The organism is Streptomyces sp. NPDC039480 (assembly GCF_055597165.1).
This window is the reverse complement of sequence record NZ_JBVITX010000006.1, coordinates 399,009-454,287: the sequence shown is the minus strand read 5'-3', so window position 1 is coordinate 454,287 and position 55,279 is coordinate 399,009. Positions and strand designations below refer to the sequence as shown.

General features: G+C 72.0%; 53 protein-coding genes and 7 tRNA genes (1 of these 60 running past the window's edge). 16 read left to right on the top strand and 44 right to left on the bottom strand.

The genetic code is table 11. The annotated features are described in order from the left end of the window. The 13 genes from secF to pgsA all read right to left on the bottom strand — a co-directional run. Nucleotides 1-77: the beginning of a protein translocase subunit SecF gene (gene secF, locus ACZ56E_RS21610; protein WP_471216321.1), read on the bottom strand. 1,048 nt of this gene lie to the left of the window's left edge; 77 of the gene's 1,125 nt are visible here — the first part of the coding sequence; it begins with the start codon at nt 75-77; the stop codon falls past the left edge of the window. 1 nt (nt 78) lies between these two features. Then, complete coding sequence (gene secD / locus ACZ56E_RS21605) at nt 79-1,854, bottom strand: protein translocase subunit SecD (protein ID WP_471216317.1); 1,776 nt, start codon at nt 1,852-1,854, stop codon at nt 79-81. 164 nt (nt 1,855-2,018) lie between these two features. Then, nucleotides 2,019-2,483, bottom strand: a complete 465-nt coding sequence (gene yajC, locus ACZ56E_RS21600) for a preprotein translocase subunit YajC (protein WP_468611573.1) — start codon at nt 2,481-2,483, stop codon at nt 2,019-2,021. Between the two features lie 220 nt (nt 2,484-2,703). After that, complete coding sequence (gene ruvB / locus ACZ56E_RS21595; protein ID WP_468316330.1) at nt 2,704-3,801, bottom strand: Holliday junction branch migration DNA helicase RuvB; 1,098 nt, start codon at nt 3,799-3,801, stop codon at nt 2,704-2,706. A 57-nt stretch (nt 3,802-3,858) separates the two neighbouring features. Beyond that, on the bottom strand, nt 3,859-4,470 hold the full coding sequence (gene ruvA / locus ACZ56E_RS21590) for a Holliday junction branch migration protein RuvA (RefSeq protein ID WP_468611575.1): 612 nt from the start codon (nt 4,468-4,470) through the stop codon (nt 3,859-3,861). After that, nucleotides 4,467-5,054 (bottom strand): crossover junction endodeoxyribonuclease RuvC, encoded by a 588-nt coding sequence (gene ruvC / locus ACZ56E_RS21585; protein ID WP_471216312.1) that lies wholly within the window; start codon nt 5,052-5,054, stop codon nt 4,467-4,469. Before ruvC ends, ruvA begins: the two co-directional genes overlap by 4 nt. A gap of 105 nt (nt 5,055-5,159) precedes the next feature. Beyond that, the gene (locus ACZ56E_RS21580) at nt 5,160-5,912 is read right to left on the bottom strand and encodes a YebC/PmpR family DNA-binding transcriptional regulator (RefSeq protein WP_362999325.1); all 753 of its coding nucleotides are present in this window, start codon (nt 5,910-5,912) and stop codon (nt 5,160-5,162) included. An 88-nt stretch (nt 5,913-6,000) separates the two neighbouring features. Continuing rightward, nucleotides 6,001-6,606, bottom strand: coding sequence for a pyridoxal 5'-phosphate synthase glutaminase subunit PdxT (pdxT, locus tag ACZ56E_RS21575; RefSeq protein ID WP_468611577.1), 606 nt, complete (start codon nt 6,604-6,606; stop codon nt 6,001-6,003). Further along, nucleotides 6,606-7,520: a pyridoxal 5'-phosphate synthase lyase subunit PdxS gene (pdxS, locus tag ACZ56E_RS21570; RefSeq protein WP_362999327.1), complete on the bottom strand. Its 915-nt coding sequence runs from the start codon at nt 7,518-7,520 to the stop codon at nt 6,606-6,608. Before pdxS ends, pdxT begins: the two co-directional genes overlap by 1 nt. Nucleotides 7,521-7,666: 146 nt before the next feature. Beyond that, entirely contained in the window at nt 7,667-8,212 is a 546-nt protein-coding gene (locus ACZ56E_RS21565; protein ID WP_471216309.1) for a hypothetical protein, read from the bottom strand. 121 nt (nt 8,213-8,333) lie between these two features. Further along, nucleotides 8,334-9,494, bottom strand: coding sequence for a glycosyltransferase family 4 protein (locus ACZ56E_RS21560; protein WP_471216307.1), 1,161 nt, complete (start codon nt 9,492-9,494; stop codon nt 8,334-8,336). Beyond that, nucleotides 9,491-10,414 (bottom strand): phosphatidylinositol mannoside acyltransferase, encoded by a 924-nt coding sequence (locus ACZ56E_RS21555; protein WP_471216304.1) that lies wholly within the window; start codon nt 10,412-10,414, stop codon nt 9,491-9,493. The genes ACZ56E_RS21560 and ACZ56E_RS21555 overlap by 4 nt, the downstream gene beginning before the upstream one ends. Further along, complete coding sequence (pgsA, locus tag ACZ56E_RS21550; protein ID WP_471216302.1) at nt 10,411-11,082, bottom strand: phosphatidylinositol phosphate synthase; 672 nt, start codon at nt 11,080-11,082, stop codon at nt 10,411-10,413. Before pgsA ends, ACZ56E_RS21555 begins: the two co-directional genes overlap by 4 nt. A gap of 259 nt (nt 11,083-11,341) precedes the next feature. On the opposite strand from pgsA, the gene ACZ56E_RS21545 reads away from it, so the two are divergent. Then, complete coding sequence (locus ACZ56E_RS21545; RefSeq protein ID WP_471216300.1) at nt 11,342-13,549, top strand: elongation factor G-like protein EF-G2; 2,208 nt, start codon at nt 11,342-11,344, stop codon at nt 13,547-13,549. A 179-nt stretch (nt 13,550-13,728) separates the two neighbouring features. Next, the gene (locus ACZ56E_RS21540) at nt 13,729-15,396 is read left to right on the top strand and encodes a hypothetical protein (RefSeq protein WP_471216431.1); all 1,668 of its coding nucleotides are present in this window, start codon (nt 13,729-13,731) and stop codon (nt 15,394-15,396) included. Between the two features lie 48 nt (nt 15,397-15,444). On the opposite strand, the gene ACZ56E_RS21535 is transcribed toward ACZ56E_RS21540, so the two are convergent. The 4 genes from ACZ56E_RS21535 to ACZ56E_RS21520 form a co-directional block, all read right to left on the bottom strand. Beyond that, complete coding sequence (locus tag ACZ56E_RS21535) at nt 15,445-16,008, bottom strand: HIT family protein (RefSeq protein WP_398310906.1); 564 nt, start codon at nt 16,006-16,008, stop codon at nt 15,445-15,447. A gap of 60 nt (nt 16,009-16,068) precedes the next feature. Next, the gene (thrS, locus tag ACZ56E_RS21530) at nt 16,069-18,048 is read right to left on the bottom strand and encodes a threonine--tRNA ligase (RefSeq protein WP_468611584.1); all 1,980 of its coding nucleotides are present in this window, start codon (nt 18,046-18,048) and stop codon (nt 16,069-16,071) included. Between the two features lie 121 nt (nt 18,049-18,169). Continuing rightward, nucleotides 18,170-19,411: a hypothetical protein gene (locus ACZ56E_RS21525; protein ID WP_471216429.1), complete on the bottom strand. Its 1,242-nt coding sequence runs from the start codon at nt 19,409-19,411 to the stop codon at nt 18,170-18,172. Then, a complete protein-coding gene (locus tag ACZ56E_RS21520; protein WP_471216298.1) occupies nt 19,408-19,974 on the bottom strand; it encodes a DUF4365 domain-containing protein in 567 nt (188 codons plus the stop codon). Before ACZ56E_RS21520 ends, ACZ56E_RS21525 begins: the two co-directional genes overlap by 4 nt. A gap of 168 nt (nt 19,975-20,142) precedes the next feature. On the opposite strand from ACZ56E_RS21520, the gene ACZ56E_RS21515 reads away from it, so the two are divergent. After that, nucleotides 20,143-20,868: an exonuclease domain-containing protein gene (locus tag ACZ56E_RS21515; protein ID WP_471216296.1), complete on the top strand. Its 726-nt coding sequence runs from the start codon at nt 20,143-20,145 to the stop codon at nt 20,866-20,868. A gap of 90 nt (nt 20,869-20,958) precedes the next feature. Here the strand turns inward: ACZ56E_RS21515 and ACZ56E_RS21510 are convergent. Continuing rightward, nucleotides 20,959-21,030: transfer RNA gene (locus ACZ56E_RS21510), tRNA-Val, on the bottom strand. A gap of 39 nt (nt 21,031-21,069) precedes the next feature. Beyond that, nucleotides 21,070-21,516 carry an SRPBCC family protein gene (locus tag ACZ56E_RS21505; RefSeq protein ID WP_471216294.1) on the bottom strand — a complete coding sequence of 149 codons (447 nt, stop codon included), beginning with the start codon at nt 21,514-21,516 and terminating at the stop codon, nt 21,070-21,072. A gap of 92 nt (nt 21,517-21,608) precedes the next feature. Between ACZ56E_RS21505 and ACZ56E_RS21500 the strand changes: the two genes are divergently transcribed. Continuing rightward, entirely contained in the window at nt 21,609-24,389 is a 2,781-nt protein-coding gene (locus ACZ56E_RS21500) for an SCO7613 C-terminal domain-containing membrane protein (RefSeq protein ID WP_471216292.1), read from the top strand. 126 nt (nt 24,390-24,515) lie between these two features. Here ACZ56E_RS21500 and ACZ56E_RS21495 read toward each other — a convergent pair. Continuing rightward, nucleotides 24,516-24,587 (bottom strand) — tRNA-Val (locus ACZ56E_RS21495). Nucleotides 24,588-24,653: 66 nt separating this feature from the next. Next, nucleotides 24,654-25,088, bottom strand: a complete 435-nt coding sequence (locus ACZ56E_RS21490) for a TIGR02611 family protein (protein WP_471216290.1) — start codon at nt 25,086-25,088, stop codon at nt 24,654-24,656. A 191-nt stretch (nt 25,089-25,279) separates the two neighbouring features. Here ACZ56E_RS21490 and ACZ56E_RS21485 point away from each other — a divergent pair, with 191 nt between their 5' ends. After that, nucleotides 25,280-25,693 (top strand): SsgA family sporulation/cell division regulator, encoded by a 414-nt coding sequence (locus ACZ56E_RS21485; RefSeq protein ID WP_003959770.1) that lies wholly within the window; start codon nt 25,280-25,282, stop codon nt 25,691-25,693. Nucleotides 25,694-25,939: 246 nt separating this feature from the next. After that, complete coding sequence (locus ACZ56E_RS21480; RefSeq protein WP_468611590.1) at nt 25,940-26,497, top strand: CGNR zinc finger domain-containing protein; 558 nt, start codon at nt 25,940-25,942, stop codon at nt 26,495-26,497. On the opposite strand, the gene ACZ56E_RS21475 is transcribed toward ACZ56E_RS21480, so the two are convergent. Beyond that, nucleotides 26,494-26,760, bottom strand: coding sequence for a hypothetical protein (locus ACZ56E_RS21475; RefSeq protein WP_471216439.1), 267 nt, complete (start codon nt 26,758-26,760; stop codon nt 26,494-26,496). The two genes, ACZ56E_RS21480 and ACZ56E_RS21475, sit on opposite strands and share 4 nt — an antisense overlap. A gap of 207 nt (nt 26,761-26,967) precedes the next feature. Here ACZ56E_RS21475 and ACZ56E_RS21470 point away from each other — a divergent pair, with 207 nt between their 5' ends. Next, nucleotides 26,968-27,645, top strand: coding sequence for a hypothetical protein (locus tag ACZ56E_RS21470; protein ID WP_471216287.1), 678 nt, complete (start codon nt 26,968-26,970; stop codon nt 27,643-27,645). Between the two features lie 22 nt (nt 27,646-27,667). Here ACZ56E_RS21470 and ACZ56E_RS21465 read toward each other — a convergent pair whose 3' ends face one another. Then, the gene (locus ACZ56E_RS21465) at nt 27,668-28,114 is read right to left on the bottom strand and encodes a hypothetical protein (RefSeq protein ID WP_471216285.1); all 447 of its coding nucleotides are present in this window, start codon (nt 28,112-28,114) and stop codon (nt 27,668-27,670) included. Between the two features lie 205 nt (nt 28,115-28,319). On the opposite strand from ACZ56E_RS21465, the gene ACZ56E_RS21460 reads away from it, so the two are divergent. Continuing rightward, on the top strand, nt 28,320-28,871 hold the full coding sequence (locus ACZ56E_RS21460) for a DsbA family protein (RefSeq protein ID WP_471216283.1): 552 nt from the start codon (nt 28,320-28,322) through the stop codon (nt 28,869-28,871). On the opposite strand, the gene ACZ56E_RS21455 is transcribed toward ACZ56E_RS21460, so the two are convergent. The 3 genes from ACZ56E_RS21455 to ACZ56E_RS21445 form a co-directional block, all read right to left on the bottom strand. After that, the gene (locus ACZ56E_RS21455; protein WP_471216281.1) at nt 28,868-29,692 is read right to left on the bottom strand and encodes a GNAT family N-acetyltransferase; all 825 of its coding nucleotides are present in this window, start codon (nt 29,690-29,692) and stop codon (nt 28,868-28,870) included. The genes ACZ56E_RS21460 and ACZ56E_RS21455 overlap by 4 nt on opposite strands. Before the next feature lie 62 nt (nt 29,693-29,754). Continuing rightward, nucleotides 29,755-30,576: an aminotransferase class IV gene (locus tag ACZ56E_RS21450; RefSeq protein WP_471216279.1), complete on the bottom strand. Its 822-nt coding sequence runs from the start codon at nt 30,574-30,576 to the stop codon at nt 29,755-29,757. Further along, nucleotides 30,573-31,598, bottom strand: a complete 1,026-nt coding sequence (locus ACZ56E_RS21445) for a chorismate-binding protein (protein WP_471216427.1) — start codon at nt 31,596-31,598, stop codon at nt 30,573-30,575. Before ACZ56E_RS21445 ends, ACZ56E_RS21450 begins: the two co-directional genes overlap by 4 nt. 187 nt (nt 31,599-31,785) lie before the next feature. Between ACZ56E_RS21445 and ACZ56E_RS21440 the strand changes: the two genes are divergently transcribed. The 5 genes from ACZ56E_RS21440 to ACZ56E_RS21420 all read left to right on the top strand — a co-directional run bounded on the left by ACZ56E_RS21440 (nt 31,786) and on the right by ACZ56E_RS21420 (nt 32,257). Then, nucleotides 31,786-31,858 (top strand) — tRNA-Gly (locus tag ACZ56E_RS21440). A gap of 40 nt (nt 31,859-31,898) precedes the next feature. Next, nucleotides 31,899-31,972: transfer RNA gene (locus ACZ56E_RS21435), tRNA-Cys, on the top strand. 1 nt (nt 31,973) lies between these two features. After that, nucleotides 31,974-32,045 (top strand) — tRNA-Val (locus tag ACZ56E_RS21430). A gap of 36 nt (nt 32,046-32,081) precedes the next feature. Next, a tRNA-Val gene (locus tag ACZ56E_RS21425) sits at nt 32,082-32,153 on the top strand. Between the two features lie 29 nt (nt 32,154-32,182). After that, nucleotides 32,183-32,257, top strand: a tRNA-Val gene (locus ACZ56E_RS21420). A gap of 66 nt (nt 32,258-32,323) precedes the next feature. Here ACZ56E_RS21420 and ACZ56E_RS21415 read toward each other — a convergent pair. The 4 genes from ACZ56E_RS21415 to ACZ56E_RS21400 all read right to left on the bottom strand — a co-directional run bounded on the left by ACZ56E_RS21415 (nt 32,324) and on the right by ACZ56E_RS21400 (nt 35,880). Beyond that, complete coding sequence (locus tag ACZ56E_RS21415; RefSeq protein ID WP_468611595.1) at nt 32,324-32,647, bottom strand: TFIIB-type zinc ribbon-containing protein; 324 nt, start codon at nt 32,645-32,647, stop codon at nt 32,324-32,326. A 71-nt stretch (nt 32,648-32,718) separates the two neighbouring features. Further along, complete coding sequence (locus ACZ56E_RS21410; protein ID WP_471216278.1) at nt 32,719-33,681, bottom strand: aminoglycoside phosphotransferase family protein; 963 nt, start codon at nt 33,679-33,681, stop codon at nt 32,719-32,721. 1,516 nt (nt 33,682-35,197) lie between these two features. Beyond that, nucleotides 35,198-35,404, bottom strand: coding sequence for a hypothetical protein (locus ACZ56E_RS21405; RefSeq protein WP_468611596.1), 207 nt, complete (start codon nt 35,402-35,404; stop codon nt 35,198-35,200). 209 nt (nt 35,405-35,613) lie between these two features. After that, nucleotides 35,614-35,880, bottom strand: coding sequence for a hypothetical protein (locus tag ACZ56E_RS21400; RefSeq protein ID WP_471216277.1), 267 nt, complete (start codon nt 35,878-35,880; stop codon nt 35,614-35,616). A gap of 196 nt (nt 35,881-36,076) precedes the next feature. Here ACZ56E_RS21400 and ACZ56E_RS21395 point away from each other — a divergent pair, with 196 nt between their 5' ends. Then, the gene (locus tag ACZ56E_RS21395) at nt 36,077-37,414 is read left to right on the top strand and encodes a serine/threonine-protein kinase (RefSeq protein ID WP_471216425.1); all 1,338 of its coding nucleotides are present in this window, start codon (nt 36,077-36,079) and stop codon (nt 37,412-37,414) included. Between the two features lie 14 nt (nt 37,415-37,428). On the opposite strand, the gene ACZ56E_RS21390 is transcribed toward ACZ56E_RS21395, so the two are convergent. From ACZ56E_RS21390 to ACZ56E_RS21345, 10 genes are all read right to left on the bottom strand, one after another. Then, complete coding sequence (locus tag ACZ56E_RS21390; protein ID WP_471216275.1) at nt 37,429-38,247, bottom strand: TrmH family RNA methyltransferase; 819 nt, start codon at nt 38,245-38,247, stop codon at nt 37,429-37,431. Between the two features lie 88 nt (nt 38,248-38,335). Continuing rightward, on the bottom strand, nt 38,336-39,568 hold the full coding sequence (cobA, locus tag ACZ56E_RS21385) for a uroporphyrinogen-III C-methyltransferase (protein WP_471216273.1): 1,233 nt from the start codon (nt 39,566-39,568) through the stop codon (nt 38,336-38,338). A gap of 188 nt (nt 39,569-39,756) precedes the next feature. Further along, complete coding sequence (gene cobT / locus ACZ56E_RS21380; protein ID WP_471216271.1) at nt 39,757-43,857, bottom strand: nicotinate-nucleotide--dimethylbenzimidazole phosphoribosyltransferase; 4,101 nt, start codon at nt 43,855-43,857, stop codon at nt 39,757-39,759. Between the two features lie 356 nt (nt 43,858-44,213). Next, nucleotides 44,214-45,428, bottom strand: coding sequence for a precorrin-6y C5,15-methyltransferase (decarboxylating) subunit CbiE (cbiE, locus tag ACZ56E_RS21375; RefSeq protein ID WP_471216269.1), 1,215 nt, complete (start codon nt 45,426-45,428; stop codon nt 44,214-44,216). Between the two features lie 106 nt (nt 45,429-45,534). After that, nucleotides 45,535-46,215, bottom strand: coding sequence for a GNAT family N-acetyltransferase (locus tag ACZ56E_RS21370; RefSeq protein ID WP_468611601.1), 681 nt, complete (start codon nt 46,213-46,215; stop codon nt 45,535-45,537). A gap of 153 nt (nt 46,216-46,368) precedes the next feature. Then, entirely contained in the window at nt 46,369-47,184 is an 816-nt protein-coding gene (locus ACZ56E_RS21365) for a MetQ/NlpA family ABC transporter substrate-binding protein (RefSeq protein ID WP_471216267.1), read from the bottom strand. Nucleotides 47,185-47,186: 2 nt separating this feature from the next. Next, nucleotides 47,187-48,023 (bottom strand): MetQ/NlpA family ABC transporter substrate-binding protein, encoded by an 837-nt coding sequence (locus ACZ56E_RS21360; RefSeq protein WP_468611603.1) that lies wholly within the window; start codon nt 48,021-48,023, stop codon nt 47,187-47,189. 78 nt (nt 48,024-48,101) lie between these two features. Further along, nucleotides 48,102-48,848 carry a methionine ABC transporter permease gene (locus tag ACZ56E_RS21355; RefSeq protein WP_468611604.1) on the bottom strand — a complete coding sequence of 249 codons (747 nt, stop codon included), beginning with the start codon at nt 48,846-48,848 and terminating at the stop codon, nt 48,102-48,104. Beyond that, complete coding sequence (locus ACZ56E_RS21350; RefSeq protein WP_398310978.1) at nt 48,845-49,903, bottom strand: methionine ABC transporter ATP-binding protein; 1,059 nt, start codon at nt 49,901-49,903, stop codon at nt 48,845-48,847. Before ACZ56E_RS21350 ends, ACZ56E_RS21355 begins: the two co-directional genes overlap by 4 nt. A gap of 419 nt (nt 49,904-50,322) precedes the next feature. Then, nucleotides 50,323-50,970 carry an HAD family hydrolase gene (locus tag ACZ56E_RS21345; protein WP_471216264.1) on the bottom strand — a complete coding sequence of 216 codons (648 nt, stop codon included), beginning with the start codon at nt 50,968-50,970 and terminating at the stop codon, nt 50,323-50,325. A gap of 92 nt (nt 50,971-51,062) precedes the next feature. Between ACZ56E_RS21345 and ACZ56E_RS21340 the strand changes: the two genes are divergently transcribed. Together ACZ56E_RS21340 and ACZ56E_RS21335 are read left to right on the top strand one after the other, a co-directional pair. Next, complete coding sequence (locus tag ACZ56E_RS21340) at nt 51,063-51,422, top strand: hypothetical protein (RefSeq protein WP_468092432.1); 360 nt, start codon at nt 51,063-51,065, stop codon at nt 51,420-51,422. Beyond that, the gene (locus ACZ56E_RS21335) at nt 51,403-51,855 is read left to right on the top strand and encodes a hypothetical protein (protein WP_468611607.1); all 453 of its coding nucleotides are present in this window, start codon (nt 51,403-51,405) and stop codon (nt 51,853-51,855) included. Before ACZ56E_RS21340 ends, ACZ56E_RS21335 begins: the two co-directional genes overlap by 20 nt. Nucleotides 51,856-51,922: 67 nt before the next feature. Here the strand turns inward: ACZ56E_RS21335 and ACZ56E_RS21330 are convergent, their stop codons facing one another. From ACZ56E_RS21330 to ACZ56E_RS21315, 4 genes are all read right to left on the bottom strand, one after another. Further along, nucleotides 51,923-52,690: a hypothetical protein gene (locus tag ACZ56E_RS21330; RefSeq protein WP_471216261.1), complete on the bottom strand. Its 768-nt coding sequence runs from the start codon at nt 52,688-52,690 to the stop codon at nt 51,923-51,925. 73 nt (nt 52,691-52,763) lie between these two features. Then, nucleotides 52,764-53,291 (bottom strand): GNAT family N-acetyltransferase, encoded by a 528-nt coding sequence (locus ACZ56E_RS21325; protein ID WP_471216259.1) that lies wholly within the window; start codon nt 53,289-53,291, stop codon nt 52,764-52,766. A gap of 37 nt (nt 53,292-53,328) precedes the next feature. Beyond that, nucleotides 53,329-53,856 (bottom strand): RNA polymerase sigma factor, encoded by a 528-nt coding sequence (locus ACZ56E_RS21320; RefSeq protein WP_471216257.1) that lies wholly within the window; start codon nt 53,854-53,856, stop codon nt 53,329-53,331. A 74-nt stretch (nt 53,857-53,930) separates the two neighbouring features. Further along, nucleotides 53,931-55,112, bottom strand: coding sequence for a glycerophosphodiester phosphodiesterase (locus tag ACZ56E_RS21315; RefSeq protein WP_471216255.1), 1,182 nt, complete (start codon nt 55,110-55,112; stop codon nt 53,931-53,933). Nucleotides 55,113-55,279 lie beyond the last annotated feature (167 nt).

Below are 55,279 nucleotides of genomic sequence, written 5' to 3'. Positions count from 1 at the left end.
ATCTTGCGCTTGCCGACGAAGTCGTAGCCGACCTCACCGCGGTAGAGCCTGGCGCCGAGATTGCCGAGCTTCGACATCTCACGCCTCCTTCGGGTCGACAGGGCCGGCGGGGGGAGCGGTGACGCGGCGGGACCGGCGCAGCGGGGGCTTGGCGCCGAGCCGCTCCGGGTCGAGGCCGGACCACTTGTGGCCGCCCGCGAAGAACTTCTTGCGGGCCATGAGCGTCATCAGCGGCTTCGTGAAGAAGAAGACGACGACGACGTCGAGCAGCGTGGTCAGGCCGAGCGTGAACGCGAAGCCCTGCACCTTGCCGACCGTGACCACGAAGAGCACGGCGGCGGCGAGGAACGACACGAAGTCGGAGACCAGGATGGTGCGCCGGGCGCGCGGCCAGCCCCGCTCGACGGCGGGACGCAGTGTGCGGCCCTCGCGGATCTCGTCCCGTACGCGCTCGAAGAACACGATGAACGAGTCCGCCGTGATGCCGATCGCGACGATCGCACCGCAGACCGCGGGCAGGTTCAGCGCGAACTTAATGGTCGGGCCGAGCAGCGTCATGATCGTGTACGTCAGCGCCGCGGAGACCAGGAGGCTCGCGATGGCGATGAGCGAGAGGCCGCGGTAGTAGGCCACCAGGTAGACGATGACCAGCGCGAGGCCGATGGCGCCCGCGATGAGGCCCGCCTCCAGCTGCTCGCCACCGAGGGCCGGGCTGACCGTGGTGACGCTCTGCTCGTGGAAGCTGAGCGGCAGGGCGCCGTACGAAAGGACGTTCGCCAGGTCCTTCGCGGACTGCTGGGTGAAGCTGCCGGAGATCTCGGCGTTGGAGCTCAGGGTCGTGTTGACGCTGGGGGCCGAGACGACGTCACCGTCGAGGACGATCGCGAACTGGTTCTGCGGGGGCTGCTGCTGCGAGAGCTTGCTGGTGACCGCGGAGAACTTCTTCGAGCCGCCCTTGGTGAAGTCCATGTTGACGACCCAGGCACCGGACGTCTGGTTGATGACCGCCTGGGCCTTCTTGACGTCCTTGCCGTTCACCTCGGCCGGGGCGAGGATGAACTTGTCCCAGGACTTGCCGTCGGGGCTCTTGCCGCACGCGATGGTCGGCTCGGAGGGCTTGATGCCCTGGCCGGCCGCGGCGCGGGCCTTCTTGTCGGTGCAGTCCAGCTTGGTGAACTGCTCCTGGAGCTTGGCGGTGGCCGGGTCGGGAGTCGGCGCCTTGTCGTTCTTCTTGCCGTCGTCACCGTCCTTGGCCTTGTCCGACGGCGTCGGGTCCGCCTTCAGGGCCTCGCTGACGGCGCGGCCCTGGGTCGACGGGGAGGCGGTGGGGGTGCCCGCCTTGTCGGTGGCCTTGTCCGTCGCCTTGTCGGTCGCCTTGTCCTTGTCCTTGTCCTTCTCCTTGTCCGTACCGGACGAGGAGCTGGGGGACGGCTCGGGCGTGGGCGCGCCGCTGGTCTGCGTGATCACCGGACGGAAGTAGAGCTGAGCGGTCGTGCCGACCTGCTCACGCGCCTGCTTCTCGTTCGAACCCTTGGGGATGTTGACAATGATGTTCTTGTCGCCCTGGGTCTGAACCTCGGCCTCGGAGACACCCAGGCCGTTGACGCGGTTGTTGATGATGTCGACCGCGGTGTTCATGTTGGTCGGGTTGATCGCGTTCTTCTGACCGGGCTCGTTCTTCGCCTCGAGCGTGATGCTCGTGCCGCCGGCGAGGTCGATGCCCAGGCGAGGCGTGGTGTGCCCCGAAAGGAACATTCCCCCGGTCAGCGCCACGAGGGCGATCAGGATGAAGACCAGTGAGCGTCCCGGCTTGCCCGGAGCGCTCTGCCTTCGGCCCTTCTTGGGTGCTGCCACCTTCTCGTTCTCCCTGTCCAACCGCCCGGCGTCCGGTCTGCCCCCTTGCGGTGCGGGGAGGTCCGGGCGGGCGGCCATGAAGTGGTGTCGAGATTCGGCGCGAAATGCACGTGATCCGGGGCCCGTGGCGCGCGAGCGGCGCGCCCCACGGGCCCCGGCCGTGACTACTTCGCGTCGGACTCGCCGTCGGTCTTCTTCGGCTCCGCGTCGTCGGTCCCGGCGGCCGTGTCCTTCTTGCCGAGGTCGATGGGCGAGTCGTCGGAAGCGGCGGCGGGCTCGTCGGTCTCGGTGAGGGAGGAGGCGTCGTCCGGAACGACGGGGGTGTCGTCCTCGTTCAGGTCGTCCTCGGTGCCGTGCACGATGCGGTTGTACTCGTCGTCGGCGAGAACGGCGCCGATCGAGTTCTTCGCGTAAACCGCGTGGACACCGGGAGCCACCTCAAGGAGGACGGCTTCGTCGTGAACCTCCTTGACGGTGGCGTACATGCCACCGATCGTGCGGATGCCGGTGCCGGGCTGCATCTCGTTACGCATCTGCGCGGCGGCCTGCTGCTTCTTCTTTGCAGACCGGGTCATCAGGAACATGGCCCCGATGAGCACGATGAACGGGAGGAGGGTCACGATATTCACGGGACGGAGTTTCCTTCGCACGACCGCGCAGGTAAGCGGCCATTGGGATGGGGGTGGGTACACCGCCCACAAAGGCGGCATCGGCGGAGTCTAAGCGAGTCCGCACCTAACGAACAACGCTCAGCATGGCACCGCAGTTCCTGAGGGGTCGACTATCCGCGCCGTTGTTCTTCGGCCGCGGTGCTCTCCCGCCGGCATCCGCGGTGCCGTCTCGCCGATATCACGTCCCGAACAGGTCCTGTTGTCCCTTTCCGCCCGTCTGGCGCGGGGGCACCAGGCCGAGGTGCGCCCAGGCCGCGGGCGTCGCGACGCGGCCGCGCGGGGTGCGGGCGAGCAGTCCCTCCCGTACCAGGAAGGGCTCCGCCACCTCCTCGACCGTCTCGCGCTCCTCCCCCACCGCGACCGCGAGCGTCGACAGGCCGACGGGACCGCCGCCGAACAGCTTCAGCAGTGCTTCCAGGACGGCCCGGTCGAGGCGGTCGAGGCCCCGCCCGTCCACCTCGTAGACCGCGAGGGCCGCGCCTGCGATGTCGCGGTCGATCCGGCCGTCGGCCTTGACCTGGGCGTAGTCCCGGACGCGGCGCAGCAGGCGGTTGGCGATACGGGGCGTGCCGCGCGAGCGGCCCGCGATCTCGGCGGCGCCCGCCGGGTCGATCTCCACGTCGAGCAGCTGGGCGGAGCGGTGGACTACGCGCTCCAGCTCGGCGGGTTCGTAGAACTCCATGTGCGCGGTGAAGCCGAAGCGGTCGCGCAGCGGCGGGGGCAGCAGGCCCGCGCGCGTGGTGGCGCCGACGAGGGTGAAGGGCGGCAGTTCGAGGGGGATGGCGGTGGCGCCGGGGCCCTTGCCGACGATGACGTCGACGCGGAAGTCCTCCATGGCCATGTAGAGCATTTCCTCGGCGGGCCGTGACATCCGGTGGATCTCGTCGAGGAAGAGGACCTCGCCCTCCTGGAGGGAGGAGAGGATCGCGGCGAGGTCGCCCGCGTGCTGGATGGCGGGGCCGCTGGTGATACGGATCGGGGCGCCCATCTCGGCGGCGATGATCATCGAGAGGGTGGTCTTGCCGAGGCCGGGGGCGCCGGAGAGCAGCACGTGGTCGGCGGTGGCGCCACGCGCGCGTGCCGCCCGCAGGACCAGGTCGAGCTGCTCGCGGACCTTCTCCTGGCCGATGAACTCGCCCAGGTCCTTGGGGCGCAGGGCGGCCTCGACCGCCTGGTCCTCGCCGTCGGCGCCGGAGTCCACCAGCCGCTCCGCGGCGGGCCCGACGAGCCGCTCGGCCGCGCCGGCAGCTTCGTCGGTCGTGTCGTCCCAGTTCATGCGGTGTGCCTCGCGATGCGGTTCAAGGGGGTGGCCTGCGGGTGCGTACGGATGGGGCTAGCGGGTGCGGTTCAGGGTCTGGAGCGCGGCCTTGAGGAGCTGTCCGACCTGGGGCGTGCCCTCGGTGGCCTCGGCCTGCGGGGTGACGGCGGCGACGGCCTCGTCGGCCTCGCGTGTGGCGTACCCGAGGCCGATGAGGGCCGCGTGCAGCTGGTCGCGCCAGCCCGCGGTGACGGCCTTGCCGATCGCCGGGCCGCCGGTGCCGAGGGGCTCGCCGAGGCGGTCCTTGTACTCCAGGAGGAGCTTCTGGGCGCCCTTCTTGCCGATGCCGGGGACGGCGGTGAGCGCCTTCTCGTCGCCGGTGGAGACGGCGCGGCGCAGGGCGTCGGGGGTGTGGACGGCGAGCATGGCCTGGGCGAGGCGGGGGCCGACGCCGCTCGCGGTCTGGAGCAGCTCGAAGGTCTGGCGCTCGTCGTCGTCCGCGAAGCCGTACAGGGTGAGGGAGTCCTCCCGCACGACCAGGGAGGTGGCGAGTTTGGCCTGCTGGCCCACCCGGAGCGTGGAGAGGGTGTTGGGCGTGCACTGGACGGCCATGCCGATGCCGCCGACCTCGACCACCGCGGTATCGGGGGCGAGGGCGGCGACGGGGCCGCTGACGAAGGCGATCATGCGGTACGGCCTTTCTGGGTTGTTGTCTGCGCTGTGGGGGCCCTGGCGGCGTGCTGGGCCGCGGCCTGCTGGAGCCGGTTCTGGGCGACGGCCTGTTGCAGGCGGTTCTGCGCGGGCGCGCGCCAGATGTGGCAGATGGCGAGGGCCAGGGCGTCCGCCGCGTCGGCGGGCTTGGGCGGTGCGTCGAGCCGCAGGAGGCGGGTGACCATCGCCCCGACCTGGGCCTTGTCGGCGCGGCCGCTGCCGGTGACGGCGGCCTTGACCTCGCTGGGCGTGTGCAGGGCGACGGGGATGCCGCGGCGGGACGCGCAGAGCATGGCGACGGCGCTGGCCTGGGCGGTGCCCATGACCGTGCGCACATTGTGCTGGCTGAACACCCGCTCCACGGCGAGGACTTCGGGGCTGTGCTCGTCGAGCCACTGCTCGATGCCCTGCTCGATGGCGACGAGGCGGTGGCCCAACTCCGCGTCGGCCGGGGTGCGCACGACCCCGACGCCGCGCATCGTCAACGGCCGTCCGGCGACGCCCTCGACGACACCGACACCGCACCGGGTCAGTCCCGGGTCGACCCCCAACACGCGCACGTAAGCCCCTCCCATTGCCTGTCCGTGCAGGTTATCGGGTCCCTCTGACAACGCGACGGGCCGACGGGGGTGTGTCCCGTCGGCCCGTTCAACGCGGCGGAGCGCTTACGCGTCGACCTTCGCCATGACCTCGTCGGAGACGTCGAAGTTGGCGAAGACGTTCTGCACGTCGTCGCTGTCCTCCAGGGCGTCGATCAGCTTGAAGATCTTCCGGGCGCCGTCCTCGTCCAGCTCGACCTGCATGGTCGGGACGAAGTTGGCGTCGGCCGAGTCGTAGTCGATGCCGGCCTCCTGGAGCGCGGTGCGGACCGCGACCAGGTCGGTGGCCTCGCTGAGCACCTCGAAGGTCTCGCCCAGGTCGTTGACCTCTTCGGCGCCCGCGTCGAGGACGGCGCCGAGGACGTCGTCCTCGCTCAGCTCGCCCTTGGGGACGATGACGACGCCCTTGCGGTTGAAGAGGTACGACACGGAGCCCGGGTCGGCCATCGAGCCGCCGTTGCGCGTCATGGCCACGCGCACGTCGGAGGCGGCGCGGTTGCGGTTGTCGGTGAGGCACTCGATGAGCACCGCGACACCGTTCGGGCCGTAGCCCTCGTACATGATCGTCTCGTAGTCGGCGCCACCGGCTTCGAGGCCGGCGCCGCGCTTGACCGCGGAGTCGATGTTCTTGTTCGGGACCGAGCTCTTCTTGGCCTTCTGGATGGCGTCGAAGAGGGTCGGGTTACCGGACACGTCGGCGCCGCCGGTGCGGGCCGCGACCTCGATGTTCTTGATCATCTTCGCGAAGAGCTTGCCGCGCTTGGCGTCGATCACGGCCTTCTTGTGCTTCGTCGTAGCCCATTTAGAGTGGCCGGACATCTGCCTGTCTCCTTCGCGTTACCCAACAACCAGTACGAACTCTCCCAGACCTTCAGGCCTTGAGGCCACGGTGGGATCCCCGGAGATCCTACAAGGATCCCGCGCGGGGGTTACCCCGCGCCATCTCCACGAACAGCGCGTGAATCCGGTGGTCGCCCGTGAGCTCGGGGTGGAACGACGTGGCGAGCGCGTTGCCCTGGCGCACGGCGACGATGTGGCCCCCGTGCTCGGCGAGCACCTCGACCTCGGCGCCGACCGACTCCACCCAGGGTGCGCGGATGAAGACACCCTCGACGGGGGCGCCCTCGACGCCCTTGACGGCGACGGCCGCCTCGAACGACTCGTTCTGCCGTCCGAACGCGTTGCGTCGCACGATCATGTCGATGCCGCCCACCGTCTCCTGGCCCGAGCGCGGGTCGAGGATCTTGTCGGCGAGCATGATCATGCCCGCGCAGCTGCCGTAGACCGGCAGACCGTCCCGCACGCGCGCGCGAAGGGGCTCCATCAGGCCGAAGAGGGTGGCCAGCTTGGAGATGGTGGTGGACTCACCGCCGGGGATGACCAGGCCGTCGACCTCGGCGAGCTCTTCGGGGCGCCGGACCGGCCTGGCCACGGCGTCCGCCGAGGCCAGGGCGATCAGGTGCTCCCGTACGTCCCCCTGTAGGGCGAGGACGCCCACTACGGGAGTGGTCATCACCAGCCTCGGTTCGCGTAGCGCTCGGTCTCCGGCAGGGTGTCGCAGTTGATGCCGACCATGGCCTCGCCGAGGTTGCGGGAGGCGTCCGCGATGATCTTCGGGTCGTCGAAGAAGGTGGTGGCCTTCACGATGGCGGCAGCGCGCTTGGCCGGGTCGCCGGACTTGAAGATGCCGGAGCCGACGAAGACGCCCTCGGCGCCGAGCTGGCGCATCAGGGCGGCGTCGGCCGGGGTGGCGACGCCACCGGCGGAGAAGAGGACCACCGGGAGCTTGCCGAGCTCGGCGGTCTCCTTGACCAGCTCGTAGGGGGCGCGGAGGTCCTTGGCGGCGGCGTACAGCTCGTTGTTGTCGAAGCCGCGCAGCTTGGCGATCTCGTTCTTGATCTGGCGCAGGTGGCGGACGGCCTCCACGACGTTGCCGGTGCCGGCCTCGCCCTTGGAGCGGATCATGGCCGCGCCCTCGGCGATGCGGCGCAGGGCCTCGCCCAGGTTGGTGGCGCCGCACACGAACGGGGTGGTGAAGGCGAACTTGTCGCTGTGGTTGACCTCGTCGGCCGGGGTGAGGACCTCGGACTCGTCGATGTAGTCGACGCCGAGGGACTGCAGGACCTGCGCCTCGACGAAGTGGCCGATGCGGGACTTGGCCATGACCGGGATCGAGACGGCCTCGATGATCTCTTCGATCATGTTCGGGTCGGACATCCGCGCCACGCCGCCGTCCTTGCGGATGTCGGCGGGCACCCGCTCCAGCGCCATGACGGCGACGGCGCCGGCGTCCTCGGCTATCTTCGCCTGCTCGGCGTTGACGACGTCCATGATCACGCCGCCCTTGAGCTGCTCGGCCATGCCACGCTTCACGCGGGCGGTGCCGGTCTCGGGCGTCGGGTTGGTGCTGTCAGGGGTGCTGGACACGGAGTTGACCTCACTCGCTGAAGAGGATTTCTACAGCTCCGAGGAAACGCCCGGCGACCAGGCCACAGCAAGGGCCAATGATTGACCGGTGGCTCATTTTTCCCGGATGCCCCTGGTCAGAGCCGCACCGACCGGCTTTCGTGCCTCTACGTAGTCGCACGGTCCGCCAGCGCCGTCGGCGGTTCGTCGTCCATCTCGAAGGCCATCGGGAAGGGCGCGTGCCCCGCGAGCCGGAACCAGCGGACCGTGCGGTGCCTGCGCAGGGCGCGGGCGGCGCGCACGGAGTCGTTGTGGAAGCGCCGGGCCATCGGCACCCGGCGCACGGACGCTGCCAGCTCGGTGGCCGCCTCGTCCCCGCCCGGGGCCTCGCGCACCGCCTCGACCTGCTGCACCTCGCCGAAGATCGCCCGCAGCGCCTGGCTGAGCTCGCTCTCGGCGACCTCGCGCTGCTCCTCCTCCGCCTGCCGGGCCGCGTGGGCCGCTTCGTAGAGCACGATCGAGGCGGCGGGGTCCAGCACTCCGGAGGTGGCCAGCTCCTGGGCGACCGAGGCGCGGCGCAGCAGTTGGGCGTCGAGGGCGGCGCGCGCCGCGTCGATGCGCGCGTGCAGCCGGTCGAGCCGCCCTGCGGTCCAGCTCAGGTAGAGGCCGACCGCGAAGAGCGCTACCGCGATCCAGATCAAAGTGGAGGTCACGGACGTTCAGGCTAGTCGCCCCACGGCCGCCGGTCCGCCACCGGGCACCCGCGGGGCGCCTGAGCGCGGCGGAACGCGGGGTACGGGCCGGCCCGAACCGTCAGGTGCGCGGCCCGAACCGTCAGGTGCGGGAGAGCCCGAAGCGCGCCCGCAGCCCCACCCGCTCGTCCTCCGCGACCGACGCCGCGCCGTCCGTGACCGTCTCGTACACCGCGAGGATGTCGGAGCCGACCGTCGACCAGTCGAAGCGCCGCACGTGCGCGCTGCCGCGTTCGCGCAGGCCCTCGCGGCGCTCGGGGTCGGCGAGGAGGCGTACGGCCGACTTGGCGAGGGACTCCGCGTCCTCGTTGCCGAACAGGTCGCCCGCCGCGCCCTGGCCCAGGACCTGCGCGAAGGCGTCCAGGTCGCTGGCGAGCACGGGCGCGCCCGCGGACATCGCCTCGACCAGGATGATCCCGAAGCTCTCGCCGCCGGTGTTGGGGGCGACGTACAGGTCGACGCTGCGCAGCAGCCGCGCCTTGTCCTCGTCGCTGACCATGCCGAGGAACTCCACCCGGGGGCGCAGCTCGGCCGGCAGCGAGGCCACCGCCTCCTCCTCGTCGCCGCGGCCCGCGACCAGCAGCCGGGCGTTCGGCCGCTCGGCGAAGATCTGCGGGAGCGCCTTCATCAGCACCGGGAGGCCCTTGCGGGGCTCGTCGATGCGGCCGATGAAGCCGATCGTCTCGCCCTGCCACTCGGGTCTGGGCTCGGCCTCGGCGAAGAAGTCGACGTCGACGCCGTTCGGGATGACGACGGCGTCGCCGCCGAGGTGTTCGACGAGCGTGCGGCGCGCGTACTCGCTCACGGCGATGCGGGCGCTGATCTTCTCCAGGGCGGGCTGCAGAATCGGATACGCGGCGATCATGGCGCGGGAGCGCGGGTTGGACGTGTGGAACGTCGCGACGATCGGGCCCTGCGCGGCCCAGCAGGCGAGCAGCCCCAGCGAGGGCGAGGCGGGCTCGTGGATGTGGATGACGTCGAAGGTGCCGTCGTGCAGCCAGCGGCGCACCCGCGCGGCCGACAGGAAGCCGAAGTTGAGCCGCGCGACGGAGCCGTTGTACGGCACGGGAACGGCGCGGCCCGCCGACACGACGTACGACGGGAGGGGTGTCTCGTCGTCCGCCGGGGCCAGTACGGAGACCTCGTGCCCGAGGCGGATGAGGTGCTCCGCCAGATCGCGGATGTGGAACTGGACGCCGCCGGGCACGTCCCACGAGTAGGGGCAGACGATGCCGATCTTCACGCGGACTCCCCCGCCCGGCGGGTGCGGTCGGGGCGGGGCTCCAGGTCGGCGAGCCACAGTCGCTGCAGCATGTGCCAGTCCTCCGGGTGGTCGGCGATACCGGTGGCGAAGGCGTCGGCCAGCGCCTGTGTCATGGCAGACGTCTTCTCGAGCCGGTTACCTGTCTCGGGGACGTCGACGGGCGGGTGGACGCGACCCTTCATGACGGGCGACTCGTCATACCAGAGGGTGACGGGCAGCAACAGCGCGCCGGTCTGCTGGGCAAGCAGTGCGGGCCCGGCGGGCATCCGGGCGGTGTCTCCGAAGAACTTGACCTCGACTCCGGAGGCCGACAGATCGCGGTCGGCGACGAGACAGACGAGGCCGCCCGCGCGCAGCCGCCGCGCCAGCGTGCCGAAGGCGGCGCCGCCGGTGTGCGGCAGGACCTCCATGCCGAGGCTCTCGCGGTAGGCGACGAAGCGGTCGTACAGCGTCTCGGGCTTCAGGCGCTCGGCGACCGTCGTGAAGGGGGTCTCCAGCTTGGTGGTGACCCAGGCGCCCGCGAGGTCCCAGTTGCCCAGGTGCGGCAGCGCGAGGACGACGCCCTTGCCGGCGGCGAGCCCGTCGGTGAGGTGGTGGACGTCCTTGACGTCCAAGCCGTCGGCGATGCGCTCCTTGCTCCAGGACGGCAGCCGGAAGGACTCCATCCAGTAGCGCAGGTAGGAGCGCATGCCCGCCTTGGAGAGCTCGGCGAGGCGCTGCGGGCTCGCGTCGGGCACCACGCGCGCGAGGTTGGACTCCAGCCGCAGCACGCCCTTGCCCCGCCGCTTCCAGACCGTGTCGGCGATGGTCAGGCCGAGCCGTTGGGCGGCCGGCTCGGGGAGCTTCTTGACGGTGCTCCAGCCGAGCCCGTAGAGCGCGTCGGTGAGTCGGTCCTTCACTGCGCGGCCTCACTCTCCTGCGCGGAGGCGGCCGCGGCGGCGTCCGCCTCCGCGGACTCCCTGCGCACGGTCACGACGCGCTGGACGAGGGTGACCATGCTGCCGGCCGCGACGATCCACAGGGCGATGGGCAGCAGGATCTGGATGCCGGGGACGCCGAACTTGTGGAGGCCCGCGAGGCCCGCGGCGACCAGCGAGATCACCAGGCGCTCGGCGCGCTCCACCAGGCCGTTGACGGCGACGGGCAGGCCGATGGCCTCGCCGCGTGCCTTCGTGTACGAGACCACCTGGCCGCTCGCCAGACAGAAGATGGAGACGGCGCAGAGGATGTTGTCGTCGCCCGACCCGGCGTACCAGAGGGCGAGGCCTCCGAAGATCGCGCTGTCCGCCACCCGGTCGAGCGTCGAGTCCAGGAACGCGCCCCAGCGGCTGGAGCGGCCCAGCTGGCGGGCCATGTTGCCGTCGACGAGGTCCGAGAAGACGAACAGGGTGATGACGATCGTTCCCCAGAAGAACTCTCCCCGGGGGAAGAAGACCAGCGCTCCCGCCACCACACCGGCGGTGCCGATGAAGGTGACCGCGTCGGGGCTGACCCCGCGGCGGATGAGAAACGCGGCGAACGGTGTGAGGACACGCGTGAAGAATGCACGCGCGTACTTGTTCAGCATGGCCTTCCCGAGGGTTCGGTGCGCCGCGCGGCCCCGTTGGCCACCGGCTGGCCCATCGTAGTCACGCCCTTGACGGACCGGCTCGCCCCCTCACGATCGCGTACGACGTATGGACGCAGAGTGACCCGGGTGGAAAGCTCGAAAGCATGACGGGCGCCGCCGGGGCCGCCCCGCACCCGGCCCCCGCGCGTCCGCGAGCAGCCAGCATCCCCGAGGGGGCTGAGCCTCCTCACCGTGCACGTAACCGGGAGGCCAAGGCATGGGCGACAAGGCGAACGCACACCCCGGAGCCGCCGGCAGGGCAGCGTCGGCCGACCACCCCGCGTCCGTACGGAATGTGGTGCTGGTCGGCCACAGCGGTTCGGGCAAGACGACTCTGGTGGAGGCTCTCGCGCTGACCGCGGGGGCGGTGAACCGGGCGGGCCGTGTGGAGGACGGCGGCACCGTCTCCGACTACGACGAGATCGAGCACCGGCAGCAGCGCTCGGTGCAGCTGTCCCTGGTCCCCGTCGAATGGGGCGGCTTCAAGATCAACCTATTGGACACTCCTGGATACGCCGACTTCGTCGGGGAGTTGAGGGCCGGTCTGCGAGCGGCGGACGCGGCCCTTTTCGTCGTCTCGGCGGCGGAGGGCACCGAGGGCATCACCGGCGCGACCCGCATGGTGTGGGAGGAGTGCGCGGCGGTCGGCATGCCGCGGGCCATCGTGGTCACCCACCTGGAGTCGGCCCGCGCGGACTTCACCGAGATGACCCGGACCTGCGCCGAGGCGTTCGGCGCCGACGACCCCGACGCCGTACTGCCGCTGTATCTGCCCCTCTACGGAGAGCAGGGGCCGGACGGCCACGCCCCGGTCACGGGCCTCATCGGGCTGCTCTCGCAGCGGATCTTCGACTACGCCTCCGGGGAGCGCAAGGAGTCCGAGCCCGGCGAGGAGCAGCTGCCGCTGATCGAGCAGGCACGCAACACGCTGATCGAGGGGATCATCTCCGAGAGCGAGGACGAGTCCCTCATGGACCGCTATCTCAGCGGTGAGGACATCGACTTCAAGACACTCGTGGAAGACCTGGAGCGGGCCGTCGCGCGGGGCATCTTCCACCCGGTGCTCGCCGCCGCGCCCGCCGCGGAGGGCGCCCGCCAGGGCATCGGCACGGTCGAGCTCCTGGAGCTCGTCACGGGCGGCTTCCCGACCCCGCTCGAACACCCGGCACCGGCCGTGACCACCCCGGACGGCAAGGCGCGGCCCGCGCTCACCTGCGATCCGGAAGGACCACTCGCGGCCGAGGTCGTGAAGACCGCGTCCGACCCGTACGTGGGCCGGATCTCGCTCGTCCGCGTCTTCTCCGGGACCCTGCGCCCCGACGAGACCGTGCACGTCTCGGGGCACGGCCTGGCCGACCGCGGCCACGAGGACCACGATGTCGACGAGCGCGTCGGCGCGCTCTCCTCCCCCTTCGGCAAGCAGCAGCGCACGCTCACCCGGTGCGTCGCGGGCGACATGGCGTGCGTGGCCAAGCTGAACCGGGCCGAGACCGGCGACACGCTGTCCGCGAAGGACGCCCCGCTCCTGATGGAGCCCTGGGACATGCCCGACCCTCTCCTGCCGCTCGCCATCCAGGCGCACAGCAAGGCCGACGAGGACAAGCTCTCGCAGGGCCTCTCGCGGCTCGTCGCCGAGGACCCGACGATGCGGCTCGAACAGAACCAGGACACCCATCAGGTGGTCCTGTGGTGCCTGGGCGAGGCGCACGCCGACGTGGCCCTGGAGCGGCTGCGCAGCCGCTACGGCGTCCAGGTCGACGTGGTGCCGCACAAGGTCTCCCTTCGGGAGACCTTCGCGGGCAAGTCAGGTGGCCGCGGCCGTCATGTGAAGCAGTCGGGCGGGCACGGCCAGTACGCGATCTGCGAGATCGAGGTGGAGCCGCTGCCCGGCGGCAGCGGCATCGAGTTCGTCGACAAGGTCGTGGGCGGCGCGATCCCGCGACAGTTCATCCCGTCCGTCGAGAAGGGCGTGCGCGCGCAGGCGGCGAAGGGGGTCGCCGCCGGGTACGCGCTGATCGACGTCCGCGTCACGCTTCTCGACGGCAAGGCGCACTCGGTGGACTCCTCCGACGCCGCGTTCCAGACGGCGGGCGCGCTCGCGCTGCGCGAGGCCGCGGCCGAGGCCCGGATCCATCTGCTCGAACCGGTCGCGGAGGTGCGGGTCCTGGTCGGCGACGACTATGTGGGCGCGGTGATGAGCGATCTTTCGGGCCGCCGCGGCCGGGTGGTCGGCACCGAGCAGGCGGCCGGTGGGCGGACCCTGGTGCGGGCCGAGGTCCCCGAGATCGAGATCGGCCGGTACGCGGTGGACCTGCGGTCCCTCTCGCAGGGCACCGCGCGCTTCAGCCGTACGTACGCACGGCACGAGCCGATGCCTCCGCAGCTCTCCGAGAGGATCCGCGAACAGGCGCGGGGCGGTTCGTAGTTGGAGCGCCCGGCGCGGGCCGCCCGCCGCCCTCTTCGGGCGGGCGGCATTCCGCCGTCCCCTGACGGATGTCGGTGCTCACCGATACGCTGATGACCTGATCAACGGTGATCCGGACGGCAACAGGTGTGCCGGACAGGGAAGTCGGGAAGAGCCGCAGCAGCGAAGGCGTCGCGGCGATGGGGGCGGCAGTGGCGGACGATGTATTCGACTTCAGGCCCGGGGCCCAGGTTCCTCTCTCGGGCGCCGCGGGACAGACGGCGGCGACGCATGCCCTGGCCTCGGCGGCGTACCGCGACGGCGATGTCGAGGGCCTTCTCGCGGCCAACAGCGAGTGGCACAAGTCCGAGGTGAAGCCCGGCTTCTTCTCCCTCTGGAAGCCGAACCTCGGCGAGGCGTTCGCGCGGGCCGTGCAGGTGCGGATGCTGGGCGGGGGCCGGAATCCGCTCATCCAGTCCTTCGGGACGGAGCCGCAGGCGGTCGTCGAGCACTGCCTCGCGGCGAACCGTATCCGCAAGGAGCGCGACAGCTGGCTGACCGCCGTGATGGTCCTGTGCGGGGTGCTTTTCCTGCCCGGTCTGCTCGTCTGGCTCCTCGTCTTCACCATCCGCAGGCAGGTCGCCAAGAGCGAGGACAAGCGCGCGGGCGCGCTCGCGACGGCCGTCACGGTGGCCGTGGCGGTGCTCGCCGTCCTCGCCCTCCTGAAGCTGCCGTTCGACGGCTTCTGGGCCTGGTATCTGCGCGCGGCGATCGTGCTCCCCGTGGTGGGCTGGTTCTGGGCCAAGCAGATCGCCGAGCGCACCGCCCACGATCTGCGCGACCGCTGGTCGAGCCTGCTCGCGGGCGGCGGCATCGGCGCGAAGATCCCCGAGGCGGTGCCCGGCAGCCCCGGCGAGACGGCCGCCGAGCGGCTCCGCCAGGGCCTGGCGAGGCTCTCCGCGGAGCAGCAGAGCAACTCCGTGTTCTATGCCGGCCCCAAGGGCATATTGGGCATGGGCACGCGCTGGGGCAGCTGGCAGCTGGCCGAGGAGCTGGTGCCCGCCGACCCGAGCAAGGAGATCCACCCCTTCCGCAGCTGGGACGTCATACGTGCGGTGCACGACCAGCTGCGCATGCTGGAGCGCGGTCCCCTGCACACCGGCGGCTTCCCCACCCCGGACATAAAGCACTGGATCGTCTCCCCCATCGGGGAGAACGCGAAAGCGGTGTCCCGCCCCACCGGCACGGACGTCGAGGCCTTCCAGATCCGCGGCCACGAGATACAGCGGATCTGTAACGAACAGCAGTTCGGCAGCGGCAACCGCCACTACCTGGGCGTGCAGTTCACGCTCTGGGACGGCCAGTTGGTCATCACCATGCTGATCACGGTGACCGTGCTGCACGAGACGCTCCGCATCGAGGTCACGGGCCACGCCCTCGGCCCGGTGCACTCGCTGTTCACCACGAAGCCCTCGCCGAAGACGAAGACGGTCTCCAAGGCGATCAAGTTCTGGGAGACCACCACGCGCAACCTGCCGCTGATCGACGCCGACGAGGTCGTGCGCCTCGCGGTCCGCGCCCCCTTCACCTGGTACCCGCCGCTCCTGGACTACCTCGGCGGCAAGCTGGTCCTGCCCGAGCCCTTCGGCCTGCGGCACGCCTGGGCGGACAAGCCGTGGCGGCACCGCTTCATGGCCGACGACGCGCTGCGCGCCGCCACGCCCGTGCTGCGCGTGGTGCACTCGGCGGCCATCAGGGTGCTTGAGGAGAACGGCGTGAACACGGAGAAGTTCGGCGCCCGCTCCGGCTTCCTCAGCGGGGCCATCCAGGACCCGATGCCGAGGAAGGCGGACGTGTACGACGCGTAGGGGGCGTACAGCTCCGACGGAGCGTACGCACGGGGCGGGGCCCGCGGACTAGAGCGCCGCGGGCCAGGCGTCCGCGAGCATCTTGCGGGTGTCGGCGAGCAGCTGCGGCAGCACCTTGGTGTGCCCCACCACCGGCATGAAGTTGGTGTCGCCGCCCCAGCGCGGGACGACGTGCTGGTGCAGGTGCGCGGCGATGCCGGCGCCCGCCACCGCGCCCTGGTTCATGCCGATGTTGAAGCCGTGCGCGCCGGACGCGGTGCGCAGCGCCTTCATCGCCTGCTTGGTGAGCTCGCCGAGCTCGGCCGTCTCCGGGCCCGTCAGGTCCGTGTAGTCGGCGACGTGGCGGTAGGGCACGACCATCAGATGGCCGCCGTTGTACGGGTAGAGGTTGAGGACCGCGTACACCTGCTCGCCGCGCGCGATGACGAGGCCGTCCTCGTCGGACTTGGCCGGGATGGAGCAGAAGGGACAGCCGTCGTCGGCCCCCGGGCCCGTGGGCTTGTTCTCGCCCTGGATGTACGCCATCCGGTGGGGCGTCCACAGGCGCTGGAACGCGTCCTGTGACCCGACTCCGATCTGCTGCTCCGGCTCACTCGTCATGAGGTGAAGCATATGACTTGGCCCCGGGGAGAGGTCCCCGGGGCCCGAGCTCACCGCAGTGTCACCGTGCCGTCAGACCTGGACGCGGTCCTCGACCGCCTTCGCGATCTTCGCGATGGCCTCGTCGACGGGGATGCCGTTCTCCTGCGAGCCGTCGCGGTAGCGGAAGGACACGGAGCCGTTGCTCATGTCCTCGTCGCCCGCGATGACCATGAAGGGCACCTTGGCCTTCTGCTGGTTGCGGATCTTCTTCTGCATGCGGTCGGACGACGCGTCGACCTCGACCCGCAGCCCCTGGGCGCGCGCCTTCTCGGCGAACTCCTGGAGGTACGTGACGTGCGCGTCGCCGATCGGGATGCCGACCGCCTGGACGGGGGCCAGCCAGGCCGGGAACGCGCCGGCGTAGTGCTCGAGGAGCACTCCGAAGAACCGCTCGATCGAACCGAACAGGGCACGGTGGATCATGACGGGCTGCTGGCGCGAGCCGTCCGCGGCCGTGTACTCCAGGTTGAACCGCTTGGGCTGGTTGAAGTCGACCTGGATGGTCGACATCTGCCAGGACCGGCCGATGGCGTCCTTGGCCTGCACCGAGATCTTCGGGCCGTAGTACGCGGCGCCGCCCGGGTCCGGCACCAGCGGCAGGTTCTGCTTCTCGGCGGCGAGCCGCAGCGCCTCGGTGGCCTCCGCCCAGTCCTCGTCGGTGCCGATGAACTTGTCGGAGTCGTCGCGGGTGGACAGCTCCAGCTCGAACTCGGTCAGGCCGTAGTCGCGCAGCAGGTCGAGCACGAAGGTCAGGAGCGTGTCGAGCTCCTGCGGCATCTGCTCCTTGGTGCAGTAGATGTGCGAGTCGTCCTGGGTGAAGCCGCGCGAGCGGGTCAGGCCGTGCACGACGCCCGACTTCTCGTAGCGGTACACGGTGCCGAACTCGAAGAGCCGCAGCGGCAGTTCGCGGTAGGAGCGGCCGCGCGACTTGAAGATGAGATTGTGCATCGGGCAGTTCATCGCCTTGAGGCGGTAGTTCTGCTCGTCGAACTCGATGGGCGGGAACATGCCCTCCGCGTAGTGCGGCAGGTGGCCCGAGATCTCGAAGAGCTTCTCCTTCGAGATGTGCGGGGTGTTCACGAACTCGTAGCCGGAGACCTCGTGGCGGCGCCGCGAGTAGTCCTCCATGACCTTGCGGATCACGCCGCCCTTGGGGTGGAAGACCGCGAGGCCCGGGCCGAGCTCCTCCGGGAAGGAGAAGAGGTCCAGCTCGGAGCCGAGCTTGCGGTGGTCGCGCTTCTCGGCCTCGGCGAGGAACTCCAGGTACGCCTTCAGCTCGTCCTTCGACGGCCACGCGGTGCCGTAGATGCGCTGGAGCTGCGGGTTCTTCTCGCTGCCCCGCCAGTAGGCGGCGGCGGAGCGCATCAGCTTGAAGGCGGGGATGACGCGGGTGGTGGGCAGGTGGGGGCCTCGGCAGAGGTCCTTCCAGCACAGCTCGCCGGTCTTCGCGTCGAGGTTGTCGTAGATGGTCAGCTCGCCGGCGCCCACCTCGGCGTCGGCGCCGTCGGCGGCCTGCGCGGCGTTGCCCTTGAGGCCGATGAGCTCCAGCTTGTACGGCTCGTCGGCGAGCTCGACGCGGGCGTCGTCGTCGGTGGTGACGCGCCGCGAGAACTTCTGCCCGCGCTTCTGGATCTCCTGCATCTTCTTCTCGATGCGCTTGAGGTCCTCGGGGGTGAAGGGCTCCTTGACGTCGAAGTCGTAGTAGAAGCCGTCCCGGATGGGCGGGCCGATGCCCAGCTTGGCGTCGGGGAAGAGCTCCTGCACGGCCTGCGCCATGACGTGCGCGGTCGAGTGGCGCAGGATGTTCAGGCCGTCCTCGGAGGAGATCTCGACGGGCTCGATCTCGTCGCCGTCGGCCACGGCGTACGCCAGGTCCTTCAGCTCGCCGGCCACGCGCGCGGCGACGACGGTGCGCTCGCCGGGGAAGAGCTCGGCGGCCGTAGTGCCCGTCGTCACCACGCGCTCTTCCCGCTCGGAATCGCGTTGGATGATCACACGGACGTCTGACACCGGTCTCTCCTAGCTGAAGGGGGCTGCGACGCTTTCCACCGCGTACGCAAGAAGGATCGTACCGAGCCACGGGCCCCCGCCGCGAAACGGATCTCTCCGCACCCCTTCTCCCGGCACCCCTTCAGTCCGTGCCGCACGCCTCCTCGAAGAAGTCGAGGTTCTCCTGGAGCGACTTCATGAGCCGGTCCCGCTCCGCGTCGTCCACCTGCACGGGCACCACCCCGGTCGCCCCGGTGAGCCTGCGGAAGCCGCCCCGGCTCTCGAGCCGCCCATGCACCCGGATCGGCAGCCCGACCAGGTGCGCGTGGCCCGCGATGCGGTACGCCTCCTCGTCCAGGGTCATCCGGACGTGCGGGACCTCGGCCCCCGCGATCACCCGGATCCGGACCGTGCCGTCCCCGCTCGGCGCCGCACGCCGCATCCGCACCACGGTCCCGGTGATCCGCACCGGCACCGACGGCTCGGCGCGCAGATACCGCGCGCCCGCCGCGCGCAGCGCCGCCAGGTCGCCGGGCGAGAACTCGACGGGCCCGGCACCTGCCGTGCAGCCCTCGGGCACCCCCGCCCCCGGCGCCCACTCCACCGCGACGCGCGCCCCTTCCGTGCCGCGCACGAGCGCGACGATCGCCTCGGTCAGCTCGTGGCTGACGCCCGCCTCGACCGCCCCGTCGAAGGCGTCCATGCCGCCGGTGGCGCGCTGGTAGTCGACGGCCTCCCGTGCCGCGTACAGGGCCTGGTGCAGCCGGACCGCGAGGGGCCGGCCTGTCGCGACGGGGACGAAGGCGGTGAGTCTGCGTCCGCCCGTCGCGGGGCCCACCAGGACGTTCTCCAGGGACGCGGCGGCGGGCCCGCGGTGGCGCGCGCCGTGGTACCCGGCGCGGGCGCGGGCGGCGAGCGCCCCGGCGAGCAGCATCCGTCGTGCGGCGGAGCGCAGTTGTTCCTCCGCCGGCCAGGTCGCGGTGCCTGCGGGCCCCACCGGCTCGTCGCGCCACCAGTGGATCTCGTCGCTGGGCACGGCGAGCCCGACGAGGACGTCGCGGGCGGCGGGCGAGTCGCTGCGGGAGAGCGCGACGAGCGCCTCGCCGATCAGATCCTCGCAGTCGGGGAAGGCGCGGCTCTCGGGCACGAGGAGGCTGGTGCCGGCGCCGCCGGGGCCCGGTGGAGTCCACCGGGCGTAGCGGCCGGGGGCTCCGCCGCGCCGCTGCCAGCCGTGCCGGGCGAGGAGCGCGCCGAGGACGGCGGGGTCGACCGAGGCGGGTTCGGGCGGCTGCGCGGGCGGCTGTGCCCACCGGGCCGACACCGGGGCGGGGTGCGGGCGGCCGGGAGGCAGGGGCTCGTCGTGGTCGTGGGGGCGGTGCATCAGGGTCGTCCTCCCGTCCCGACGCGCGTCATGATCTCGCAGAGGGCCCGGTCGTCGAAGATCCGCGAGGTCGATACGCGCACGGTGGTCCTGCGCCGGCCGGTCACGGGGTGCCCGGCGAGGTTGGTCCAGTAGCAGCAGTGCCGCAGGTCGAGCCGGTCGTGACCGGCGCGCAGCCAGTCGTCCTGCGAGCGGGGCACGAGCATCACGACGAGGATCTTGTGGACCGAGACGGGGGTGCGGGCGAGCTTCTCCAGGTGTGCGTTGTCGAGCGTGAAGGAGAAGGCGGCGCCGGCCTGCTGCGGCGGCAGCTGGTACGTGCACTTCAGCTGGACCTTGATGGTCACCTCGTCGTCGACCGTGTGTCCTGGCGCGCTGTGGCTGACGTGCCAGTCGATGCCGTTGTCCGGGAACGGCTGGGAGAGCGAGCATCCGGCGGCCGCCGCGACGGCGTGCAGATAGCCCACCTGAAGCGTCTCCATACAGGCGGTGGTGGCGAGTGTGCCGCGCGGCGGTGCGATCCGCTCGGGCAGCAGCCCACCCTGTTCGGGCTGCGCGAGCGCCATGGTCAACAAGCCTTCCGAACCCGGTGGTTGTCCGCTCGGGCGGTCAATTCCAAAGCCCCGTACCTCTGTTGTCTCCGGGCCGCGTACAGCGCAAACGGCCCGGGTATCACCGTCGTGGGCAGGGGACCTGACGTCATCTGCCGGGAGAGAACGAGGAGTTGCGTCACCATGACGTGCTGGTACGAGGGCCCCTTGGCCGCATTCGACACGGAGACCACGGGCGTCGACGTCGAGACCGACCGGATCGTGTCGGCCGCCGTCGTCGTCCAGCAGGGCGCGGGAACCCGACCGCGCATCACCCGCTGGCTGGTGAATCCGGGCGTACCCGTGCCCGAGGCCGCCACCGCGGTGCACGGACTGACGGAGGAGCACCTGCAGCGCACCGGCCGCTGGCCGGCGCCGGTGATGGAGGAGATAGCGCGGGATCTGGCCGAGCAGGCCGCGGCGGGCCGGCCGATCGTGGTGATGAACGCGCCGTTCGATCTGACCATCCTGGACCGGGAGTTGCGCAGGCACCGCGCCGCGTCCCTGAGCCGCTACATGGAGGGTTCATCGCTGTGCGTGATCGACCCCCGGGTCCTGGACAAGCAGCTCGACCGGTACCGCAAGGGCCGCCGCACGCTCACCGACCTGTGCGCGCACTACGAGGTGGAGCTGGCCGAGGCCCATGACGCGGCGGCGGACGCGCAGGCCGCGATGGATGTCGTACGCGCGGTGGGGCGCCGTTTCGCGGCGCGCCTGGAGCGTCTGTCGCCGGCCGAGCTGCACACGCTGCAGGCCGTCTGGCACGCGGCGCAGGCGCGCGGTCTGCAGGCGTGGTTCGCGAAGAGCGGCACGCCGGAGGCCGTGGACCCGGCGTGGCCGCTGCGTCCCGAACTCCGGGCGGCCGCCTGACGCGCGCCGCCGCGGGCGGGAAACCGGCGGGCTCTTGGCGCCGGGCAAGAAAAAACCGGTCCGTCTGCTGACGGACCGGCATTCTCCGGGTGGGCGATACTGGGTTCGAACCAGTGACCTCTTCGGTGTGAACGAAGCGCTCTCCCACTGAGCTAATCGCCCGGGAACGGACTGAACAATACAGGTCCGGGCGCCCTTCCTTCAAACCGCTGCCAGCCGGGCCGCGAGACCGCGCCGCCCGGCACGCATCATCACGGCGTGGTTGAGCAGGAACAGCGGGCGTCCGGGGACGGCGAGGCGCCGCATCAGGGGCCTGCGCACGTCGACCTCCTGGTCGTAGCGGGCCCGCGTTCCGGCGGGCCCGGCCGTCAGGGTCCAGCGCGCCCAGCCGTCCAGGTCCCCGGTCATGCCGATCTCCAGGACCCCGGCCGTGGGGTCGCGGCGCCGTTCCTCCGCGGTGACGACGAGGTCGTACGGGAGGAAGGACCGGAAGCGGATGACGCCGCTGCGGTCGTCGAGGCGTTTCACCTCGCGCACCTGCGGCCACCACAGCGGATAGTCCTCGGCGCGCTCCAGTTCGGCGAAGGCGTCGGCGGGCGCGCCGGGGATGTCCCAGACGCTGCGAAATCGGTAGTGGCACCAGTCCATGGACCGAGTCTGCCCGCTCGCGCGCCGAATCTGAGTACCCCCTGAGTATCCACACCCATGCCGCACGGGGTGGCGCGGACCACACTCCAGGCATGACGAACATTCCGCCCCCTGCCGAGGAGCTCCGCCTCCTCGACTGGGAGCTGCGCCAATTGGAGGCGCGCAGGACGCTGTTGCTGCAGCGCAGAGCCTGGCTGCTCGGCGCCCTGCGCGCGGCGGGCCCGGCCGGGCGGCCCCCTCGTCCGGCAGGACCGGCCGCCCCCGGAGCCGCGCCGCCGAGCGCGCAGAACGTCCTGCTCACGCTGGGCGGGGTGCTCCTGACCATCGCGGCGATCGCCTTCACGGTGGTGAGCTGGGGTCACTTGGGCATCGGCGGCCGCAGTGCGGTCCTCGGCGCGGTGACGCTTGCGGCGCTCGTCGCTCCCGCGCTCCTGCTGCGCCGTTCGCTGCGTTCGACGGCGGAGGCGGTGGCGGGTCTCGGGCTCGCGCTGACCGTCCTGGACGCGTACGCGCTGCGCTATCTCTCCCTCTCCGACACCGGGACCCTCGGTTACGCGGCGGGGACCTCCGCGGTCCTCGCCACGCTGTGGGCGGGGTACGGGCTGCTCCTCGGCGGGTTGCGTTCGCCGCTGCCTACGGCGGTCGCGACGGCCCAACTGCCCCTGGTGCTGTGGGCGGGCTCCGTGCACGCCGGTGAGCATGCGATGACGGCCGCGCTGCTCGTGACGGCGGCCTTCGACACCGGGCTCGCGCTGTGGGCGGGCGTCCGTTCCGTACGGGTCGTAGCCGCGGCCGGTGCCTGCGTGCTGGGTCTGTGGGGTGCGGCGGGCGCGGGCTGGCTGTCCGCGCGGGCCACGGACCCGGCGGAGGCGGCACGCGCGGGCATGCTGCTGCTGTTCGCTGCCCTGATCGCTCTGGCGGCCGCGTGGTGGGCGAAGAGCCGCGAGGTGACGACCGGCGCGGCGGCGTTCGCCGGGCTGCTCGTGGTGGCCGGGTCCGGCGGCGTGCTGCGCACCGTGCTGCCCGCCGCGTGGACGGTGCCGGCTTATCTGGCGTGCGGCATCGCGCTGTTGGCGGCAGCCCGCACCGCGCTGCCCCGGCCGCTGCGGCTCGGACTCGTCTCGGCGTCGGCCGTGGTGCAGGGCTGCGCGGTGCTGTGGGCGCTGCCGGTCGCCGGGGTCGCGCTGCTCGGGCCGCTCGGCTGGGCGACCCGGGTCTGGTCGGGGGCGCCCTCGGACGCGCGGGACGCCCTGCTGCTCGAACTGCCGCTCCCCCACCCGCTCCTGGCCCCGCTCGTGCTCGTGACCGTCGCCGCCGTGCTGGTCGCGGAGAGCGGCCCGCTGGGCGAGACGGCCGGGCGCGCGGCCCGGTACGGTGCGCCGGTGCTCGCCTGGGCGGCGGCGATCGCACTGCCGGCCGCGCTTCGGCTCCCGTACGAGGCCGGGCTCTCGGCACACCTCCTGGTGACGGCCGCCCTGCTCACCACCGCGACACGGACCACGTCCACCACACCGCTTACCTCTGACACGTCGACGAAGCCGACCGAAGCAGCGACACCCGCGCCTCCGGCTACGTCAACACCCTCCGCCGCTCAGACCACGCCCGGGGCTCCGACCACGTCCGCACCCTTCACCACCCAGACCACGACCGGGGCTCCGACCACGTCCGCACCCTTCACCACCCAGACCGCGCCCGGAACTCCGACCACGTCCGCCCCCTCCACCTCCCAGACCATGCCCGGAACTCCGACCACGTCCGCCCCCTCCACCTCCCAGACCACGCCCGGCACCCCGGACACCTCAGCCCCCTTCACCGCTGCCAGCCCACACACCCCCACACCTGCCGCGCCGACCACCTCCGCCACGCCCACCGCCCCCACCGCACCCCACACGTGGGCCACCCCTACCCTGATCGCCTCCCTCCTGGCGCTGTTGTCCTCTGTGAGCGTCGTGTTCCTCTCGTTGGCCACCAGTACGGCCACCCTCGCCACGCTGGGTGTGCTCACGGCGCTTTATCTCGCTGTCTGCGTGCGCATGGCGCGGGGTGTGGCGCCCGCGCCGGAGGTGGCCGCGGTCGCCGGATGCGCCGTCCTCGCTCACGCCACCGCGCTCGTCTGCGCCGCGGGCGCCGCGTGGGGGCTGCATCCCGAACACATCGGGCTGCTCACCTTCGCCGTCCCGGCCCTGGCCGCGCTCGCCGCGGCGCGTCTCGGCCGGCATCCTCTGACACTGCCCGTCGAGATCACGGCGGCCGGGTCCGGCGCCGTCGCCGTCCTGCTCGCCGCGGGCACCGCGTCCACGCTGGCGCTCGCCCTCGGGCTCGGCGGGCTCATCGCGGCCGGCACCGCGCTGCGTCCGGACCGCAGGCCCGTCGGATACGCGGCCGGGGCGATGTTCGTCCTGGCGAGCTGGGTCCGCCTCGCCTCGTGGGAGGTGGCGGCCCCGGAGGCGTACACCCTGCCGGTGACGATCCCCGCGCTGCTCCTCGGCCTGCTGCGGCACCGCCGTGACCCCGAGGTCTCCTCCTGGACGGCGTACGGCCCCGGCCTCGCGACGACGCTGCTGCCGAGCCTCGCCGCCGCCTGGGGCGATCCGTACTGGCAGCGTCCGCTGCTGCTCGGCACCGCGGCCCTCGCCCTGACGCTGCTGGGCGCCCACCACCGGCTGCGCGCCCCGCTGGTCCTGGGCGGCGCGGTCCTCGCCCTGGACGCGCTGCACGAACTGGCCCCGTACCTCGTGCAGGCCGTGGGGGTCCTGCCCCGCTGGCTGCCGCCCGCGCTCGCGGGTCTGCTGCTCCTCGTCGTCGGCGCGACGTACGAACAACGGCTGCGGGACGCGCGGCGGTTGCGGAATGCGCTCGACCGAATGCGCTGATTCCCGGTCGCCGCCACGACATGCGGAGTCATTGAGCCCACATGTCGACCCGTCAATTCCGTTGAAAAACACGGGAATACGAGAACGGCCCGGAGGCTCAAAAAGCCTCCGGGCCGTAATCCGGGGTGGGCGATACTGGGTTCGAACCAGTGACCTCTTCGGTGTGAACGAAGCGCTCTCCCACTGAGCTAATCGCCCCGGGCGCACGGAGAACATTACCGCATGTCAGCGGGTGCTCCGGACCGCCCCGGAGTCACCCGGGGGTCACTCCTTGATCTCCCACGGCATGGTGATGCCGAACTTCCACACGTAGATCCCGACGAGCACCGCGACGATCACGAGTCCGATCGTCGTCAGGATGATGTTCCTGCGGCGCACCTTCGGGTCGAGTGCACGCTGTGCGGCCTCGGTGACCTTGCGCTTCGTCCAGCGCAGCACCAGCTGGGCCCAGACGAACTCGGTGGCCCAGATCGCCATGCCACCGAAGATCACCAGCCAGCCCGGTCCGGGCAGGGGCAGCATGATGATGCCCGCGACGACGACCGCGAGGCCGACGATGAAGACGCCGACCTGCCAGCTCAGGTGCAGTGCCTTGCGGGCCTGGACGAACTCCGGCGCCCGCGAACCGAGCGGCTGTTCGGGCTTGGCTCCGGCGACGGGATCCGTGACCCCCGCCGGCTCGTTACTCCCCGTATTCATGCGGCCAAACCTTACCGGACGGAAACCCGTCACCGGAATGGGCGCACGGAGACACGGGACAACCCGCCATACGAGGCACCTAAAGACACGCAAAGCCCTCAGAGGGGTTTACAACGGCACCGTAGGTGGCATGTCGATTTCGCCGACGTGCGAATCCCCGAGCGCACACTGAGCGAAAGGCCCTGGCGCTTATGAACACCACGGTCAGCTGCGAGCTGCACCTGCGCCTCGTTGTGTCGAGCGAGTCCTCACTGCCTGTACCCGCAGGACTGCGGTATGACACGGCCGATCCCTATGCCGTGCACGCCACCTTCCACACCGGAGCCGAGGAAACCGTCGAGTGGGTGTTCGCCCGCGACCTCCTCGCCGAGGGCCTGCACCGGCCCACCGGTACCGGCGACGTCCGAGTCTGGCCGTCCCGGAGCCACGGTCAGGGCGTCGTCTGCATCGCCCTGAGTTCCCCGGAGGGCGAGGCTCTGCTCGAGGCCCCGGCGCGGGCCCTGGAGTCCTTCCTGAAGCGAACGGACGCAGCCGTGCCACCCGGCACGGAACACCGCCATTTCGATCTCGACACGGAGCTCTCTCACATCCTGGCCGAGAGCTAGCGCCACAAGGGCGCGTCGAGAACCACCACGCCGTCCGACTCGGGGCGACGGCGCAAGCAGTCACGGCACAACGACACAAGGCGAACAGACGCAGTCACCGGCGCCGTCGTCGCGGACCTCCCGCGGCGACGGCGCCGGTGTGTCCTGTGACGGAGCCGCTAGCATCGGCCAGCATCGGCGGGCATGGTTCCCCAAGCTCTCGATGAGCAGGGGAGACCCCACTACCTCCAGGCCAGGGAGCGAATCGTGCTGATCACCCACGACACCCGGTGTTCTCTCGACGCCGTGGTCGATCTGGTGAACACCGCACCGGAGACGAACGGCACAGACGGGCTCGCGAATCTGGCGTCGCTCGGTGAGTTCGTACGAAGCCATGACGTCAGCGATGTCGGGACGCTCTCCGAAGGCGACCTCGCCGACGTCCACCGCATCCGCGCCCGCTTCGGGGAGGTCTTCGCGAACCCCGAACCGCAGGCCGCGTCCGTGATCCTCAACGAACTGATCGCGGCGGCCGGCACCACGCCCCGGCTCACCGACCACGACGGCTACGACTGGCACATCCACTACTTCGCGCCGGGTGCCTCCGTCGCGGACCACCTGGCGGCGGACTGCGGGATGGCGCTGTCCTTCTTCCTCGTCGCCGGGGAGCAGGAACGGCTGCGGCGCTGCGAGGCCCCGGACTGCCGGCACGCCTTCGTCGACCTCTCCCGCAATCGCTCGCGCCGCTACTGCGACAGCCGCACCTGCGGCAACCGGCTGCACGTCGCCGCGTACCGCGCACGCCGCAAGGAGGCCGCGGGCTAGAGCAGCAACAGGTCGTGCAGCGAGGCCACCAGGATCAAGGTGCTGATCACCGCCAGGAAGATCATCAAGGGTGGCTGCGAAAGGGCAAAGAGACAGCCCTGCCGCTCTTCGTCGCCGGTGGGCCGCTCCGCCGCGCCGTCGGTGGCGCGCCGCTCGGTGTCGGCAGGTCGTCGCTCATGGGCCGGTGCCGCTCGTCTGCCGTCGTCCGGCTGTCTGCCGTCGTCGGGCGGGGCGGCATCGCCCTCTGTGGTGGTGTCCAGCATCTCGCGGTGATGATGACGCAGCCGACGGGTGGTCGCGTACCAACACGCCCGGTCAAAGGGGTAGTTAGCCGGATTCCGTGAACAGGCGAAAGTCCAGTGCCCGGCACGCCCCGTCCATGGCTCACGGGCGTCTCCCCTCGCGAGACTCGGCGGCACCGTCCGCACTCGAACGAGGGAGCCGCTCTGTCCCTGGAACGCAGACGGCTGTTGACGACCGCGCTCGACACGGCGGGGGTCGCGACGGTGCCGCTCGGCACGGCGTCGGCCGCCACCGGCCGCACGGGCCCGTGGCCCCGCGCCCCGCTGCCGAACCCGCGTCGCGGCTTCCGTTACGAGACGTCGTACAACGCCCGCGACCTGACGAGCCCCTGGCCGAACGAGCAGGACCACTCCCCCGACGCCGCGAAGACACTCGACCTCCTGGAACGCGAGTACGGGCCCGGCGCGAACCTCACCCAGCTGTACTTCTACCTCTGGGAATTCGCGACCTCGACGGTCCCGCGGAGCGCGCTCGACAACATCGAGAGCGCCTTCCGGGGGCTGCGCGCCAAGGGCTTCGCGCCGCCCAAGCAGGCGCGTCCGGCACGGCTGGTCCTGCTGGATGCGGCGGGGCGGACGGTGGCCTCGGCCGACACGGGTGCGGACTGGCGCGACTGGCGGTCCCAGGGGCGTGCGGAGACGGACGACGACCACGCGGCTCCGGCGCCCGCCACCGTACGCGCGGAGCTCCCGCTGCCCGCGGGCGCGCACGGCCCGCACCGCATCGGGCTCGCCCTGCCCGATCCGGCCTTCCCCACGCGGGGAAGGGTCGCGCGGTGTGCGAACGCTTCCGTCGACTGGGTCGACGGCGTCAACGTGCTGGCGGAGGTCCGGCTGGGCCCCTGACGGCGCACGCCACCGGCTGTCATCAGATGCCGTGCTTCTTCAGGATCGCCTCGATGTCGCTGAAGTCCTCCGCGGGCGCGGCCTTCTGCGGCTTGGCCGCGGGCCGGCCCGCGGCAGGACTGGCGCTCGCGCCGAGCGAGGGCGCCGACGCGGCGGGCGCCACCGCCTCCCGCCGCGCGGCCTTCGCCGCCTTGCGCTCCTTGCGGGTGCCGCCCGTGCGGCGCTCCACCGCGCGCGTGCCCAGGAACATCAGCCAGGCCACGCCGAGCACGCCGAAGCCGATCCAGGCCTTGAGGCTGAACGCCGTGTCGGCGGCCCAGCCGACGACTCCCGTCATCACCAGGCCGACGGGAACCAGCGAGTACGCGGCGAGCCGGGCCGCGGTGAGGAAGCGCTTGCGGTAGGCCGTGACCGCGGCGATGCCGAGCCCGGCCGCGGATACGGCGGAACAGACGGTCTCGGCAATCATCCGGTCCTCCAGGCATGCAGGCGTACGTCGGAAAAGACGCTGTCGTCCCTTCCATCCTGCACCGGACGGGCGCCGCGTAGCCATGTCCCGGTCGGACCTCAGGGACATTTCCGGGTCATCTCGGGGTCCGGCCTCCTCCGCAGGTGCCGGTCGGCGCCGCCCCTCCCGGTTGGGTGGCACGTCCCCGGGCTGGAAGACTGTGCGTATGAGCGACTCCCCTCCCGACCACCCCGCCCGCCCCGTCGTCGTCGACGTCTGGTGCGAGCTGCAGTGCCCCGACTGCCGTACCGCCCTCGACGACGTGCGCGCCCTGCGCGCCCGCTACGGCGACCGCGTCGAGCTGCGCCTGAGGCACTTCCCCCTCGAGAAGCACAAGCACTCCTTCGCCGCCGCACAGGCCGCCGAGGAGGCCTTCGAGCAGGGCAAGGGATGGTCGTACGTCGAGGCGGTGCTCGCCGGGGTGGAGCGCCTCGACCGCGAGGGCGAGAAGTACCTGGTGGACACCGCCCGCGAACTCGGCCTCGACGCGGAGGAGTTCGACACCGCGCTGATCGACGGGCGGCACATCCTGATCGTCGACGCCGACGAGGCCGAGGGCAAGGCGATCGGTGTCACCGGCACGCCGACGTACGTCATCGGCGGCGAGCGCCTGGACGGCGGCAAGAGCCAGGAGGGCCTGCGCGAGCGCGTCGAGGGGATCGTCGACCGTCTCCTCGCGGCGGACGGCGGCCGGGACGGCGACCAGGGCCTGTCCTAGAGCAGCGGCTTGTAGAGGTAGTACGAGGCCGGTTCGTAGCCCAGCGACTCGTACAGGCGCAGGGCCGGGGTGTTGCCGACGAAGACGTTGAGGCCGATGTGGTCCCGGCCGGCCGCACGGCCCTGCGTCTCCGCGACGAGCATGAGGGAACGGCCGTGGCCCTGCCCGCGGTGCGCCTCGGCCACCTCTACGTTGTAGACGAAGGCGTCCTCACCCTCCAGGGCGATCCACAGAGTGCCCACCCGGACACCGTGGTGGGTCAGGACGCTCACCCAGGAGTCGGGCGTCGCGAGACCCTGCGGGAGCAGGCGAGCGTGGTCGGCGCGCGCCTTGGCACGCGCCTCCGCCTCGGGGACACCGCGCTCCGTCCAGTCCTTTACGTAACCGTCTTCCTCGTGCGCCAGCCACGGTTCGTACTCGTCCTCGGCCATCGGCCGCCACTCGACGCCGTCGGGCAGGGCGAGCGCGTCGGCGGGCAGCGGCTTGCGCAGCACGCGGTTCCGCTCGACGTACCCGAGAGCCGTGCCGAGGCGCAGGGCGGCGGTGGCGTCGGCGGGGACGGTGGCCTCGATGCGCGTGCAGCCCCAGCCGCGCGCCACCTCCTCGGCGGCCAGCGCCGCCACCGTGCCGCGCCCGCGTCCGCGGTCCGGCTCCGAGATGCGCAGGTCGCGGACCCGGCAGACGCGGGGGCCGAAGACCTCGTGCGTGGCGAGGGCTATCGAGCCCACGGGACGGCTGTTCACACAGACGTCGTATGTACGCGCCTTGCCGCCGTCGGCGCTCTGCTGAAGCGGCCCGGTCGGCCGCAGGGTCGTGGTCATCCCTCAGGTTCTACCCGCCACGGACCCGCGCCGTCACCGGGGATTCCCGGGACTTACGGGACTTACGGGTCCAGGTCGTCCGCGGCCCGCTCGTCGAAGATCCGCATCGCCTTGGTGGTGACCGGGCCGGGGGCCACGGGCAGTTGACGTCCGTCGACGCGGTGCACGCCCTGCACGTCGCGCAGCGTCGACGTCAGGAAGACCTCGTCGGCGCGGTCCAGGACGTCCAGGGGCAGGTCGGTCTCGTGCGCGCCCGTCCACTCGACGGCCAGCTCGCGCGTGATGCCCGCGAGGCACCCGGAGGCGACCGGCGGGGTGTGGATCTCGCCGTCGAGCACGACGAAGACGTTGGATCCCGTGCCCTCGCAGAGCTGTCCGACGGTGTTCGCGAACAGTGCCTCCGAAGCGCCCTGTTCGCGCGCGCGGGCCAGGGCCACGACGTTCTCCGCGTACGAGGTGGTCTTCAGGCCGGTCAGCGCGCCCCGTTCGTTACGGGTCCACGGGACCGTGACCACCGCGGTGGTGTCGGGCCGCCGCACGGCCTCGCCGAGGGCCACGACGAGGGTGGTGCCCTGGTCGCCGCGGTCCGAACCGAGCGGCGAGAGGCCCCCGGTGTAGGTGATCCGCAGCCGGCCGAGCGGGAGGGGGTTGGCGGCCAGGACGGCGGCGCAGGCGCGGCGCACCTCGTCGAGGTCCGGCTCGGGCAGCCCGAGGCCGCGCGCCGACTTCGCGAGCCGGGCGAGGTGCCGGGTCAGTGCGAAGGGACGGCCCTCGACCGACTTCACCGTCTCGAAGATGCCGTCGCCGACCGTCAGACCGTGGTCGAGGACGGAGACACGGGCGTCGTCGAGGTCCTGCAGCCCGCCATTGAGCCAGATCTTCACGTTGTGGTCCCTCCGCTCGCTTCGTACGCCCCCGACGCTACCGCCAGCAGCCGCGCAGCCTTCAGCTCGGTCTCCCGCCACTCCCCCTCGGGGTCCGAACCCCAGGTGATGCCCGCCCCGGTGCCGAAGCGCAGGACGCCCTCGGCCCGGTCGATCCAGAAGGTGCGGATGCCGACGGCGAGCTCGCCGGTGCCGCGGTCGGCGTCGACCCAGCCGATGCCGCCGCAGTACGGGCCGCGGGGCGCGGTCTCCAGCTCGTCGATGATCCGCAGGGCGCTGGACTTCGGGGCACCGGTGACGGAGCCGGGCGGGAACGCGGCGTCGAACAGCTCCGGCCAGCCCGCGCCGGGGCGCAGCTCGCCGCCGACGGTGGAGACGAGGTGGACGAGTCCGGGGTGCTTCTCGACGACGCAGAGGTCGGGAACGGTGACCGAGCCGGTCGCGCAGACGCGTCCGAGGTCGTTGCGGACGAGGTCCACGATCATGACGTTCTCGGCGTAGTCCTTCTCCAGGAGGTCCGCCTCGGTCCGGCCGGTGCCCTTGATGGGGCCCGACTCCACGAAGCGTCCCCGGCGGCGCAGGAAGAGCTCGGGGGAGGCGGTGGCCACCTCCACGCCGTGCTGGGGCAGGCGCATCGTTCCGGCGTACGGGGCGGGGTTCCCGCGCGCGAGGAGGGACGTCAGGGCGTCCACGTCGGCGTCGGCGGGGACGGGCGCGGACAGGACGCGGCAGAGATTGGCCTGGTAGACCTCGCCGGCGGCTATGTACGCGCGTACGCGGCGCACCCCGTCCGTGTACGCGGCGCGGTCCAGGGAGGACGTCCAGTCGTCGGCGGCGGGGCCGTGCCACTTCCCCGGGACGGGGGCGGGCACGGCCTCCGGGCGTACGTCGTCGAAGCGGGCGCAGACCATGCCCCCTTCGAAGTCCGCGGTCACCGCCCAGAAGCCGGTGGAGTCCAGGGCCGCGGGGTCGCTGGTCACGTCGCGCAGGCCGGTGGCCACGAGACCGCCGAAGCGCGCCATGGGAGGGAGCGTGGAGGAGGACGTCAGAGGGGGGTTGTGCACGGCTGTGAGTCTATGACCGGCGCGCCGGCCGCGCCTCGGGCCAGGGACAGCGCAGCACGCTGCGCAAACGCGTTTTTGTACTGGCCCAGGAATCCGCTAGAGTTCAACACGTCGCCGGGACGCGCAAGCGGACCGGGAAAGACAAGCGGACGTAGCTCAGTTGGTAGAGCGCAACCTTGCCAAGGTTGAGGTCGCCAGTTCGAACCTGGTCGTCCGCTCGCAGGAAAGTGGGGGATCTTCCCGACCCCCCGCACTCCTGGTGGAGTGGCCGAGAGGCGAGGCAACGGCCTGCAAAGCCGTCTACACGGGTTCAAATCCCGTCTCCACCTCCAAGGACGATTAGCTCAGCGGGAGAGCGCTTCCCTGACACGGAAGAGGTCACTGGTTCAATCCCAGTATCGTCCACTGGATCTTCGGATCCTGGTCCTCGGACCGAACCCCGCGCGATTAGCTCAGCGGGAGAGCGCTTCCCTGACACGGAAGAGGTCACTGGTTCAATCCCAGTATCGCGCACGCAGTACGCAACAAACGCAGGTTCACCCGCGCGATTAGCTCAGCGGGAGAGCGCTTCCCTGACACGGAAGAGGTCACTGGTTCAATCCCAGTATCGCGCACCACACACAGAAGCCCCCGGTCGTCTCCACGACCGGGGGCTTCGTCGTTCGGTTCAGCCTGTCGTCGATTCAGGACGAGAAGAGCATGTGCCCGAAGCTCTTGTGACGCTTGTGGCCGTAGTGGTCGCCGTGACCGTGGTGACCGCCGTGGCCGCCGTGCGCGACGTGCGGGGCGCCCCAGGCCGGCGCCGGGGCCGCGGGGTAGGCCTGGGGGGCGGCGGGCGGCGCGGGCGGCGGAGGAACCTGCTGGCCGCCCCACTGCGCCTCCAGGCGGGTCAGCGACTCGAGCTCGCCGTAGTCCAGGAATATGCCGCGGCAGTTGTTGCACTGCTCGATCTGGACGCCATTGCGGTTGTACGTGTGCATCGGTGCGTGGCACTTGGGGCACTGCATGGGGACGGCTCAACTCCTCGACGGTGATGACTGCTTCGCCGGGATACTGCCCGGCTTCGGTGCGTTGCACCCTACTTCGTCGGGTCCGGGGCCAACTCGGGCGGGCGAGCGGCCACTCCGGCCATCCGGTCGCAGGCGTCGACCAGGGCCTGTTCCACCTCGTCCAGGGGGCGGTCGGCGGCGACCGACTTGGCGATCGCCAGGGCGGCGGTCTGGACGGTCAGGGCGCGGGCCGGGACGTCCAGGGCGGGCCAGGGGTCGGAGCCGTCGGCGGGGACCGCGCGGCCGCCGGCTCTCCGGTAGGCGTCCAGGAACCGTGTCCACTCGTCCGGGGCGAGCAGGCCGCACGCGTACCAGGCGGCGGGGCGCGCCAGGTCCCAGGCGGGGTCGCCGCCGCCGAGGTCGTCCACGTCGATGAGCAGCCACTGTCCTTGTGCCGTGCGCACGAGCTGTCCCAGGTGGAAGTCTCCGTGACACAGGTACCGAGGCCCGGGCGTGGGGGCCTCGGCCCGGGCCCAGGCCGGCAGCCCCGCCCACGCCCGCAGGACCGGGGGCGCCGCGGGGTGCGGCCCTGCCGCCCGCAGCCTTCCGACGGCACGTGCCGCCTTGACGGGCCCACGCATCGGCGGAAGCGGACGCGGCAGCTCGTGCCCAGGCACGGCGTGCAGACGGGCGAGGAGGGCACCGGCGGCCTCCCAGGGGGCGGCGTCGGGGTCGTCGCGGTCGACGGGGGTGCCGTGGGGCCAGTACGTCACGAGCCGCCCGCGCAGCCCATCCACGCGACCTCGCAGGGGCGCCAACAAAACCCCGGGAAGCCGAGCAGCCACACCAAGCCTCACAGCCAGTTCCCCCGGCTCCGTACCGGGAGCATGAGCCTTCGCGACGAGATCGCCATGCCGCACGACGGCAGCATCCACCCGATCCGCAAGCACGCCGACCTCACCCCCACAGCCACAGGGCTCCCCGGAACCGGACTGGGCATGGACGACGGCTCGGGCCTTACCGGCCAGATCGGTGAGTATCGCGCTGGTCACGAGCTTCCGTACGTCGAGGGACTGTCCCGGAAGCGTACGACTGCGGGGCGCCTTGCCGGCAGGGCGTGAGGGGGCGGGTCGGGGCCTACGCGCATCCGGGCCCGGAGCCAGAGCCGGAAGCGCCGCCTGCGCAGCGAGGCCAGGGGGGTCAACGCCCACGCAGCCGGGGGCCAGAGGCACCGCCCGCGCAGCGAGGCAGGGGGAACACCCGCGCAGTCGGGGCCCCAAGGGGGACCGCTCGCGCGCCGGGGTCCGGGAGGCACCGCCTACGCACCCGGGCTCGGGAGGACCGCCGCGCAGCCGATGCCGTGGGAGGACGGCCGCGCAGACGTGACTAAACGGACCGCGCAGCCGAGGACGGGGCCGCCCGGCAACGGGCCGCCGCGCAACGGGACCCGAAAGGACCGCCCGTGCAGCTGGACCTGGGGCGGGCTGCCGCGCAGTCTGGTCCGGGGTACCGCGCAACCGGGACCTGCGGGGGCACCACCACCCAACCAGGCCGTGGCCCCGCACCCAGAAACGTCGGGTGCGGGCACAGCCTGGGCCGGGAGGCCTCGCACAACCGAGGCCTGGGGGCACCGCCGCGCGTCCCAGGCCGGGACCCCGTGCAACCGGGGACCGGGAGGACCACCGGCGCAGCCGAGCCCCCCGAGGAGGGACCTCGCGCGCCAGGGCCTGCAGGGCACCGCCGCGCACCCCAGGCCGACAGGCACCGCCACGCCGCCAAGGCCACCGTGCAACCGGGGCCCGGGAGGACCACCCGCGCAGCCGAGCCCCCCAAGGAGGGACCTCACGCACCAAGGCCTGCAGGGCACCGCCGCGCACCCCAGGCCGACAGGCACCGCCACGCCGCCAAGGCCAGGGCCACCGTGCAACCGGGGCCGCGACGCCCGCCCGTCCAGGGAAAGCCGGGGCAGGGCCAGCACGCAGCCGGGGCCTGGGGCCCCCACATCTGTGGCCGGTGCCGGGGGGCCGTTGTTCCGGTGTGGGCGGGGCGGGCCTCGCGGATGAGTGGGGGGAGCCGGCCACCGCGTGCGGCGCTGCCGTGTGGCGGGTGCCGGGGCGCCGTTACCCCGGTGGGGGGCGGGTCGGGCCTCGCGGATGAGTGGGGCAGCCGGCCACCGCGTGCGGCGCCGCCGTGTGGCGGGTGCCGGGGCGCCGTTACCCCGGTGGGGGGGCGGGCCTCGCGGATGAGTGGGGCAGTCGGCCACCGCGTGCGGCGCCGCCGTGTGGCGGGTGCCGGGGCGCCGTTACCCCGGTGGGGGGCGGGTCGGGCTTCGTGGGTGGGGAGGGAGCCGGCCACCGCGTGCGGCGCCGACCTGGGGCGGGCGACTGTGTGGAGCGGGCTGGGGGGTGGGCGGTCGGGGAGGGCGGGTCATGACGGGGGCGGGTATGGCAATGCCCGCGCAGCTCCCCAGCTGCGCGGGCATTTTGCCGTCCGCCGCACCCCCGTCCCCACGGGGTTTCAAGGCCGGATGTCCCCGCCCGGACCGCTCTTCCGGGCCCGGGGCGCCGCTCAGCGCCCCAGCATCACGCCTACGGACGACGCTTGTGTGACCACTGCCTCCCAGCCGCCGAAGACGACCACGAGCAGGGCTGCCAGGGGGAGAACCATGGCCGTCGCCACCAAGGGGTGACGCGTGCCGGATGACGGACGGACGCCGAACGCGGAGAACCTGCGCCCTTGCGTGCGGATCATGGTCCGCGGTGCCGTGTCCGCCATGATTCCTCTCCTGACCGCTTCGATGTGGATTTGGAGCGGCGAGTGTCTGACCTCGGGGGACGAGTGCTACACCCGCCGCTTGACCTCAAATTTAGGTGCGTGGGGCGCCCCGGTCGTCATGCCCTCGTACCGATTGCCGGGCCTCCCGGAGGATGAGCGGTCGGGGGGCGCGTACTCCCGTGGGTGGAGAAAGGGTCCTACGACAGGTCCTAGGACTCAGGGTCTTCCCGGAGGGGACGCGCCGTGGCCTCGGAGGCGTCCTCCCTGGGGACGGGCTGCTCCACCAGAGCCAGGACCCGGGTCGCCATGAAACGCGCCGTACGCACCACAGACCCGCTACGGGTGACTTCGCTCACTTCGACCACTCCCCTGCGGACCGCCGTCTCCACCCGCCGACCGGCCCTGCTCGCCACCACTTCGTACGTCCGAGTCGTGTCACCGGCGTCCACGACTATCTCCACACGATCACCCTTCACGGGATCAATCCCCCTTCAGTGACGGTTGGTTGGGATATGGGGCGGCGGCAACCACCGCCCGTCCCCCGCTCCCTGACCACTCTTCAAGTTTCCCACCCGGCACTGACAATCGATCGCCCCGCGAGGGCGCGGCCTCTGCACGTGCCCGGCCGCGGAAACGTAAGCTGTGGCTCGTCAGACGGACCGGGTAGCGGGGATGGACATGGCGATGATGCGGCTCCGGCGCGAGGACCCGCGTGTCGTCGGCTCGTTCAGGCTGCACAGGCGCCTGGGCGCCGGCGGCATGGGGGTCGTCTATCTGGGGTCGGACCGGCGGGGGCAGCGCGTCGCCCTGAAGGTGATCCGGCCCGACCTGGCGGAGGATCAGGAATTCAGGTCGCGGTTCGCGCGGGAGGTCTCGGCCGCCCGGCGGATCAGGGGCGGGTGCACGGCTCGGCTCGTCGCCGCCGATCTCGACGCGGACCGGCCGTGGTTCGCCACGCAGTACGTTCCCGGGCCCTCGCTGCACGACAAGGTCGCCGCCGAGGGGCCGCTCTCCGCGGCCGATGTCGCGGTGGTCGGTTCGGCGCTGGCCGAGGGGCTTGTCGCCGTGCACGAAGCCGGTGTCGTGCATCGGGATCTCAAGCCGTCCAATATTTTGTTGTCCCCCAAGGGGCCGCGGATCATCGACTTCGGGATCGCCTGGGCCACCGGCGCCTCGACGCTGACGCACGTCGGGACCGCCGTGGGCTCCCCCGGCTTCCTCGCCCCCGAGCAGGTGCGCGGCGCGGCCGTCACCCCCGCCACCGACGTCTTCGCCCTCGGCGCCACGCTCGCGTACGCGGGCATGGCGGACTCGCCCTTCGGCCACGGCAGTTCCGAGGTCATGCTCTACCGGGTGGTCCACGAGGAGGCGCAGCTGCACGGCGTGCCCGACGCACTGGCGCCGCTCATCAGGGCCTGCCTCGCCAAGGACCCGGAGGAGCGGCCCAGCACGCTCCAACTGTCGCTGCGGCTGAAGGAGATCGCCGCCCGCGAGGCCCAGGGCATCAGTGAGGCGCGGCCGCCCGCGCCCCGCCAGGACCACGACCGGCCGACGGGCAGGCTCGCCGAGCGTTATCTGGACGAGCGCACCCAGCGGCGGCCCGCCCCTGGCGCCACTCCCCCGCCGCGCTCGGGACCGGCCAGGACCGGCTCGTCCCGCCCGGCCGCGCCGCGGTCCGGCTCCCGGCCCACCGGGCCCCGCAACACCACCCGCTCCGGCGGCAGGCCCGGCCCGCGCAGCGGCACCGGGCGCCAGGGTCCCCGCACCACGGGGACGGGCCGTCGGGTGCCCGCCAATCCGCGGCTGCTGCGGCAGCGGCTCACCGTGTTCGTCGTCGTGACGCTGCTGGTCGCGCTGGGCATCGCGGCGGCCCAGGGGTGCCAGGGACCCGCGCGGAGCCTCGGCGACACCGACGTACACCAGCAGCAGTCACAGACGCAGGCAGAGGCGCAGACGCAGTCGCAGTCGCTCCGGCCGCAGGGTGGTTCGGGAGCCGGCGTCCGCGGCTGAAGCGCGCCCGCCCGTCAGAGCTGCGGGCGGCCCGTCGCCACCGCGTAGAACGAGACCGCGGCCGCCGCGCCCACGTTGAGCGAGTCGACGCCGTGGGCCATCGGGATGCGCACCCATTCGTCGGCGGCGACCAGCGCCTGGGTGGACAGGCCGTCCCCCTCCGCGCCGAGCATCAGCGCGACGTGGTCCATGCGGTGCGGGGCCACCTCGTCGAGGGACTTGGCCTTCTCGTCCGGTGTGAGGGCGAGCAGGTTGAAACCCGCCTCGCGCACGCCTTCCAGGCCCTTGGGCCAGGACTCCAGACGGGCGTACGGGACCGAGAAGACGGCGCCCATCGACACCTTGACCGAGCGTCGGTAGAGCGGGTCCGCGCAGTCCGGGGAGAGCAGGACGGCGTCCATGCCCAGCGCCGCCGCGGACCGGAAGATCGCGCCGATGTTCGTGTGGTCGTTGACCGCTTCCATGACGACCACGCGGCGGGTGGTCGCCAGGAGCTCGTCGGCGGTGGGCAGCGGCTTGCGCTGCATGGAGGCGAGCGCGCCGCGGTGCACGTGGTAGCCGGTGACCCGCTCGGCGAGGTCGGGGCTGACCGCGTACACCGGCGCGGGGAGCTCGTCTATGACGTCGCGCATGACGTCGACCCACTTGGCGGAGAGCAGCATCGAGCGCATCTCGTAGCCGGCGTCCTTGGCCCGTCTGATGACCTTCTCGCCCTCCGCGATGAACAGGCCCTCGGCCGGTTCGCGCTTGCGGCGCAGCTCGACGTCGGTCAGGCCTGTGTAGTCGCGCAGGCGCGGGTCGTCGGGGTCGTCGACGGTGATGAGATCAGCCACAGGGTGATACTGCCTTGTCCTGGGTGTGGTGCCAACGGCTCCGGACGGGTTCCGTTACCGCTGGTTACTTGCGGGGGTGCGGGACGCTTTACGGGAGCGGCTCGGGGCCGACCTTCACGACGTCGCCGATGACGATGACCGCGGGGGGCTTCACCTCGTGGGTGCGGACCGCCTCGGCGACGGTGCCGAGTGTCGCGTCGACGCGGCGCTGGGCGGCCGTCGTGCCCTCCTGGATCAGGGCGAGCGGCGTGTCGGCTGCCTTGCCGTGGGCGATCAGGGCCTCCGCGATCCTGCCGATCTTGTCGACGCCCATGAGGATCACCAGGGTGCCGCGCAGCTTGGCCAGGGACTGCCAGTCGACCAGGGAGCGCTCGTCGTCCGGGGCCACGTGGCCGCTGACCACCGTGAACTCGTGGGCGACGCCGCGGTGGGTGACGGGGATGCCGGCGGCCGAGGGGACGGAGATCGAGCTGGAGATGCCGGGTACGACGGTGCAGGTGATGCCCGCTTCGGCGAGCGCCTGGAGCTCCTCCATGCCGCGGCCGTAGACGTAGGGGTCGCCGCCCTTGAGGCGGACGACGGCCTTGCCCTGCTTGGCGTGCTCGATCAGGGCGTTGTTGATCGCCTCCTGGGCCATGTAGCGGCCGTACGGGATCTTCGCGGCGTCGATGACCTCGACGTGCGGCGGCAGCTCGTCCAGGAGGTCGCGGGGGCCGAGGCGGTCGGCGATGACGACGTCCGCGGCGGCGAGCAGGCGCCGGCCGCGCACGGTGATCAGGTCGGGGTCGCCGGGGCCGCCGCCGACCAGGGCCACGCCGGGGTTCCCGGTGCGCAGGTGCGGGGCGACGAGGCTGCCGTCGCGCAGGCCCTCGACGACGGCGTCGCGGATGGCGGCGGTGCGGCGCGGGTCGCGGTCGTGGACGTCGCTGGAGAGGACCGCGACGATGACGCCCTCGGAGCGGCCGGTGGCCGGGGTCCAGGCCGTGGCCGCCTCCGCGTCGTCGGAGCGCACGCACCAGACGCGGTGCCGCTCGGCCTCGGCGGAGGCGGCGGTGTTCGCCTCGTCGTCGCTGGTGGCGATCAGGGCGTACCAGGCGCCCTGGAGGTCACCGTCCTCGTAGCGGCGCCTGGTCCAGGTGATCTCGCCCGCGTCCGCCATGGCCTCCACGGACGGCGTCGCCGACGGGGAGACGAGGAGGACGTCGGCGCCTGCCTTGATCAGCGCCGGGAGGCGGCGCTGGGCCACCTGGCCGCCGCCGAGGACGACGACGCGGCGTCCCGCGAGGCGGAGACCTACGGGGTAGGCGGGGTTTTCGGCCATGGCTCTGGGGCTCCTCGTGCGGGCGGAGTCTTCGTGGTGCGCCACCGCTGCTGCGCTGGAGCGGCTGCTTGACGTGCGGGTTCAGTATGGCGGGGGCGGGGCCGGAGGTCTCCCCCAGCCCCGCCCCGGTGCCGAAAACGGGGGCTTCGCCCCTCGGCGTCTTCTTCTCGGCGGTTACTTCGCGGCGGTTACTTTTCGGTGACGCCCGCCGAGTCGAACGTGGCCACCTCGTGCATCGCGCGGGCCGCGCTCTGGACGACCGGCAGCGCGAGGAGCGCGCCCGTGCCCTCGCCGAGGCGGAGGTCCAGGTCGACCAGGGGGCGCAGGCCCAGCTTGTTCAGGGCCGCCACATGGCCGGGCTCCGCGCTGCGGTGGCCCGCGATGCAGGCCGCGAGGACCTCGGGGGCGATGGCGCGGGCGACCAGGGCCGCGGCGCCGGCGCTGACGCCGTCCAGGATCACCGGCGTACGCAGGGAGGCGCCGCCGAGGAGGAGGCCCACCATGGCCGCGTGCTCCAGGCCGCCGATCGCCGCGAGGACGCCGATCGGGTCCGCCGGGTCGGGCTGGTGGAGGTCCAGGGCACGGCGGACCACCTCGACCTTGCGGCTGTGCATCTCGTCGTTGATGCCCGTGCCGCGGCCGGTGACCTCGGCCGGGTCGACCTCGGTGTAGACGGAGATCAGGGCCGCGGACGCGGTCGTGTTCGCGATGCCCATCTCGCCGGTGAGCAGGGCCTTGTTGCCCGCGGCCACCAGGTCGCGGGCCGTCTCGATGCCGACCTCGATGGCCGCCTTGACCTCTTCGCGGGTCAGGGCGGGCCCGGTCGTCATGTCGGCCGTGCCCGGGCGGACCTTGCGGGGCAGCAGGCCGGGGGTGGCGGGCAGTTCGCTCGCCACGCCCACGTCGATGACGCAGACCTCGGCGCCCACCTGGTTGGCGAAGGCGTTGCAGACCGCGCCGCCGCCGAGGAAGTTGGCGACCATCTGCGCGGTCACCTCCTGGGGCCAGGCGGTGACGCCCTGGGCGTGCACGCCGTGGTCGCCCGCGAAGATCGCGACGGCCGCGGGCTCCGGGATCGGCGGCGGGCACATCCGGGACAGGCCCGAGAGCTGGGCGGAGATGATCTCCAGCATGCCGAGCGCGCCCGGCGGCTTGGTCATCCGCTTCTGGCGTTCCCACGCCTCGCCGAGCGCCTTGGCGTCCAGCGGGCGGATGTTGGCCACGGTCTCGGCGAGCAGGTCGTGCGGGTCCTCGCCGGGCAGGGCGCGGCGGCCGTACGTCTCCTCGTGGACGACCCAGGACAGCGGGCGGCGCTTGGACCAGCCCGCCTGCATCAGCTCGGGCTCGTCCGGGAACTCGTCGACGTATCCCACGCAGAGGTACGCGACGACCTCGAGGTGCTCCGGCAGGCCGAGCGCGCGGACCATCTCGCGCTCGTCGAAGAAGCTGACCCAGCCGACGCCGAGGCCTTCGGCGCGGGCGGCGAGCCAGAGGTTCTCGACGGCGAGCGCCGAGGAGTACGGGGCCATCTGCGGCTGGGTGTGCCGGCCGAGGGTGTGGCGGCCGCCGCGGGTGGGGTCGGCGGTGACGACGATGTTCACCGGGGTGTCGAGGATGGCCTCGATCTTCAGTTCCTTGAACTGCTTCGCGCGGCCCTTGGGGAGGGACTTGGCGTACGCGTCGCGCTGGCGCATGGCCAGTTCGTGCATGCTGCGCCGGGTCTCGGCGGACTTGATGACGACGAAGTCCCAGGGCTGGGAGTGGCCCACGGAGGGCGCCGTGTGGGCCGCCTCCAGGACGCGCAGCAGCACCTCGTGCGGGATCGGGTCCGAACGGAAGCCGTTGCGGATGTCGCGGCGCTCGCGCATGACGCGCAGGACGGCCTCGCGCTCGGCGTCGGCGTAGCCGGGGGCGGCGGTGCCGGGCGACATCACGGGCTCGGCCGGGTCGGTGCTCGGCTCCGCCACGATCAGGGGCTCCGGGGCCTCCACCGTCTCCGGCATCACCGTCGCGGGGTCCGCGACGGCGTGTGCTCCGGCGACGGGCGCTTCGGCCGCTTCGGGGGCCTCCTGCGCGACGACGGGCGCGAGTGCCTCGGGGGCCTCGGCCGTCTCGGGCGCGGGGGCGGGTGCTTCAGGCGCTTCGGCCATCTCGGGTGCTTCGGCCACTTCGGTCACTTCGTTCGCTTCGATCGGTTCGAACGAGATGACTTCGTCGGCCTCGTCCAACTCGTCGGCCGGGTCGGCCGTCTCGGGGGCGGCCGGGAACTCGGTCGGAGCCGCCGCAGAGGAGACAATACGGGGCACAGTGGGGACGGGCGGGACCTGGGGGGTGTGCACGGGCTCGGCCGGCGCCTCGTCCGCCGGGCTCTCGCCGCTCTGCTGAACGGCCGCTTCCGGCACACCGCTCTCCTGAACGGCCGCTTCCGGCGCACCGGTCGGCTCGGCGGCGGGTGCCGTCGTGGGCTGGGAGCCGTCACGCGGTCCCGGCACCGTGACGACGGGCTGCTCCGCTGCCTCGGGTCTCGCCTCGGCGGCTGCCGGCTCTTCGGACGCTGTCGGCGCTTCGGGGCCTGTCGGCTCTTCGTGAGCCGTCTGCTCCCCGGCCGCCAAGGGCTCGGCGGTCACGGCCTCGGGCGTCACGGCCTCGGGCGCCGCGGCTTCCGCGACCTCCAGCGGCGGTACGGGTGCGGGGGCGCCGTCGGCCGCGCCTGCGGGGAACTCCGGGGCGGGTGCCTGCGGAGCGGCGTCCTCCTGGACGGGAAGGGCCTCGGCGGCCTGGTCCTCCTGGGGGACGACCAGGGGGTGCGGCGGTGTCGGGGCCAGGTGGGGCGTGGTCGGAACCGTGCCTTCGACCGGCACGAACTGGCCGACGGGAGCGGGCTCTTGGGCACCGTCGAAGCCGTCCGGGCCGGAAAGCGGGGCGTTCACGGGCGCCACGGATTCCTGCGTCGCTTGAGGCATCTGCGGCGTCTGCGGCATCTCAGTCGCCTGCGGCAGCTGGGGCTCCGGGCTGTGCGGCTCCGGCGCGGCGTGCCGCGCCTCGGGAGCGAAGCCGGCCTGAGCCGCCTCCGCGGCGTGCGGGGCCTGCGCGCTCTCCCACGGCTGGGCGGAGGCGACGGCGAATGCGGGCTGCCCGACGGCGGCGGGCACACTCTGCGCGAACGCGGGCTGCTCCTCCACCGGGAGCTGCTGCCCGTCCAGCGGGAACTGCTGCTCCTCCACCGGGAACTGCTGCTGCGCCACGGGGAACTGCTGTTCCTCCACCTGGGCCTGGCCGAGCTCGGCGGCGTGCTGCGCCATGGGGGCGGCCTCGCCCGGAGCGCCGTCCCCGGCATCCGCGGCCTGCGGGAACGCGGCGGGCTGGGGGGCAACGGACGCTTCCACCGCCACCTCGGCCGCCACCTCGGCCGCCACTTCGGCTGCCACGGGGGCCTCGGACACCTCGGGCGCCTCCGGAGCCGGAACATCCGCCTCCGGGGACTCCGGTGCCGGTGTTGCGGCTGTGACGGCCGTGGTGGCTGTGGTGGCCGTGGCCTCTGGGGCGACCGTTTCTGCTGGCGCGGCATACGCGACACCCGCGCCCTCGGGCGCCCACGGCGCCGCCCCCTGCGGCTGGATCTCGCCCAGCTGCGGACCCGGCAGCCCGGCGTCGTCACGCGGAACGTCGAGGTACTCGGGGCCGGTGGTCGGCGGTCCCGACTGGCGTACCGGACCGGAGTGCTGCGGCGCGGTCGGCGCGCCCGCGGGGCCCCGGTCGGCGAGCGAACGCACCGGGCTGCCCGTGCCGTCCGGCACGACCGGGCCCGACGGACCGTGGTGCAGCGGGCGGCGGGCGGGGCCCGGGTGGGACGCGGCGGGCTGGGAGCCGGGCATCCGGACGCCGGTAAGGTCGACCGAACCGCTGTCCCGGCCCGACGTCTCGTGCGGCCCGGGCTGATGGACGGCCTGGGCGGCGTGGGCGACCTGGGCGGCGTGGGCGACCTGGGCGGCATGGAAGGCCCCGGTCTGCCCGGGAACCGCCGCCTGGCCCTCGCTCCACGCGCCCTGGGCGCCCGGCATCAGCAGCAGGTCATCGTCGTCGGCGGGCTGCTCGGAGAAGTCGGAGGGGGCGGCGGGCCCGGCGGGGTCAGCCGCGGCGGCCGCATCGGCCGCGTCGACGAAGGGGCGCGTGCCCTGAGCGGAAACGCCCGGCTGCTGTGCTTCCATGCCCTGCACGGGCCCGGAAGGCACACCGTTGCCTGCGCCCTCCGGCAGTCCCTCACCCGGGACCTGGCCGGTGTCGGTCATGCGTAACCCCTCGCCCATCGGTTAGTGCTTCTTCGACCACCCCTCGGCCTTCGGCCGGGGCGGCCCCATCGCCCGGAACGGCGCACCGACCGCCCGTCATCCTCAACGAGCGTGTGCGCCCCGCGGCACGAACCGCGCGCCGGACAACAGGCATTGTCCCTGTCGGTCCGCCGCCGTGGCAGCTTGATCGGCCACGGCCCGCTGTGGACTGCGCCACGTTGCGCGTCCTCCGGTCATGCCGTACCACACACCCCCCAGAAACGGGCGGGCTTTCCGGGCATCGTCCAAGGAACGGCTGGGCGCCCGGGTGCAGTACAACAATCGGCCAGCCTACCCCGCGCTCTGTGTCGACAGGGTCACGGGGAGCGGTCGGGCAGCCGCCCCGAGAGCAGGAACGCGACCGTCCGCTTCTCTTCGCGCCAGGCCCGTGTGTCGAGCTCCACGGACTGCAGGAGCGCGCACTCGACGGCGTACCCGTGCTCGCTGAGGTCCCTGCCGATGAGCTCGGCTGCGTCGCGTGTGGCGGCGTGCGTCACGATGCGCTCCGGCCTGCGGTCGGCGACCGCGGAGACCACCGCGGCTCCCCCGCCCCCCACGCGTACGACATCGGGTTCGGGCAGGTCTTCGAGGATGTGCGGGGCGACGCCGTGCACGGTCTGCGCCTGGACACCGAAGCGGCGGACGGCCGCCGTGGTGCGGCCCAGGGCGTCGGGGTCGCGGTCGACGGCGATCACGGCGGCGCCGAAGCGCGCCGCCTCCGCGGTGAAGGCGCCGCTGCCGCAGCCGATGTCCCAGACGAGGTCCCCGGGGCGCGGCCCGAGGCGGGCGAGCTGGGCCGCCCGCAGCCGGTCGTTCTCCCCCTCGCCGAGCCAGATGTCGCCGCCGTACTCCGCGGCGGGCAGCGCCCAGCCGCGGGTGCCGCGGGTCGGTTCGCGCCCCATGATCCAGCCGGTGTCGGCGGCCGGGGCGGTGCCGCCGATGACGATGACGACGTTGGGGTCGCGCCAGGTGTGGTCGGCGGCGTTGTCGGAGGTGACGACGGAGACCTGCTCGCGCTCGGTGCCGAGCTCCTCGCAGATCACGAAGGTGCGGTGGACGCCGTCGAGCAGCAGGCCGAGCTCCGCGGGGCCCGCGCCGGGCGAGGTGAGGACGGCGACCTTGGGGTGGGCGCGGCAGACGTTGACGGCGCGGCGCAGGGTGCGGCGGTGGGCCACCACGACCTCGGCGTCGTCCCAGGGCATGCCCGCGCGGGCGAAGGCCTGGGCGACGGAGGAGACGGCGGGCACCACTTCGACTTCGAGGCCGAATTCCGGGGCGCGCAGGGTGCGTACGACGCCGAAGAAGCCGGGGTCGCCGTCGGCGAGGACGACGGCGGTGCCGCGGTGGGCGGCGATGCGGCGGGCGGCGAGGCCGACGCTGCCGAGGCGGATCCGTTCGGCGCGGGCGGGCAGCTCGTCGAGCGCCAGGTGGTGGGCGGCGCCCGCCACGAGCGTCGCCGCGCCGAGCGCGGAGCGCGCCGCCGCGGTCAGCGGCGTGCCGTCCCAGCCGATCACCGTGACCCGGTCGGCCATCTTGGTCTGTCTCCTGGGGTCTCGCGGGTCGTCAGTGCGGGGTGGCGGCTGCGGTGGGGACAGCCGGGCACGCGGCCATGGGCGAGCCTACCTGCTGGAACCGGGGTCAGTTCCAGTCGGAGAAGGCCGAGAAGCCGCTGTCGGCGAGGGTCTCGGAGACGCCTTCGAGGTCTTCGGGCAACAGGCTCCAGACGATGAGGTCGGTGCGCACCTGCAGCCAGCCGCCGAAGGGGTCGCCGCCGTTGCGCGTGCGCGCTATCCAGGCGCCGCGCAGGACGCCCTCGCTGATGCAGCCGATCTTCTGCGCGACCTGCTGGGCGGCGGTGTTGTCGGCGGCGGTGCGCAGTTCGATGCGTTCGAACTTCTGGTCGTGGAACAGCCATTGGGCGGTGGCGAGCGCGGCCTCCGAGGCGTAGCCCTCGCCGCGGGCCCAGGGGGCGACGACGTAGTTCAGTTCGGTGGAGCGCACGCGCCAGTCGGTGCACTTGAGTTGGACGATGCCGACGAGGCGCTGGGTGAGGAATTCGGTGACGGCCAGGACGATGCCGCGGCCCTCGGCGCGCTCGGCGGGGGCCAGTCGGGTGATCCAGTCGCGCGCGTCGGCCTCGGTGAAGGGCTCGGGCACGGAGGTCCAGGCAGTGACCTGCTCGTCGTTCATCATCTCCGCGTACGCGGGGACGTCCGCCTCTTCGAGGGGGCGCAGCACCAGCCGCTCCGTGCTGATGGAGATGTCGGGGAACCCCGCCGGGCCCGACGTGCCCGATGTGCCCGAGGAGGCTGTAGTCATGCGCCGCTCCGTAACCTTCATAGACCTGAAGGACCTTCACCTTTCGGCCTTCTGAAGTGCCCAGCATGCAGCATGTGCGGGCGCAGACGCACCACGGGGTCCTCTCCCGGTGTGGAGGAGGACCCCGTGGGTGCCACGCGCGCGTGAGGCCGTTCAGCCCGCCTCGACGGGCAGGACGGAGCCCCTGTACTTGTCCTCGATGAACCTCTTCACCTCGGGTGAAGTCAGCAGTTTCGCCAGCTTCCTGACCCGCGGGTCGTCCTCGTCGCCCTTCTTGACGGCGAGGACGTTGTTGTAGGGGTTGCTCTTCGGGGACTCGAGGAGGATCGCGTCCTTCTTGGGGCTGAGCTTCGCGTCGAGCGCGTAGTTGTTGTTGATGACCGCCGCGTCGAGGTCGTCGAGGGAGCGCGGCAGCTGCGCCGGTTCGAGCGGCTTGACGGTGAGCTTCTTCGGGTTGGACGTGATGTCCTCGGGCGTCGCGGTGCCGCCGACGCCCTTCTTCAGCCCGATGACGCCCTCGGAGGCGAGCAGTTGGAGCGCCCGGCCCTCGTTGGTCGTGTCGTTCGGGACGCCCACGGTCGCCCCGGCGGGGAGCTTCGCGATGTCCTTGATCTTCTTCGCGTACACGCCCATCGGGGGCAGGTACACCTCGGTGACCGGTACCAGGTCCGCGTCCTTCGACTTGTTGAAGTCCTCGAGGTACGGGGTGTGCTGGTACAGGTTGGCGTCGAGGGAGCCCTCCTGGAGCGCGGTGTTCGGCGTGACGTAGTCCGTGAACTCCGTGATCCGCAGGTCGAGGCCCTCCTTCTGCGCGAGGTGCTGCTCGATGTACGCGAGGACCTCGCCGGCCGGCGTCGGGGTGGCGCCGACCACGAGCTCGCCGTCGTTCCCGGTGTCCGCGCCGCACGCGGTGAGGCCCAGCGCGAGGGTCAGGGCCCCGGCCGCGGCGGCGATGGCGGGCGTACGCACGGTCAGAACGCCGCGACGACGGCGCCGTCGTACTTGTCGTCGATGAACTTCTTGACCTCGGGCGAGGTGAGGAGCTTGGCGAGCTTCTTCACGCGCGGGTCGTTCTCGTCGCCCTTCTGCACGGCGAGGAAGTTGCCGTAGGGGTTGCCCTTGGCGGGCTCGGCGACGATGGCGTCCTTGGCGGGGCTGAGCGCGGGCTTGGCCTCCAGGGCGTAGTTGCCGTTGATCACCGCGGCGTCGACGTCGGCCAGGGTGCGGGGCACCGTGGGGGCCTCGAGCTCCTTGAACTTGATGTTCTTGGGGTTCTTGGCGATGTCCTTGGGGGTGGCCTCGTAGCCCACGCCCTTCTTCAGCTCGATGATGCCGTTGTCCGCGAGGAGCTTGAGCGCGCGGGCCTCGTTGGTGGTGTCGTTCGGAATGGCGACGGTGGCGCCGTTCTTCAGCTCACCGAGCTTCTTGACCTTCTGCGAGTAGACGCCGAGCGGCTCCAGGTGAACCGTGGCTCCCGGGACGGGCACGATGTCGGTGCCGCGCTTCTTGTTGAAGTCGTCCAGGTACGGCTTGTGCTGGAAGTAGTTGGCGAAGACCTCGCCCTGTTCCACGGCGGTGTTCGGCGTGACGTAGTCGGTGAATTCCTTCACCTCGAGGTCGAGGCCCGCCTTCTTGGCGAGGTTCTTCTGGACGTAGTCCAGGATCTCGCCCTGCGGCGTCGGGGTCGCGGCGACGACGAGCGGGCCGTCCTTGTCGCCGGAGCCCTTGTCGGAGCCGCAGCCGGAGAGCCCGAGGGTGAGGGCTCCGGCGGCGAGGACAGCGGTGGTGATCTTGGCGGTGTTACGCACGAAAAGTGCCTTTCTCCATGGGTGGTGCAGCCCCGCCGCGGTGTGCGGGGAAGTCTGCGGTGGCGCCGGTCGGGCCGGTCAGCCGGTCTTCGTGGTCGTCTCGGCGGCGACCGTGCCGGGCAGCGTGCCCCGCAGCGGCCGGAAGAGCAGCCGCCGTCCCGAGCCGCCGCCGCGCTTGTGCAGCCTGCGGGCCGCGTAGTCGCCCACGAACTGGATGATCGAGATGACCACGGCGAGGATCGCCACGGTGATCCACATGAGCTCGGTCTCGAAGCGCTGGTAGCCGTAGCGCAGGGCGAGGTCGCCGAGGCCGCCGCCGCCGACGGTGCCCGCCATGGCGGAGTAGCCGATGAGGGCGACGATCGTGGTGGTGGCGCCGGAGATCAGCGAGGGCAGCGACTCCGGGACGAGGACCTTGCGCACGACGGTCCAGGTGGAGCCGCCCATCGACTGCACGGCCTCGACGAGCCCGCCGTCGACCTCACGGATGGAGGTCTCCACCAGGCGCGCGAAGAACGGGATGGCGCCGATGGCCAGCGGCACGAGGGCGGCCTCGCGGCCGATCGTGGTGCCGGTGATCCAGCGCGTGAAGCCCATCAGGGCGACCATCAGGATGATGAAGGGCATCGAGCGCGCGATGTTCACGATCTGCCCGATCACCTTGTTGAGCAGGGCGTTCTGCAGCAGCCCGCCGCGCTCGGTGAGGACGAGCAGGACGCCGAGCGGCAGTCCGGCGACGACGGCTATCAGCGTCGACCAGCCCACCATGTAGAGGGTGTCCCAACAGGCCTGCTCCAGCAGGGGCTGCATCTCCGACCAGGTCACTTGGCACCTTCCTTGACCAGCAGCGGCTCGCTCTTCGGCGTCGGCGCGGGGTCTTCGCCCGCGATGTCGACCTGCAGCCCCTGCTCGCGCAGGAAGCCGATCGGGACGACGTTCTCCTCGAAGCGTCCTGGCAGCTCGATGCGCATACGGCCGACCTGGCGGCCCGCGACGGTGTCCATCGCGGCGCCGAGGATCGAGATGTCGATGTTGTACGTGCGCGACAGCTGGGAGATGACCGGCTGGGTGGCGGCCTCGCCGTGGAAGGTCACGTCGACGACGGTGCGGTCGTCGCCCGTGGCCTCGCCGCTGACCGGGAAGAGCGCGGCGGCGAGCTCGGATCCTGGCGTCGCGAGCAGTTCGCTGACGGTGCCGGACTCGATGATCTGTCCGCGCTCCATGAGGGCGGCGGAGTCGCAGACGCTCTTGACGACGTCCATCTCGTGCGTGATGAGCAGGACGGTCAGGCCGAGCTGCTGGTTGAGGTCGCGCAGGAGCTGGAGGATGGAGCGGGTGGTCTCGGGGTCGAGGGCGCTGGTCGCCTCGTCGGAGAGCAGCACCTTCGGGTCGCCGGCCAGGGCGCGGGCGATGCCGACGCGCTGCTTCTGGCCGCCGGAGAGCTGGGCCGGGTAGGACTTCGCCTTGTCGGCGAGACCGACCAGGTCGAGCAGTTCGAGCGCCTTGCGGGAGCGCTCGGCGCCGCTGAGGCCGAGGATCTCCAGCGGCAGTTCGACGTTGTCCTGCACGGTGCGCGAGGACAGCAGGTTGAAGTGCTGGAAGACCATGCCGATGCGGCTGCGGGCCCGGCGCAGTTCCTTGCCCGCGCGCGGACCGCGTCCTGCCAGGGCGGTGAGGTCCTGGCCCGCGACGGTCACGGTGCCGGAGGTGGGGCGCTCCAGGAGGTTGACGCAGCGGATCAGGGAGGACTTGCCGGCGCCGGACTGGCCGATGACGCCGTACACCTCGCCCTCGCGGACGTGCAGGTCGACTCCGTCGAGGGCGGTTACTTCACGACCGCGTGAGCGGTAGACCTTGGTGAGGCCGGAAGTGGTGATCACAGGGGTTTCCGTCACTGTCGAGTGCGCGGCGCGGGATTCGCCGGGCACGGGGCATTCGTTCGGAACGCGGCACGGTTCTCGCGGTGGTGGTGCGGGGGAACCGGAGGACGTGTGCGCGGGGCCGGCTCGCCTCCTACATCGACTTGTCGACTCCATGAGGTTCATCGAGTACGTCGATCAGGAGCGGCACAGCGGCTTCGCTTCGGGGCGCGAGGCTCAGAGGTGGTGCGGGGGCCCTCAGAAGGCGCACATTCGACACATACAACGAGCACCGGGCGTCGTGATCGCCTCGGTCGCAAGGGTGCGGCTGCTCGTCGTGGTCATGGGCCCAAGTAAAACACGCGTGAGGTCGGCGTCCGCCACCGCTGTCCGCATTACGGACAGCGGTGGGACGACGACGGACGCGCGACGCGGGCGGGTCAGTCGGCGGTCACGATCTCCACACCGCCCGCCGTGGCCTGCGCGGACACGGCGGAGAGGTCCTTGACGACCACGTCGGCGGAGAGCTCGGACGCGGCGTGCGTTGTGGCCAACGCCACGGTGGTCATGCCTGCGGCCCGGCCCGCCTGGAGTCCGGCCGGCGCGTCCTCGAAGACGACGCAGCGCGCGGGGTCGGCGCCGAGCTTCTCGGCCGCGAGGAGGAAGGGCTCCGGGTCGGGCTTGCCGTGCGTGATGTCGTCGGCGGCTATGAGGAGGCCGGGGCGGATGCCGACCTCGGCGAGCCTGGCCTCGGCGAGGACGCGGGTCGCGGAGGTCACCACGGCCCAGCGGTCCATCGGAAGGGAGTCCAGGAGCTCACGCGTGCCGGGCAGCAGCACGACACCCCCCGCGACGTCGGAGACCTCGAGCTCGTCGATGCGGGCGACGGCCCCGGCGACCTTCTCCGGCGGCAGCAGGTCGGCGGCGATGTCGGCGGCGGGGCGCCCGTGCAGCTCGACCCGGCCGAACTCCTCGGCGGTGATCCCGTACTCCCGCGCCCACCGCGTCCAGCAGCGGTACACCGACTCCAGGGAGGAGACGAGGGTGCCGTCGTTGTCGAACAGGAGCGCGTCAGCATGGATCTTCATGGACACCGAGCGTACGGGGCGCTCCCGCGCGCGGTGCAGGGGGCCGAGGGCCGGACGCGGCGGGCCGGAGGGCCCGTAATAAAGTCACGAGCATGCTTGTTGCCCTGACGATCGCGACCTCGGTGGCCGCGCTCGCCCTCGCCGCCTGGTGCGGTTTCGCCGCGTACCGCGACCAGCCGACCAAGGACTGGCACTTCATCGGCATGGGCGTGGTGACCCTGCTGGCCGCCGTCCAGCTGGTCGCCGGCATCGTCCAGCTCGCCCGCGGCGAGCAGGCGGAGCAGGGCACGGTGATCTTCGTGGCCTACCTCATCGGCGCTTTCGCGTGCGTCCCCGCGGCGGGCTTCATGTCGCTCGCCGAGCGCAGCCGCTGGGGTTCCCTGACGGTCGCCGCGGGCGGCGTGGTGCTCGCGGTGCTCGAAGTGCGGCTCTATGACATCTGGGGAGGCTGAGGTGGCGGTGACCGAGGAGAGCGAGCCGCGCGGCGGCCGCCAGAAGCTGATCGCCGGGCCGGGCATCCTGCTGGTGTGGCTGTACGGCGTGATGGTCGTCGGCGCCGTGTCGCGCTCGGCGGTGCAGATCTCCACGGACTTCGACAAGGCGCCGCTCGCGTACTCGCTCTCCGCGCTCGCGGGCCTCGTCTACGGCTTCATCACGTACTCGCTGGTGCGCGGCGGGAGCACGGCCCGCACGGCGGCGCTGGTGTGCTGCGCCGCCGAGCTGGTCGGCGTGCTCGGTGTGGGCACCTGGACGCTGGTGGAGCCGTCCGCCTTCCCGGACGCCACGGTCTGGTCGGACTTCGGGATGGGTTACCTCTTCATCCCGGTGATCCTGCCGGTGACGGCGATCTTCTGGCTGATGAAGGCGCGCAGGGCGCAGCGCTGAGCACGCCCGGGGCCGAGCCCCTCCGGAGTTGAGCCCCTCCGGAAGTCGAGAGCCCGGCCCCCGCGCGTCAGGCCCCGGCTTGTGCCTTCGTCACCCTCTCCAGCTGGGCGTCGACCAGGTCCAGGTCGGGCCCGGTGAGCTCCCAGGGCGCCTCGAGGTTGGTGGCCTGGAAGGTGACGACGGTCGAGCCGCTGCGGATCACGGTGAACCGGGTGCTCGCCGACTCGCCGTTGACGCCGCCCTGGAGGACGTACGCGACGGCGTCGTCACCGAGGCCCTGGGCGGGCCAGTCCTCGACGTCGGTGTAGGTGCCATCGGCGCTCTCGAAGCCGCTGCCGCACTTCGCCACCGCTTCGCGGAGCCCGGCCATCACCTTCTTGGCGCCGGCCGTGTCGTGCGCGGCGAGCCCGACGACGAGCTCGGTGCCCTTCGGTTCGGTGTACGTGGAGCCCTTCTCGATGACGGAGTAGGGGTGGAAGGCCTTCGGCTGCGGGCTGGAGCTGTACGACAGCATCTGGTCCAGCGGGCGGCACCGGGCCGGGGTGGCACTGGATTCCGCTTTTCCGTAGGCGGCGGCCACCCCGTTGTTCAGGGCCCGGATCCGGTGCCGCGCGCCCACGTCGGCGTTGGTGAGGGCCATGGCCTTCAGGGCGGCCGGCCGATCCCGGTCGGCCGCCCCTCCGGCCTTCACCCCCTGCGAGGCCCGGGCCCCCTTCTTCGCGTCGGCCCGGTCCTCGGCGTCGCCGGAGCCGCCACCGCACGCGACCGCGCCAAGCAGCACCGGTAACACCAGGGCAGCCGAGTACCGCGTGCACCGCTCCCGAAAAGTACGCATCTATAGTCCCCACCCATAGTTCAGAACATCGTCACGTGATGTTCACAGCTGGGTGAGTCAACGCTCCGGCCGATCAGGCCGTCAATGTGACGTGGGACATGCCTTCGCCGCTCGTGTCCGCGTCCTTGGCGAGGGTCACGACCGTGAGCCGGTCGTCGACGCGCTGGGTCTTGACCGGGGTGTAGCCGTGCTTGCGGTACAGCTGGAGGTTCTGTTCGCTGCGGTGGCCGGTGAAGAGCTGGAAGGACTTCGCGGCGCCGTCCGCACCGAGACGGAGCTCTACGGCGTCGAGGAGCCGGCCGCCGAGGCCGTGCCGCTGCATACGGGGGTGGACGATGAGCTTGCCGATGCGTGCCGTGCCGTCGGCGTCGACCGTGCCGCGCACGGAGGCCACCACCTCGGTGCCGAGCCGGGCCACCAGGACGGTGCCCTCGGCCAGTTCCGCCCTGACGGAGTCGAGGGACTGGGTCAGGGGTTCGATCGAGTAGTCGCCGTAGAGCTCGGCCTCGCTCTGGTAGCAGAGGTACTGCAGTTTGAGGATCTGTTCGGCGGCGTCCTGGTCGTCGGCCGCCGCCGCCGAGATGGTCACGCTCATGCCCATGTGTGCATGCCTCCCGCTCACCTGCTCCACCGGTTGTCTAACGCTCCATTCCCCACGGGGCTGGAGCCGCAACCTCCGCCGCCAGCATTCTGCGCAGGCATCCCAGGCAACGGGAACGTTCCGGCCCCAGACTCCCCTGTGACATTCCCAACTCCCCTGCGATTTCTCGGTAGGTGAGGTCTTCGGGGGACAACAGTGCGGCCATGAGACGGGGGCAGCGTCCGGGCAGTCTGCGCACCGCGGCGTGCAGTGCGCGGTCCCGGTCGGCGGTCAGGGCGCGCTGCTCGGGGCCGCGCTCGGCGTCGTCGGCGGGCTCGGTGGCGTACGCCGCTTCCTGTCGGCTCGTACGCCGGGTGCGGCGCGCCTCGGACTGGACGGCGCCGCGCAGCCACAGCGCCGGGTCGGCGGGCGGCCCGTCGGACTCCAGGCGCTCCAACAGGCGCAGCCAGACGGCCTGTTCGAGGTCGCCGGGGTCGGTGCCCGAGCCGAGCGCCTCCGCGGACGCCTCGGCGGCGAGGAGCGGGCGCAGGGCGGGGATGAGCGTGGGGATGAGGTCGTACGTCATGCACGGCGGGACGCGGCCGCTCCGGCGCCGGGTTTCCGGAGCGGCCGTGTCTCACCCCAACCGGGGCTGGGGCCCTACCGGTTGACGAAGTCGGCGGCGGCGAGGAGGGCGGTGTCGGGGTTGTCGGAGAAGATGCCGTCGATGCCCGTCTCGAAGTAGGTCCTGAAGGCAGCGAAGGCGTCTCCGTAGGCGGCCGGGTCGGTGCCCTTCCTGAAGTTCGCGGGCAGGAAGGTGTTCTCGTTGCGCATCGTGTACGGGTGCAGGATCAGGTCGGCCGCGTGCGCGTCGTCGACGAGCGTGGTCGGGGTGCCGAGGGTGCCGTCGGCCTTCCTCGGGATGATCAGGTCGAGGGTCGGGCCGATGCCCTGCGCGAAGCGCGCCATCCACCGCAGCCCCTCGGGCTTGATCAGGTCGGCGACGGTGCGCGGGTCGCCGGCCTCGACGAAGTCCCAGGGGCGGGAGCTCGCGCCGGACAGGAGCACGACGCGCGGCGCCGAGACCAGCTTGGCCAGGCGCTGGATGCTGCTGGGCTCGAAGGACTGCAGGAAGTTGGGCGAGTTCTTCTTGTGCCGGCCGTAGCGGCGCAGGAGCTTGGCGAGCGGCTCCTCTAGGCCGAGGCCGAGCTTGCGGAAGTATGTGGGGTGCTTGGTCTCGATGTGCAGCCAGATCGGCTTCCCGCGCTTGCGGCCCTCCTTCTCGGCCCAGCGGAAGACCTCTTCGAGGGTGGGGACGTCCCAGCGGCCGTCGTAGAGGGTGTTGCGCTGGCGGGTGCCGGGGATGCGCTCCTTGGCGCGCAGCGTCTTCAGCTCGGCGAGCGTGAAGTCCTCGGTGAACCAGCCGGTGAGGCTGGTGCCGTCGACGGACTTGGTGGTCCTGCGGGACGCGAACTCGGGGCGCGCCGAGACGTCGGTCGTCGCCGTGATGTCGTTCTCGTGACGGCAGACGAGGTGGCCGTCCTTGGTGGGCACGATGTCCTGCTCGATGACGTGCGCGCCCATGTCGAGCGCGAGCTGGTACGAGCCGAGTGTGTGTTCCGGCCGATAGCCGCTGGCCCCCCGGTGGGCCACGACCGTCGGCACCGGCAGCGACTTGTATCCGCCATGTCCGCCGTGCCCGCCACTGTGCCGCTCGTCCGCTCTCGCCACGCCGGGCAGTCCCACCGCGGCGGTGCCCGCACCGAGGATCGCCGCCCCCAGTACCGCTCGGCGCCCCCGGCTCGTTCCCGACTGCCGCTGTCCAGACTCCTGCGTCGCCATTGGCGCTCCTCCCGATGTCCCGCTGCCTTGCACCTGACAAAGCGGGACTGATCGTAGGTGGCCACAAGTGACCTGTGGGAGACCCCTGAGGGAACGGCGGGATGACGTGGCGTGGCGACTGGGCGCACCATGGGGGTGGTGGTGCGCGCCGCGCGACCACCACGCGG

Excerpts from the sequence above, each read along its gene's own strand:
- ruvB (WP_468316330.1), bottom strand. The coding sequence starts at position 3,801 with ATGAACTGGGACGACACGACCGACGAAGCTGCCGGCGCGGCCGAGCGG.
- ruvA (WP_468611575.1), bottom strand. The coding sequence starts at position 4,470 with ATGATCGCCTTCGTCAGCGGCCCCGTCGCCGCCCTCGCCCCCGATACC.
- ACZ56E_RS21580 (WP_362999325.1), bottom strand. The coding sequence starts at position 5,912 with ATGTCCGGCCACTCTAAATGGGCTACGACGAAGCACAAGAAGGCCGTG.
- pdxT (WP_468611577.1), bottom strand. The coding sequence starts at position 6,606 with ATGACCACTCCCGTAGTGGGCGTCCTCGCCCTACAGGGGGACGTACGG.
- pgsA (WP_471216302.1), bottom strand. The coding sequence starts at position 11,082 with ATGCTGAACAAGTACGCGCGTGCATTCTTCACGCGTGTCCTCACACCG.
- ACZ56E_RS21545 (WP_471216300.1), top strand. The coding sequence starts at position 11,342 with ATGGGCGACAAGGCGAACGCACACCCCGGAGCCGCCGGCAGGGCAGCG.
- ACZ56E_RS21540 (WP_471216431.1), top strand. The coding sequence starts at position 13,729 with ATGGGGGCGGCAGTGGCGGACGATGTATTCGACTTCAGGCCCGGGGCC.
- ACZ56E_RS21535 (WP_398310906.1), bottom strand. The coding sequence starts at position 16,008 with ATGCTTCACCTCATGACGAGTGAGCCGGAGCAGCAGATCGGAGTCGGG.
- ACZ56E_RS21520 (WP_471216298.1), bottom strand. The coding sequence starts at position 19,974 with ATGGCGCTCGCGCAGCCCGAACAGGGTGGGCTGCTGCCCGAGCGGATC.
- ACZ56E_RS21515 (WP_471216296.1), top strand. The coding sequence starts at position 20,143 with ATGACGTGCTGGTACGAGGGCCCCTTGGCCGCATTCGACACGGAGACC.
- ACZ56E_RS21505 (WP_471216294.1), bottom strand. The coding sequence starts at position 21,516 with ATGGACTGGTGCCACTACCGATTTCGCAGCGTCTGGGACATCCCCGGC.
- ACZ56E_RS21500 (WP_471216292.1), top strand. The coding sequence starts at position 21,609 with ATGACGAACATTCCGCCCCCTGCCGAGGAGCTCCGCCTCCTCGACTGG.
- ACZ56E_RS21490 (WP_471216290.1), bottom strand. The coding sequence starts at position 25,088 with ATGAATACGGGGAGTAACGAGCCGGCGGGGGTCACGGATCCCGTCGCC.
- ACZ56E_RS21485 (WP_003959770.1), top strand. The coding sequence starts at position 25,280 with ATGAACACCACGGTCAGCTGCGAGCTGCACCTGCGCCTCGTTGTGTCG.
- ACZ56E_RS21475 (WP_471216439.1), bottom strand. The coding sequence starts at position 26,760 with ATGCTGGACACCACCACAGAGGGCGATGCCGCCCCGCCCGACGACGGC.
- ACZ56E_RS21465 (WP_471216285.1), bottom strand. The coding sequence starts at position 28,114 with ATGATTGCCGAGACCGTCTGTTCCGCCGTATCCGCGGCCGGGCTCGGC.
- ACZ56E_RS21460 (WP_471216283.1), top strand. The coding sequence starts at position 28,320 with ATGAGCGACTCCCCTCCCGACCACCCCGCCCGCCCCGTCGTCGTCGAC.
- ACZ56E_RS21455 (WP_471216281.1), bottom strand. The coding sequence starts at position 29,692 with ATGACCACGACCCTGCGGCCGACCGGGCCGCTTCAGCAGAGCGCCGAC.
- ACZ56E_RS21445 (WP_471216427.1), bottom strand. The coding sequence starts at position 31,598 with ATGGCGCGCTTCGGCGGTCTCGTGGCCACCGGCCTGCGCGACGTGACC.
- ACZ56E_RS21415 (WP_468611595.1), bottom strand. The coding sequence starts at position 32,647 with ATGCAGTGCCCCAAGTGCCACGCACCGATGCACACGTACAACCGCAAT.
- ACZ56E_RS21405 (WP_468611596.1), bottom strand. The coding sequence starts at position 35,404 with ATGGCGGACACGGCACCGCGGACCATGATCCGCACGCAAGGGCGCAGG.
- ACZ56E_RS21395 (WP_471216425.1), top strand. The coding sequence starts at position 36,077 with ATGGACATGGCGATGATGCGGCTCCGGCGCGAGGACCCGCGTGTCGTC.
- cobA (WP_471216273.1), bottom strand. The coding sequence starts at position 39,568 with ATGGCCGAAAACCCCGCCTACCCCGTAGGTCTCCGCCTCGCGGGACGC.
- cobT (WP_471216271.1), bottom strand. The coding sequence starts at position 43,857 with ATGACCGACACCGGCCAGGTCCCGGGTGAGGGACTGCCGGAGGGCGCA.
- cbiE (WP_471216269.1), bottom strand. The coding sequence starts at position 45,428 with ATGGCCGACCGGGTCACGGTGATCGGCTGGGACGGCACGCCGCTGACC.
- ACZ56E_RS21370 (WP_468611601.1), bottom strand. The coding sequence starts at position 46,215 with ATGACTACAGCCTCCTCGGGCACATCGGGCACGTCGGGCCCGGCGGGG.
- ACZ56E_RS21345 (WP_471216264.1), bottom strand. The coding sequence starts at position 50,970 with ATGAAGATCCATGCTGACGCGCTCCTGTTCGACAACGACGGCACCCTC.
- ACZ56E_RS21340 (WP_468092432.1), top strand. The coding sequence starts at position 51,063 with ATGCTTGTTGCCCTGACGATCGCGACCTCGGTGGCCGCGCTCGCCCTC.
- ACZ56E_RS21335 (WP_468611607.1), top strand. The coding sequence starts at position 51,403 with ATGACATCTGGGGAGGCTGAGGTGGCGGTGACCGAGGAGAGCGAGCCG.
- ACZ56E_RS21330 (WP_471216261.1), bottom strand. The coding sequence starts at position 52,690 with ATGCGTACTTTTCGGGAGCGGTGCACGCGGTACTCGGCTGCCCTGGTG.
- ACZ56E_RS21325 (WP_471216259.1), bottom strand. The coding sequence starts at position 53,291 with ATGGGCATGAGCGTGACCATCTCGGCGGCGGCGGCCGACGACCAGGAC.
- ACZ56E_RS21320 (WP_471216257.1), bottom strand. The coding sequence starts at position 53,856 with ATGACGTACGACCTCATCCCCACGCTCATCCCCGCCCTGCGCCCGCTC.
- ACZ56E_RS21315 (WP_471216255.1), bottom strand. The coding sequence starts at position 55,112 with ATGGCGACGCAGGAGTCTGGACAGCGGCAGTCGGGAACGAGCCGGGGG.